General features: G+C 71.6%; 50 protein-coding genes and 2 pseudogenes. 27 read left to right on the top strand and 25 right to left on the bottom strand.

Annotated elements, in window-relative coordinates:
* Positions 1–72: 72 nt before the first annotated feature.
* Positions 73–1,410, bottom strand: a complete 1,338-nt coding sequence (locus AB0B14_RS26855; RefSeq protein WP_357524791.1) for a pitrilysin family protein — start codon at positions 1,408–1,410, stop codon at positions 73–75.
* Positions 1,407–2,696: a pitrilysin family protein gene (locus tag AB0B14_RS26850; protein WP_357067055.1), complete on the bottom strand. Its 1,290-nt coding sequence runs from the start codon at positions 2,694–2,696 to the stop codon at positions 1,407–1,409. The genes AB0B14_RS26855 and AB0B14_RS26850 overlap by 4 nt, the downstream gene beginning before the upstream one ends.
* A 100-nt stretch (positions 2,697–2,796) precedes the next feature.
* Between AB0B14_RS26850 and AB0B14_RS26845 the strand changes: the two genes are divergently transcribed.
* Positions 2,797–3,534, top strand: coding sequence for a phosphodiesterase (locus AB0B14_RS26845; protein WP_357067053.1), 738 nt, complete (start codon positions 2,797–2,799; stop codon positions 3,532–3,534).
* On the opposite strand, the gene AB0B14_RS26840 is transcribed toward AB0B14_RS26845, so the two are convergent.
* Positions 3,501–3,719, bottom strand: a complete 219-nt coding sequence (locus AB0B14_RS26840) for a hypothetical protein (RefSeq protein ID WP_357067051.1) — start codon at positions 3,717–3,719, stop codon at positions 3,501–3,503. The genes AB0B14_RS26845 and AB0B14_RS26840 overlap by 34 nt on opposite strands.
* 274 nt (positions 3,720–3,993) lie before the next feature.
* Between AB0B14_RS26840 and AB0B14_RS26835 the strand changes: the two genes are divergently transcribed.
* The 3 genes from AB0B14_RS26835 (at position 3,994) to AB0B14_RS26825 (ending at position 6,087) form a co-directional block, all read left to right on the top strand.
* Entirely contained in the window at positions 3,994–5,088 is a 1,095-nt protein-coding gene (locus AB0B14_RS26835) for a 3-deoxy-7-phosphoheptulonate synthase (RefSeq protein WP_357067049.1), read from the top strand.
* Between the two features lie 520 nt (positions 5,089–5,608).
* Positions 5,609–5,833 (top strand): hypothetical protein, encoded by a 225-nt coding sequence (locus AB0B14_RS26830; protein ID WP_357067047.1) that lies wholly within the window; start codon positions 5,609–5,611, stop codon positions 5,831–5,833.
* A gap of 59 nt (positions 5,834–5,892) precedes the next feature.
* Positions 5,893–6,087, top strand: a complete 195-nt coding sequence (locus AB0B14_RS26825; protein ID WP_091405645.1) for a hypothetical protein — start codon at positions 5,893–5,895, stop codon at positions 6,085–6,087.
* A gap of 56 nt (positions 6,088–6,143) precedes the next feature.
* On the opposite strand, the gene AB0B14_RS26820 is transcribed toward AB0B14_RS26825, so the two are convergent.
* Genes AB0B14_RS26820 through AB0B14_RS26810 form a run of 3 tightly spaced genes read right to left on the bottom strand, consistent with a single transcriptional unit; the run spans position 6,144 to position 7,421 of the window.
* The gene (locus AB0B14_RS26820; protein WP_357067045.1) at positions 6,144–6,686 is read right to left on the bottom strand and encodes a DUF1360 domain-containing protein; all 543 of its coding nucleotides are present in this window, start codon (positions 6,684–6,686) and stop codon (positions 6,144–6,146) included.
* Between the two features lie 55 nt (positions 6,687–6,741).
* Positions 6,742–7,080 carry an SRPBCC family protein gene (locus AB0B14_RS26815; protein WP_357067043.1) on the bottom strand — a complete coding sequence of 113 codons (339 nt, stop codon included), beginning with the start codon at positions 7,078–7,080 and terminating at the stop codon, positions 6,742–6,744.
* Positions 7,080–7,421: a DUF6158 family protein gene (locus tag AB0B14_RS26810; protein WP_357067041.1), complete on the bottom strand. Its 342-nt coding sequence runs from the start codon at positions 7,419–7,421 to the stop codon at positions 7,080–7,082. Before AB0B14_RS26810 ends, AB0B14_RS26815 begins: the two co-directional genes overlap by 1 nt.
* 131 nt (positions 7,422–7,552) lie before the next feature.
* Between AB0B14_RS26810 and AB0B14_RS26805 the strand changes: the two genes are divergently transcribed.
* Positions 7,553–7,975, top strand: coding sequence for a hypothetical protein (locus tag AB0B14_RS26805; protein WP_357067039.1), 423 nt, complete (start codon positions 7,553–7,555; stop codon positions 7,973–7,975).
* Between the two features lie 26 nt (positions 7,976–8,001).
* On the top strand, positions 8,002–8,331 hold the full coding sequence (locus AB0B14_RS26800) for a DUF3817 domain-containing protein (protein WP_357524788.1): 330 nt from the start codon (positions 8,002–8,004) through the stop codon (positions 8,329–8,331).
* A 49-nt stretch (positions 8,332–8,380) separates the two neighbouring features.
* Here the strand turns inward: AB0B14_RS26800 and AB0B14_RS26795 are convergent, their stop codons facing one another.
* Positions 8,381–8,881, bottom strand: coding sequence for a DUF6232 family protein (locus AB0B14_RS26795; RefSeq protein ID WP_357067035.1), 501 nt, complete (start codon positions 8,879–8,881; stop codon positions 8,381–8,383).
* A 509-nt stretch (positions 8,882–9,390) separates the two neighbouring features.
* On the opposite strand from AB0B14_RS26795, the gene AB0B14_RS26790 reads away from it, so the two are divergent.
* Positions 9,391–10,368: an NlpC/P60 family protein gene (locus AB0B14_RS26790; RefSeq protein WP_357524786.1), complete on the top strand. Its 978-nt coding sequence runs from the start codon at positions 9,391–9,393 to the stop codon at positions 10,366–10,368.
* Positions 10,369–10,442: 74 nt separating this feature from the next.
* On the opposite strand, the gene AB0B14_RS26785 is transcribed toward AB0B14_RS26790, so the two are convergent.
* The 4 genes from AB0B14_RS26785 to AB0B14_RS26770 all read right to left on the bottom strand — a co-directional run bounded on the left by AB0B14_RS26785 (position 10,443) and on the right by AB0B14_RS26770 (position 14,754).
* Positions 10,443–11,432, bottom strand: coding sequence for a sigma-70 family RNA polymerase sigma factor (locus AB0B14_RS26785; protein ID WP_357067031.1), 990 nt, complete (start codon positions 11,430–11,432; stop codon positions 10,443–10,445).
* A gap of 377 nt (positions 11,433–11,809) precedes the next feature.
* Positions 11,810–12,751 carry an N-acetylmuramic acid 6-phosphate etherase gene (gene murQ / locus AB0B14_RS26780; RefSeq protein WP_357067029.1) on the bottom strand — a complete coding sequence of 314 codons (942 nt, stop codon included), beginning with the start codon at positions 12,749–12,751 and terminating at the stop codon, positions 11,810–11,812.
* Positions 12,748–13,662 carry a MurR/RpiR family transcriptional regulator gene (locus AB0B14_RS26775; RefSeq protein ID WP_357067027.1) on the bottom strand — a complete coding sequence of 305 codons (915 nt, stop codon included), beginning with the start codon at positions 13,660–13,662 and terminating at the stop codon, positions 12,748–12,750. Before AB0B14_RS26775 ends, murQ begins: the two co-directional genes overlap by 4 nt.
* Positions 13,663–13,737: 75 nt before the next feature.
* The gene (locus AB0B14_RS26770) at positions 13,738–14,754 is read right to left on the bottom strand and encodes an NAD-dependent epimerase/dehydratase family protein (protein WP_357524784.1); all 1,017 of its coding nucleotides are present in this window, start codon (positions 14,752–14,754) and stop codon (positions 13,738–13,740) included.
* Positions 14,755–14,927: 173 nt separating this feature from the next.
* Between AB0B14_RS26770 and AB0B14_RS26765 the strand changes: the two genes are divergently transcribed.
* Positions 14,928–15,620 (top strand): SDR family NAD(P)-dependent oxidoreductase, encoded by a 693-nt coding sequence (locus AB0B14_RS26765; protein ID WP_357067022.1) that lies wholly within the window; start codon positions 14,928–14,930, stop codon positions 15,618–15,620.
* Here the strand turns inward: AB0B14_RS26765 and AB0B14_RS26760 are convergent.
* Entirely contained in the window at positions 15,605–16,276 is a 672-nt protein-coding gene (locus AB0B14_RS26760; RefSeq protein WP_357067226.1) for a thymidylate kinase, read from the bottom strand. The two genes, AB0B14_RS26765 and AB0B14_RS26760, sit on opposite strands and share 16 nt — an antisense overlap.
* A gap of 182 nt (positions 16,277–16,458) precedes the next feature.
* On the opposite strand from AB0B14_RS26760, the gene AB0B14_RS26755 reads away from it, so the two are divergent.
* The 5 genes from AB0B14_RS26755 (at position 16,459) to AB0B14_RS26735 (ending at position 18,894) form a co-directional block, all read left to right on the top strand.
* The gene (locus AB0B14_RS26755) at positions 16,459–17,043 is read left to right on the top strand and encodes a nucleotidyltransferase (RefSeq protein WP_357067020.1); all 585 of its coding nucleotides are present in this window, start codon (positions 16,459–16,461) and stop codon (positions 17,041–17,043) included.
* A complete protein-coding gene (locus tag AB0B14_RS26750; protein ID WP_357067018.1) occupies positions 17,040–17,315 on the top strand; it encodes a hypothetical protein in 276 nt (91 codons plus the stop codon). The genes AB0B14_RS26755 and AB0B14_RS26750 overlap by 4 nt, the downstream gene beginning before the upstream one ends.
* Before the next feature lie 10 nt (positions 17,316–17,325).
* Positions 17,326–18,102, top strand: coding sequence for a metallophosphoesterase (locus AB0B14_RS26745; protein ID WP_357524782.1), 777 nt, complete (start codon positions 17,326–17,328; stop codon positions 18,100–18,102).
* Positions 18,093–18,236 carry a GPGG-motif small membrane protein gene (locus AB0B14_RS26740; RefSeq protein ID WP_007464364.1) on the top strand — a complete coding sequence of 48 codons (144 nt, stop codon included), beginning with the start codon at positions 18,093–18,095 and terminating at the stop codon, positions 18,234–18,236. The genes AB0B14_RS26745 and AB0B14_RS26740 overlap by 10 nt, the downstream gene beginning before the upstream one ends.
* 163 nt (positions 18,237–18,399) lie before the next feature.
* Positions 18,400–18,894: a TspO/MBR family protein gene (locus AB0B14_RS26735; RefSeq protein WP_357067013.1), complete on the top strand. Its 495-nt coding sequence runs from the start codon at positions 18,400–18,402 to the stop codon at positions 18,892–18,894.
* Positions 18,895–18,943: 49 nt separating this feature from the next.
* Here AB0B14_RS26735 and AB0B14_RS26730 read toward each other — a convergent pair whose 3' ends face one another.
* Positions 18,944–19,717, bottom strand: coding sequence for a peptidoglycan DD-metalloendopeptidase family protein (locus AB0B14_RS26730; RefSeq protein ID WP_357524780.1), 774 nt, complete (start codon positions 19,715–19,717; stop codon positions 18,944–18,946).
* A gap of 247 nt (positions 19,718–19,964) precedes the next feature.
* On the opposite strand from AB0B14_RS26730, the gene AB0B14_RS26725 reads away from it, so the two are divergent.
* The 5 genes from AB0B14_RS26725 to AB0B14_RS26705 all read left to right on the top strand — a co-directional run bounded on the left by AB0B14_RS26725 (position 19,965) and on the right by AB0B14_RS26705 (position 26,218).
* Positions 19,965–21,311 (top strand): ABC transporter substrate-binding protein, encoded by a 1,347-nt coding sequence (locus AB0B14_RS26725; RefSeq protein ID WP_357524778.1) that lies wholly within the window; start codon positions 19,965–19,967, stop codon positions 21,309–21,311.
* Positions 21,312–21,381: 70 nt separating this feature from the next.
* Entirely contained in the window at positions 21,382–22,428 is a 1,047-nt protein-coding gene (locus tag AB0B14_RS26720) for a sugar ABC transporter permease (RefSeq protein ID WP_357067007.1), read from the top strand.
* Between the two features lies 1 nt (position 22,429).
* On the top strand, positions 22,430–23,398 hold the full coding sequence (locus tag AB0B14_RS26715; RefSeq protein ID WP_357067005.1) for a carbohydrate ABC transporter permease: 969 nt from the start codon (positions 22,430–22,432) through the stop codon (positions 23,396–23,398).
* 67 nt (positions 23,399–23,465) lie between these two features.
* Positions 23,466–24,512 (top strand): LacI family DNA-binding transcriptional regulator, encoded by a 1,047-nt coding sequence (locus AB0B14_RS26710; protein ID WP_357524776.1) that lies wholly within the window; start codon positions 23,466–23,468, stop codon positions 24,510–24,512.
* Between the two features lie 32 nt (positions 24,513–24,544).
* Positions 24,545–26,218 carry a glycoside hydrolase family 13 protein gene (locus AB0B14_RS26705; protein WP_357524802.1) on the top strand — a complete coding sequence of 558 codons (1,674 nt, stop codon included), beginning with the start codon at positions 24,545–24,547 and terminating at the stop codon, positions 26,216–26,218.
* 341 nt (positions 26,219–26,559) lie between these two features.
* Here the strand turns inward: AB0B14_RS26705 and AB0B14_RS26700 are convergent, their stop codons facing one another.
* From AB0B14_RS26700 to xylA, 3 genes are all read right to left on the bottom strand, one after another.
* Positions 26,560–27,993 carry an MFS transporter gene (locus tag AB0B14_RS26700; protein WP_357067001.1) on the bottom strand — a complete coding sequence of 478 codons (1,434 nt, stop codon included), beginning with the start codon at positions 27,991–27,993 and terminating at the stop codon, positions 26,560–26,562.
* Positions 27,994–28,121: 128 nt separating this feature from the next.
* The gene (gene xylB / locus AB0B14_RS26695) at positions 28,122–29,549 is read right to left on the bottom strand and encodes a xylulokinase (protein ID WP_357524774.1); all 1,428 of its coding nucleotides are present in this window, start codon (positions 29,547–29,549) and stop codon (positions 28,122–28,124) included.
* A 9-nt stretch (positions 29,550–29,558) separates the two neighbouring features.
* Positions 29,559–30,746, bottom strand: a complete 1,188-nt coding sequence (gene xylA / locus AB0B14_RS26690) for a xylose isomerase (protein ID WP_357066997.1) — start codon at positions 30,744–30,746, stop codon at positions 29,559–29,561.
* Between the two features lie 78 nt (positions 30,747–30,824).
* Here xylA and AB0B14_RS26685 point away from each other — a divergent pair, with 78 nt between their 5' ends.
* Together AB0B14_RS26685 and AB0B14_RS26680 are read left to right on the top strand one after the other, a co-directional pair.
* The gene (locus AB0B14_RS26685) at positions 30,825–32,063 is read left to right on the top strand and encodes an ROK family transcriptional regulator (RefSeq protein ID WP_357524772.1); all 1,239 of its coding nucleotides are present in this window, start codon (positions 30,825–30,827) and stop codon (positions 32,061–32,063) included.
* Between the two features lie 211 nt (positions 32,064–32,274).
* Positions 32,275–33,879, top strand: a complete 1,605-nt coding sequence (locus AB0B14_RS26680) for a GAF domain-containing SpoIIE family protein phosphatase (protein WP_357524770.1) — start codon at positions 32,275–32,277, stop codon at positions 33,877–33,879.
* Between the two features lie 126 nt (positions 33,880–34,005).
* Here the strand turns inward: AB0B14_RS26680 and AB0B14_RS26675 are convergent, their stop codons facing one another.
* Positions 34,006–34,671, bottom strand: a complete 666-nt coding sequence (locus AB0B14_RS26675; protein WP_357066991.1) for a MarR family transcriptional regulator — start codon at positions 34,669–34,671, stop codon at positions 34,006–34,008.
* A 58-nt stretch (positions 34,672–34,729) separates the two neighbouring features.
* Between AB0B14_RS26675 and AB0B14_RS26670 the strand changes: the two genes are divergently transcribed.
* Positions 34,730–35,860: a PP2C family protein-serine/threonine phosphatase gene (locus AB0B14_RS26670; RefSeq protein ID WP_357524768.1), complete on the top strand. Its 1,131-nt coding sequence runs from the start codon at positions 34,730–34,732 to the stop codon at positions 35,858–35,860.
* 10 nt (positions 35,861–35,870) lie between these two features.
* Here AB0B14_RS26670 and AB0B14_RS26665 read toward each other — a convergent pair whose 3' ends face one another.
* From AB0B14_RS26665 to AB0B14_RS26635, 7 genes are all read right to left on the bottom strand, one after another.
* Complete coding sequence (locus AB0B14_RS26665) at positions 35,871–37,352, bottom strand: sugar transferase (RefSeq protein WP_357066987.1); 1,482 nt, start codon at positions 37,350–37,352, stop codon at positions 35,871–35,873.
* A gap of 210 nt (positions 37,353–37,562) precedes the next feature.
* A complete protein-coding gene (locus AB0B14_RS26660; RefSeq protein ID WP_357066985.1) occupies positions 37,563–39,320 on the bottom strand; it encodes a substrate-binding domain-containing protein in 1,758 nt (585 codons plus the stop codon).
* A gap of 128 nt (positions 39,321–39,448) precedes the next feature.
* Complete coding sequence (locus AB0B14_RS26655; RefSeq protein ID WP_357524766.1) at positions 39,449–40,486, bottom strand: lactonase family protein; 1,038 nt, start codon at positions 40,484–40,486, stop codon at positions 39,449–39,451.
* Between the two features lie 87 nt (positions 40,487–40,573).
* Positions 40,574–41,176 carry an ATP/GTP-binding protein gene (locus tag AB0B14_RS26650; RefSeq protein WP_357524764.1) on the bottom strand — a complete coding sequence of 201 codons (603 nt, stop codon included), beginning with the start codon at positions 41,174–41,176 and terminating at the stop codon, positions 40,574–40,576.
* Positions 41,157–41,546 (bottom strand): DUF742 domain-containing protein, encoded by a 390-nt coding sequence (locus AB0B14_RS26645; RefSeq protein WP_357066979.1) that lies wholly within the window; start codon positions 41,544–41,546, stop codon positions 41,157–41,159. The genes AB0B14_RS26650 and AB0B14_RS26645 overlap by 20 nt, the downstream gene beginning before the upstream one ends.
* Positions 41,536–41,958 (bottom strand): roadblock/LC7 domain-containing protein, encoded by a 423-nt coding sequence (locus AB0B14_RS26640; RefSeq protein ID WP_357066977.1) that lies wholly within the window; start codon positions 41,956–41,958, stop codon positions 41,536–41,538. The genes AB0B14_RS26645 and AB0B14_RS26640 overlap by 11 nt, the downstream gene beginning before the upstream one ends.
* Entirely contained in the window at positions 41,958–44,306 is a 2,349-nt protein-coding gene (locus AB0B14_RS26635; RefSeq protein ID WP_357066975.1) for a nitrate- and nitrite sensing domain-containing protein, read from the bottom strand. Before AB0B14_RS26635 ends, AB0B14_RS26640 begins: the two co-directional genes overlap by 1 nt.
* A gap of 367 nt (positions 44,307–44,673) precedes the next feature.
* On the opposite strand from AB0B14_RS26635, the gene AB0B14_RS26630 reads away from it, so the two are divergent.
* From AB0B14_RS26630 to AB0B14_RS26610, 5 genes and pseudogenes are all read left to right on the top strand, one after another.
* Complete coding sequence (locus tag AB0B14_RS26630; protein ID WP_357066973.1) at positions 44,674–45,267, top strand: hypothetical protein; 594 nt, start codon at positions 44,674–44,676, stop codon at positions 45,265–45,267.
* A 356-nt stretch (positions 45,268–45,623) separates the two neighbouring features.
* Positions 45,624–45,812, top strand: a pseudogene (locus AB0B14_RS26625) (hypothetical protein); the annotation flags it as partial.
* Between the two features lie 627 nt (positions 45,813–46,439).
* Positions 46,440–48,098 carry a sodium:solute symporter family protein gene (locus AB0B14_RS26620; RefSeq protein ID WP_357524762.1) on the top strand — a complete coding sequence of 553 codons (1,659 nt, stop codon included), beginning with the start codon at positions 46,440–46,442 and terminating at the stop codon, positions 48,096–48,098.
* Positions 48,099–48,113: 15 nt separating this feature from the next.
* Positions 48,114–48,422 (top strand): hypothetical protein, encoded by a 309-nt coding sequence (locus AB0B14_RS26615; protein ID WP_357524760.1) that lies wholly within the window; start codon positions 48,114–48,116, stop codon positions 48,420–48,422.
* An 89-nt stretch (positions 48,423–48,511) separates the two neighbouring features.
* Positions 48,512–48,898, top strand: coding sequence for a hypothetical protein (locus AB0B14_RS26610; protein ID WP_357066967.1), 387 nt, complete (start codon positions 48,512–48,514; stop codon positions 48,896–48,898).
* Between the two features lie 120 nt (positions 48,899–49,018).
* Here AB0B14_RS26610 and AB0B14_RS26605 read toward each other — a convergent pair whose 3' ends face one another.
* Complete coding sequence (locus AB0B14_RS26605) at positions 49,019–50,821, bottom strand: glycoside hydrolase family 6 protein (RefSeq protein WP_357524758.1); 1,803 nt, start codon at positions 50,819–50,821, stop codon at positions 49,019–49,021.
* A gap of 615 nt (positions 50,822–51,436) precedes the next feature.
* On the opposite strand from AB0B14_RS26605, the pseudogene AB0B14_RS26600 reads away from it, so the two are divergent.
* Positions 51,437–52,185, top strand: a pseudogene (locus AB0B14_RS26600) (hypothetical protein); the annotation flags it as partial.

Here is a 52,185-nt window from a genome sequence, read left to right as displayed (position 1 = left end):
GGGCCGGGGGGCGGGGGGGGCGGGGGCGGGGGTGGGGGCGGGGGTGGGCGGGGGTGGGGGCGGGGGTGGGTGTTAGGGGAGGAGGGTGCCTAGGGCGGCTGCCGTTAGGTCGTCGCGGATTACTGCCGCGTCGCCCTCGATGACCAGGGTCAGCGCGTCCGGGTGCAGATGGGTGGCCGCCGCCGCGGAGACCTGGTCCACGTCGGCGGCGAGCAGCGACTCCCGCAGCCGGGCGTGGTAGTCGTCCGGCAGGTCGTGCACCACGAGCGTGGTCAGCGCGGACGCGATCGCCCGGGGGCTCTGCAACTCGACCGAGAGCTGCCCGGCCCGCCAGGACCGGGCCACCTCCAGCTCGTCCTCGGTCACCCCAGCGGCCTGGGTACGGCTGATCTCACCCACCGCCTCGACCAGGGCCGGCACGGTGACCGCGGTCTGTACGCCGGAGCTGACCCCGAACCGGCCGAAGCGCCGGGACGAGGCGAAGTCACCCCGAACGCCGTAGGTGTAGCCGTGCACCTCGCGCAGCAGGTGGTTGAGCCGGGAGGTGAACGCACCGCCGAGCACCGTGCCGGCGAGCGTCATCGCCACGTGGTCGGGGTGCGCCCGGTGCGGCGACGGGTGGCCCAGCCGCAGCGTGGACTGCACCGAACCGGGCCGGTCCACCAGGATGATCCGCCGTCCGGCCTGCAGCGGCACCTCGATCGGGCCACCCCGCTCGGCCGGGCCGCCGCCGGTGCCGGCGAACGCCGCGGCGGCCAGCGCGTCCAGGTCGATCCGGTCCAGGTCGCCGGCGACGATCAGGGTGCCGGGGCGCAGGAACCACTCGGAGTGGAAGACCGTCACGTCCTCCACGTCCAACGCGGCGACCGACTCCGGGTCGCCGTACATCGGCCGGCCCCAGCGGTTCTGGGCACCGAACAGGTCCGCGCGCAACGCGGCGTCGGCCCGGGGGCCCGGGTTGGCCCAGTCCATCCGCAGCGCGGTCGCCTCGTCGTCGCGGACCCGACGTACGTCGGCGGGATCCAGCCTGGGCGTCCGGACCGCCTCGGCGAGCAGCTCCACGGCGGCGCTGAGCCGGTCCACCGGGACCACCACGCTGGCCTGGAACGAGTCCCAGTCCAGTCCGGTCGTCAACGCGGTGCCGAGCCCCTCGACGGCGAGCGCGTACGCGGCGGCGTCCCGCTGTGCGGTGCCCTCCTCCAACGCCTTGGCCAGCACCCCGGACAGGCCCTCCTTGCCGACCGGCTCCTGGCTCGCGCCCACGTCGAGCAGCAGCAGGGCCACGGCGAGGTTCTGCCCCGGCAGGTGCGCGGCGACGACCTGGCCGCCGGCCACGGCGCGGCGAACCACCGGCGGGAACCGGTACGGGCGGGCCGCGCCCGGGCCGGGACGGTCGGCGATCAGCGTCATGAGGTCTCCTCGGGCAGGTAGGTCAACAGCACCCGGTCGGTGGCGAGCACCTCGGCGGCGGCCTCGGCGATCTGCTCGGCGGTGACCGCGAGCAGGCCCGGCAACTGGTCCGCGATGCGGGCCGGGTCACCGAACTGCGTGGCGTACCGGCCGAGCAGGTCCGCACGACCGTCCACGGTGGACAGCTGACGCCACCAGCCGGTGCTCAGCAACGCCTTGGCCCGATCCAGCTCGGCGGCGGTGACCGGCACGGTGGCCAACTCGTCGACGACCTCGGCCAGCCCCTCGGCGAGGCGCTCGGCGCTCACTCCGGTGCGGGCGGTGGCGGTGGCGATCAGTGGTGCCGGGGCGTGCGCGAGGTCCACCCCGTACGCCCCGACCAGGTCCGGCTGGGCGATCCGTTCACCGTCGGCGAGCCGCTGGTAGAGCCGGCTGCCCCGGCCGCTGCCGAGGATGCTGGCGAGCACGGTGACCACGTCGTACCCGGGGGTGCCGAACGGGTAGGTGCGGTGGGCGATGTAGACCCGCGGCGCCGGCACGTCGGCGCTCACCGACTCGATGGCCGTCTGCCCGGTCGCCGGGACGCTGCGCCCGTCCGGGGCCGCCGGGATGTCGACGCGTGCCGGCAGCGCGCCGAAATACTTGTCGGCGAGCGCGAACACGTCGGACGCGGTGGCGTCGCCGACGACGGTGAGCACCGCGTTGTTGGGCGCGTAGTAGGTCCGGTGGAACGCCTGGAAGGTGGCCAGGTCGGCGGCGTTCAGGTCGGCCATCGAGCCGATCGTCGCGTGATGGTAGGGGTGCCCGGGCGGGTAGAGCAGCGGCAGCAGGCGCAGCCAGGCGTCCCCGTACGGGACGTTCTCGTACCGCTGCCGGCGCTCGTTCTTGACCACGTCGCGTTGGTTGTCCAGCGTCTCCTGGGTGAGCGCGGGGACCAGGCCGCCCATCCGGTCGGCCTCCAACCAGAGCGCCAACTCCAGGTGTTCGGCCGGGACCGTCTCGAAGTAGTTGGTGCGATCCGGATTGGTGGTGGCGTTGAGCGAGCCGCCGGAGCCCTGGATCAGCTTCATGTGCTCGGTCTTCGCCACGTTCACCGAACCCTCGAACATCAGGTGCTCGAAGAGGTGGGCGAAGCCGGTCTGCCCGGCCGGCTCGTGCCGGGAGCCGACGTCGTACCAGAGGTTGACGGCGACGGCCGGGGCGGTGCGGTCCTCACTCACCACCACGCGTAGGCCGTTGTCCAGTCGGGACGTCTCGATGGGCCATGGGTAACCGCTGTCGGGCATACCCCGACGCTATCCGATCTCGCGGGCCGAAAGGTGACGTGTGGTCGGCCGGCGAGGCGACCCCGGGCATCGAGGCCGCCGCTCGGGGTACCGGAGGGCCATGACCGTCACTCCGCGCCCGTCCCGGGCCGCCGCCGCCGTCGAACGGGCCAGCGCCGCGCTCGGCCGGCTGCGCCGCGGCCGGCTGCTGCATCCGGCCGGTCGCTCGTTCGCCGGCGAGGTGGTGATCTGGGGTACGCCCGGACCACCCACCGGGGTCGATCTGCTGGACGCCCCCGGCCGGTATCGGGCCGCCGTCCGGCTCTCCAAGGGCACCCCCACCCCCGGCGGTTGGCCGGACGTGCTGGGCCTGGCGCTGCGCCTGCACCGGGACACCGGCCGGCCGTTCGACCTGCTGGTCAGCTCCAGCGGCGCGGCCCCGGTGCTGCGTCACCTGCCGCTGCCGCGACGCGCGTTCACCGGGACGTACAGCACGATCGTGGGGTTTCGCGTGGGCCGGCGCCGGCTGTGGCTGGCCGCGCTGCCCGACCCCGATTCGGTCGGCCTCGGGCGCAGCCTGAGCACGGTGGCCGCCGCGACCCGGACGGACACGCCGCGCCTGGTGCTCGCGGTCGCGTCCGCCGTCGGGCCGTGGCGGCCGGTGGGGCAGGTCAGCATCGGTACCCAGCTCAGCGCCGAGGAGGACGCCGCGCTCGCGTTCGACCCGGTGGGCAACCTGCCGCCCGAACTGCGGGCGGCAGGCCTGCTCGCCTGGCTGCGCGAGCAGACCTACCGGGGGTCCCGCCGGGCACGCGGGGCCACTGCTCAGTCCGGCGGCTCGACCGCGACCACTGTCTGATCCGAGGTACGACGTTCCAGCACGGTGTCCGGCGCCGCGTTCTGGTCTGCCTCCCGGATGTCCGACTCGGCGAGGATGGCCGCGGCCTGCGCCTCCGGGTCGTCGCTGCCCACGGCGGCCTCTTCGGGCAGGAGGTGGTGGGCGCGGGACTCCACCCGATCCTGATCGCTCTGCTCGTCAGTCATGGCACCCCTGTTACCCCGACCGCACCTCGGGCACGCGGTGTCCGCCCCGCATCTTGGGACGACGGACCGGTCGATCGCGCCGGGTCGGGTACGCTTGCCCCCGTGACGCGTTCCTATCGATGGTTTAGGCAGCCGGCTCGCACGCCGGTGACTTCACCATGAACTGACGTCACCGCGGACCGAGCCGGCTGGGCAGGAGCTGTCGTTCCTGCCCTTTTGCGTACGAGCAGCCGGCTCGTCCCGGGCACCGGCCCCGGGCACGGTCGGCGGAAGGATGCCCACCGTGACGACCCCGGAGACCGATCGGGTCAGCGATCAGCGGATCGACCGTGTCGTGCCGTTGACCACGCCCGCCCTGCTGCACCACGAGTTGCCCCTGGACGCCCCGCTCGCGGCGGCCGTGCTGACCGGCCGTCGTGCGGTGAGTCGCGTGCTGGACCGCGAGGACGACCGGCTGCTGGTGGTGGTCGGCCCCTGCTCGGTGCACGACCCGGCGGCAGCACTCGACTACGCGCAGCGTCTTCGTACGGCGGCCGACCGGCTGGCCGACGACCTGCTGATCGTCATGCGGGTCTACTTCGAGAAGCCACGCTCCACGGTCGGCTGGAAGGGCCTGATCAACGATCCGGGCCTGGACGGCAGCGGGGACGTCAACACCGGCCTGCGGCTGGCCCGGGCGCTGCTGCTCGACGTGCTGCGCGTCGGTCTGCCGGTGGGCTGCGAGTTCCTCGACCCGATCACTCCGCAGTACATCGCGGACACGGTGGCCTGGGGCGCGATCGGTGCCCGCACCGTGGAGAGTCAGGTGCACCGCCAACTCTCCTCCGGTCTGTCCATGCCGATCGGCATGAAGAACCGCCCGGACGGCAGCATCGGCACGGCGGTGGACGCGATCCGCGCCGCCGGGGTGCCGCACGTCTTCCCCGGTATCGACTTCTCCGGCACCCCGGCGATCATGCACACCCGGGGCAACACGGACGGTCACCTGGTGCTGCGCGGTGGGGGTGGCCGACCCAACTACGACGCGGATTCGGTGGCCGGAGCGCTCGACCTGCTTCGCGCGGCCGACCTGCCGGAGCGACTGGTGATCGACGCCAGCCACGCCAACAGTGGCAAGGACCACCGCAACCAGCCCAAGGTCGCCGCCGACGTGGCCGCCCAGTTGGCCGCCGGCCAGCGCGGGATCACCGGCGTGATGTTGGAGTCGTTCCTGCTGCCCGGTCGCCAGGAGCTCGACCCGACCCGCGAGCTGGAGTACGGCCGGTCGGTCACCGACGCCTGCCTCGGTTGGGACGACACCGCCGAGGTGCTCGACCACCTGGCCTCGGCCGTGCGGGCCCGTCGGGCCACCCTGCCGACGGCGGTGTGACCGTCGACACTTCGCCGCACGGAACACGAGCGGGGGTCGGCTCGTTGACAGGGGTGTCGGTGTGTCCAGTGTCCCCGGGCCTCACCTAAATAGCCTTCGCGGAATACCGTCCGGCTGGAGCCGCGTAGTGCCACTCGCCGAGAGGCGACCTGCACACCGACACCAGCGCCGCCCCCGGCTCACGAGGCCGGGGGCGGCGCTGTCTCTGTCGGCCTGCCCGGACTCAGGCCTGCCCGACGGCCTGCCCGAACTCCGGCCAGACCGGACGGGCCGAGACGACCGGAACACCCACCATCCGCTCCCGCTCCCTTTGCTCTGCACCCGCCCATGCACCGCCTACGGTCCGTAACCGGCGCATCCGCGGGTGCAGAGCAAAGGGGGCCCCGTGGCACGGGTGCAGAGCAAAGGCACCCCCGTGCACGGGTGCGCAGCACAGGGAGCCTCGCAGGGCCATCGTCCGGCGGCGCAGACGAGCCACCGGGGTAGGTTTGACCGATTCCGACCCGGGTAGCTGATCGGCGTGACCGACGACGCATCCCAGGCAGGCGAGCCGGACACCCGAGCCCTCGACGACCTGCTCGACGACATCTACCGGGCGCAGGAGCGGGTCGAACAGGCGGAGATCTACCGCCACGCGGTGGCCGCCGAACTCCCGCCGGACCTGCTCGCCCGCATCGACGCGCTGCCCGAGGGCGAGTACTCGGTGGACGAGGCCAGCGACCTGCTGGGCGGTTCGATCGGCTGAGCGACCTGGGCGATTCCACCGCTGGGGCCCGCCCGAGCCACCGCAGAAGGGACACCGACATGACGCACCACGAGGACCACGACGAGAAGGTGCCGGCGTTGGGTCAACCGCCGAAGGGCAGGGACACCACGCCCGAGCCGGACTTCGCCAACGAGCACGACCGCACCGCGGTGGACCGGGACATCATCACCGGGGCGGACGAGGACGAACGGGAGCCGGAGTCGCCGCACGGCTGGTCCGGCATGCAGCGCTGAGGTACGTGCGACGAGGGGGGCCGGCGTCTGCCGGCCCCCCTCGCGCGTCTACTCGATCAGTCGTCGTCGTGGTGCCCACCCTCGGCGGCCTGCTGCGCCATCGCGTACGCCATCTGAAGGAAGTCGGATGCGGCGACCGCCGTCAACGCGGTGGCCACCAGCCGGGTCAGCCGGGGCGCGAGCACCAAGCCACCGGTCAGCCCGGTGGCCACCCAGACCGCCAGGCAGAACGGGCAGCTCAGCAACTCGCCGATGGCGTGCCGGGTGGGGCTCCCCGAGTCGCGGACCTGCTCCATCACCTCACCGCTGCCGATCGGGCGGTCGTAACGGGTGAACGGCGCCCGCAGCGGGCTGGTCACCGCGTCCTTGGACAGCAGCCGGCTCAGCTTGTGCGTGGCGATCGAGAGCAACACCACGTCGGACGAAGTGGGACGCTCCGGCACCGGTCGACCGGTCGCCTTGACCAGACCGGCGAGTGCACCGGTCACCCCGGCGTAGGCGCCCATCGCCACGAGGTAGCCGCCGAGCGGCCGGTGTTCGTGCGGCGCGTACGCCCGGCGCAGCCGCGTCGCCTTCTGTCGCAGGCCAGTGTCGCTCACCCGGTCTCCTTACCTTCTTGTGATGGGGTGCGGGAGCGGCAGCCGCGTGGCCGCCTCAGCCGGCCTGGAGGTTGTCGGCGACCTCGCGCGCCAGGTTGGTGAGCGCCTCGTCGGCCAACTGGTCCGGGGCCGGCCCGCTCGATCCGTCGGCAAGGTCGAGCTGGATCCGGGCACCGCCGGAGTCGCCCGGCTCCACCCGGATCTCGGCGGACCAGTCCTCGGCGTCGCCATCCCCCCACCGGGCCCGCAGCTCCGCAGCGCTGATCTCCGCGGCGGGACTGCCGTCACCGCGCAGCGGCTCCGGCAGCCAGGCCGAGGCACGGTCGGGGTCGGTGGCGGTGTTGAACACCACCTCGGGTGGCGCGGACATCCCGCGCACCGCACGCGCCGGCATCAGGAGTCCCGCAGACGGTTGGGGTCGACCTCCCGGCCCGGGTGACGCGCCAGGTATTCGGTCTCGAGCTCCGCGGTGCGCCGCAGGTGGTTGGCGAGCGCCGAGTCCGCCGCGTGCCGCAGGGTGTCCAGGCGGGTGCGGTGCAGGCTGTGCATCTCGCGGATCAGATCATCGTCGGTCAACTCTGTCGGGTCGATGCCGAGCACGTCGCCGTCGAGATCCGTGGTGCCCGCCGGGTCGGCGAGCTGATCTCCGCCCCACTCGGGCACCCGCTGCTCCGGGCTCATGTCCGTGCTGCCGCTGGACGCAAAGCCGTCCTCACGTACCGATCCGGTCATCATCGCCCCCCTTGATCTCGTTTGGGCTGGCGTCTAGACGATTGCCCAGGCGTGGTGACGCCAAACCATCCCGGCCGCGCGACAACTACGACACGGTGTCGGAGACCCACGGCGCCCCCGGTACCCTCGGTGCCATGAGGCGGCTCTGGACCCCGGCGTGGATCGCACGTCACGTGGCCATGGTCGTGCTGGTCGTGGGCTTTCTCGGGCTGGGCTGGTGGCAGATCAGCCGGGCGGCCGCAGGCAACAGTCTGAGCTGGGGGTACGCGGTCGAGTGGCCGATCTTCGCCGGCTTCGTGGTCTACGTCTGGTGGCGTGAGGTGAAGTTGGCCCGCCGCCGGGCGGCCGACACCGACGCGCCACCGGCGCAACCGGCCGCCGAGCCCGAGCCAGCGGTCACCGCGGGATCCCGACCGGCGGTACGCCGACCGGTGCGGGTGTCCCGGGTGCCGTCCGGTGGCGACGCCGTCGAGGACAGCGACCTGGCCGCCTACAACGACTACCTGTCATGGTTGAGCGCCAATCCGGGCGCCCGACCCGGTGACTATCCCGGCTGAGCCGGGCTCGGAAGGACGGAACCAAGGTGGGCGCTGCCCTTACCCGGTACCGCGCGATCGCCTGGATCGTGGGTGTCGTGCTGATCCTGCTGGTCGTGATCGGTATGCCGCTGAAGTACGTGTTCGACAACGCGGTGGTGGTGGAGACGGTGGGGCCGGCGCACGGCTTCCTCTACATGATCTACCTGGTGGCCGCGTTCGACCTGAGCCGTCGGGCGGACTGGCCGCTGAAGCGGACGCTGCTGGTGATGCTGGCCGGCACCGTGCCGTTCGTCTCGTTCTACGCCGAGCGTCGGGTCAGCGCCTGGGTGGCCGCGCCGCAGGAGCAGCGGGCTCCGGAGCCGGTCGCCCGTTGAGCGCCGGGTGGGCCGACGCCCCGCCCGGCGCGGGCCCACCGTCGTCGCGTCAGCGGCTGGGCCGCCACGGTTCGGTCGAGGCGAGCGGGTCGACCCAGCCGCCGTACCGGTTCATCTCCCGGGCCCGCAGCAACGCCCGGGTGACCTGACCGAACTGCCGCTCGTCGTCGGCGCTGAAGAGCAGCGTCTCCGCTCCCCCGTACCACCCCCACAGCTCGTGTGGCGGCGGACGCCAGCGATCGCCGGCCAGGGCGAGCGCACCGGGCAGCAGGAAGACCGCGCCGAGGATGAGGTACGCCCCGGCGGTCAGGTGTTGCAGCCCACCGGTGAAGCCGAGCAGCAGCCCGACGCCGCCGATCATGCCGGCGGTGATCGCGACGGCCCGGACGGCGATCCGGTCGTGCGGGCCCCGGGTGGTACGCAGATGGGTGAGGTCGGCGACCCGGTAACTGGTTCGGCCGACGGTGAACCGGTCGACGGTCACGATGATGCCGGGCCGCGCGTACAGCAGGGTCGACCGGGCGCCCGGCACCGTTCGCGGCGGTCGCACGTTTGCGCCTTCACGATTCACGGTTCCTCCCGCGGGGGACGGTTGGCCGAGTGAGCCGGCGGTGGCAGATATCGATACCTGCCGACGGGATTCCCGGCTTCAGCCTCATTGTGTTGGGGCGCGGCCAGCCGACCTGGGCATTTGCCGGCTTCCCAGCGCTCACCCCGGCGAGGGATATCGTCAGGAAACCGCATCCATTTCGTCTTTTATCGGTTATGGCGGCCGGGGATCCGGCGGTATACGCCCGGAACGACGAAAGTCATATATCCGTCACCAGCCGCGAAACGGGCTTTGTCCGCGTCCCAGCAGGTGTCAGCAGCGCCACGGACCGCAGCGGCACGAGCCGCCACTCTTCCCACATTCGCCCCTGCTTCAACTGCGAGCGACATCCGTCCCGGGTTAGGTTGGGTGAGCCGGTCTGGCCCAGTGCCGTCCGCCCGGGTGGCCCCGGCCGGTGTCGCCGAGGGCGTCAGCAGCCCCAGCGGCCGTGGGAGAGGGGCCTTCCGCTCTTGTCATCCCTGAGAAACCTGCTGCGTACCGTGGCGCTGGCCGGCATGTCGGCCGCGCTGATCGCTCCGACGGCGGTGGCTCACGCCGAGCCGTCCCCCGCCGACCTGACCCGCCGGATCGAGACGTCCTCGGCCGAGTTGGAACGGGTCGTGGAGTCGTACAACAAGTTGCGTGAGGAGATCAAGACCAACGAGGCATCGGCGGCCCGATTACAGGCCCGCATCGGCCCGCTGGAGCAACAGGCCGAGCAGAGCCGGGCCGACGTGACCGAGTTGGCCACCACCGCGTACAAGAGCGGCGGCCTGCGCACCGCGGACGCCCTGCTGCGTCCCGGCGGCTCCGCCGCGCTGCTGGACCGGCTGAGCACGCTCGACCAGCTGACCCGCCAGCGGCAGGAGCGCATCTCCGGCTTCAGCGCGGACCAGCGGCGACTGCTGGACGAGAAGGCCGGCCTGGACGCCACACTGAAGCGGCAGGCCGCGCGGGCCCGTCAGCTCGCGGCGGGCAAGAAGCAGATCGAACAGGACCTGGCCAAGCTGTACGAGCTGCGTCGGCAGGCATACGGGGCGGCGACCGAGCGTCCCGAGCCCAAGGCGGCGGTGGCCGAGGCCAAGAACGTGCCCGCGGTGGCCGGTGCTGCCGGCACCGCCGTGCGCTACGCGTTCGGAGCCGTGGGCAAGCCGTACGTCTGGGCAGCCGACGGGCCGAACGGCTACGACTGTTCCGGGCTGACCTCGGCGGCCTGGCGGGCGGCCGGAAAGTCCCTGCCGCACAACACCCGAATGCAGTGGGGTGCCGTCGCGCACATCGGTCGGGGCGACCTCCGCCCCGGTGACCTGGTCTTCTACAGCGGGCTCGGGCACGTCGCCCTCTACGTGGGCGACGGCCAGGTGATCGACGCGCCAAGCGCCGGCCGTAACGTGCTCAGGCGAGGCATGAACATGATGGCGATCCAGGGCTACGGCCGGGTTCGCTAGTCACCCGACCGGCAACGGCGAACGGCCGGCGTCCCCCTATCGGACGCCGGCCGTTCGCCGTCATTACTACCAGGTCAGGCTGCCTGCAGCCCCTCCGCCCGGGCCAGCTCGCGCAGTCGGCCGAGGGCCTGGATCTCCAACTGTCGGATCCGCTCGCGGGACAGCGAGAACCGGGAGGCGACCTCGGTGAGCGAGTGCTCCCGGCCGTCCTCCAGCCCGTAGCGGGCCCGCATGATGCCGGCGGACCGGTCGTCGAGGTGGTTGAGCAGGCCCTCGATGCGCTGCCGCTCCAGACCGCTGAGGACGATGTCCTCCGGCGACGGCGCGTCACTGTCGGCGACCAGGTCGCCGAGGCTGGTGTCGCCGTCGTCGCCGACCGGGGTGTCCAGCGACACGGTGTCCTGCGACCACCGACGCAGCTCGTTGACCCGCTCGACGGTTACGCCGAGGGAGGCCGCGATCTGCTCCGGCTCCGGGTCGGAGCCCAGCTCACGGGTCAACTGCCGGGCCACGTTGCGCATCCGGTTGACGTCCTCCACCAGGTGCACCGGCAGGCGCACGGTGCGCTCCTGCTGGGCGATCGCCCGGCTGATCGCCTGGCGAATCCACCAGGTGGCGTAGGTGGAGAACTTGTAACCACGCTCGTAGTCGAACTTCTCGACCGCCCGGACCAAGCCGGTGTTGCCCTCCTGGATCAGGTCCAGCATGGGCATGCCCGAGCGCACGTAGCGGCGGGCGATCGACACGACCAATCGGAGGTTGGCGCGGATGAAGAGGTCCTTCGCGCGCTCGCCCTCGACGACCAGCCACTCCAGATCGGCCCGGTCCACACCGGCGCGGACGGCTTCCTCACCGAGCAGGTGCTCGGCGTAGAGGCCGGCCTCGATCGCCTTGGAGAGTTCGACCTCCCGAGCGGCGTCCAGCAGTGGCGTCCGGGAGATCTCGTGCAGGTAGACGCCGACCAGGTCGCGCTCTTCGGCCACCTGATCGGTTCGCATGCCGATGTTCTTGTCCACGTTGCCCACGGTCCCCTCGCTCGCGCCGGTTGCCCGGTTCCTTGCCATTCCCCACGTCCGTCAACCCCTGGTAACTTCTGCTGTGCCCACCGGTGCTGACACCTACACAACAGATGAGACGTGTCGGGGATTCCATGTCGTGAGTCGAAAGTGTCACGAATGCCTGAGTAATAGCTGAGAGCCCGGTCCATGTTTGCTGTCAGCATCCCGCCGGGTGGCTCGCCGCTGGGCACCACGCACGGGTTACGCTCCATGGCAACACCGCCCGCCGTGGGGGCACAGCGACCCGGGTCACCACCACGCTGCGATCCTGGTCACTGCCAGATACGCACCGAAGGACCGCTCGGTTCATCCTCGAGGGTGTTATTACCCCCCGGCCAGATGAACAATCCGAGGCTTTGTTCGCTTCCCGGGGGCGTGTGCGGCTAGGACGCGAGCAGGGCGAGCGCCCCGCGTACCTGGTCGGCGGAGCGGGCCAGCGCGGCGCGGGCGGCGTCCACCTCGGCACCGGAGACCAGGGCGACAAGTGCCGTCTTCAGGTCACCGTCGGCCGCCACGAGCGCCTGCCGGGAAACCTCCTCCGCGCAACCGGTGGCCTCGACCAGAATCGAGATCATTCGGCCGCGGAGTTTCGCATTGGTGGCCACCATATCGATCATGAGGTTCGAGTAGACCCGCCCCAGGCGCACCATGACGGCTGTCGAGAACGTGTTGAGCACCAACTTCTGCGCCGTGCCCGCCTTCATCCGGGTCGACCCGGCGACCACCTCGGGTCCGGTGTCCACCCCGATGAACACGTCCACCGACCGGGCGGCCTCCGCCTCCGGATTGGCGCACAGCAGCACCGTCGAAGCGCCCTTGGCGCGGGCCGCGGCGAGCGCCCCGAGGACGTACGGGGTGCGTCCGCTGGCCGCCAGACCGACCACCAGGTCACCGCCGCGTACACAACTGGCCGCCTCGACCGCGGCACCCCGGTCGTCGTCCTCGGCGTCCTCCACGGCCCGCCACATGGCGTCCGGGCCCCCGGCGAGGTGGGCGCAGAACCAGTGTCGGGGCGAGTTGAAGGTGGGGGCCAGTTCGGCCGCGTCGAGCACACCGAGCCGACCGGAGGTGCCGGCACCGAAGTAGTGCACCCGATGGCCGCCGCGCAGGGCCTCGACCGCCAGGTCGACGGTGGTGGCGATCTCGTCGAGCACCGCGGCGACCGCCGCCGGCACCCGCCGGTCGGCTTCGTTGATCACGGTGAGGACGTCCCGCGTCGACATCAGGTCGAGGTCGACGCTGAGCGGGTTGCGCCGTTCGGTGGGTGCGCCCACCCGGACCGTCGGGCGAACGGGCGTTGCGGGCAGGTCCGCACCGGCCGTCATGCCCGCCTCCGGTTCGCACCCACCCGGTGCGACTGGACCGCCTCGGCGGTCGCCTCCAGGGCCTTGCGGGCCCGCGCCCGGTTGCGGGCGGCCACCCCGACGAAGAGACAGTCGACCACGGTGAGCTGGGCCAGCCGGCTGGCCGTCGCGCCGGAGCGGTAGGTGGTCTCCCGAGCCGCCGTGGTGAGCACGAAGTCGGCCACCTCGGTGATCGGCGAGCGGGGGAAGTTGGTCAGCGCCACGGTGCCGGCACCCCGCGTGCGGGCCTGCTCCAGCACCTCGATCACGTCGGAGGTCGTGCCGCTGTGCGAGATGCCGATCGCCACGTCGCCCCTGCCGAGGAGAGCGGCCGAGGTCAGCGCCGTGTGCACGTCCGGGAAGTAGAAGGCGATCCGACCGATGCGGTGCAGCTTCTGCTGGAAGTCCGACGCGACGAATCCGCTGGCACCGGCACCGTAGATGTCGATCCGGCCGGCGCTGTTGATCGCCTCGACCACCTGCTCACAGACGGCGGGGTCGAGCTGCTCGGCAGTCTCCTCGACGGCGCGGGCGTCGTTGAACGCGATGGTGGCGATGATCTGGGCGAGGTCGGCGCCGGGCGGGATGTCGCCGCCGACCACCCGGGCGTCGGGTGGCTCGATCCGGCGGGCGGCCTCGGCGGCGAGCCGGATGCGGAGTTGGGGATAGCCATCCATGCCGACCGAGCGACAGAACCGGATGACTGTCGCCTCCGACGTCTCCGCCGCGGTGGCGAGGTCGGTGATGGTCCGCCGGGAGGCGGCGGCCGGGTCGGACACGACCAGCCGGGCAACCCGCTGCTCGGCAGGAGACAGCGACGGCAACAACCCGCTGATGTGGACGATCAGCCCACCGGGCTCCTGACTCGCAGAAATCTTCGGACTCTTCGCCACGGGTGAAACTTACTTTCACCAAGCGTGAGCGTCAACCATGACTGGCCGGGACGAACGAAACGGCCGACGGCCCGATCACCGATCCCGCACAGCCTGCCACTCCCGCAATACCGCCGCCTCATCCGCCGGGTCGAGTCCGCCCTGCCGTACGGCGGCCGGCTCCGCTGCCATCCAGGCCGCGGTCGCCCGAACAGTGTCCGACAGTGGACGGATCGCCAGCCCGGCACCCAGAGCCGGTGCGGCGTCCCGGTCCATCAGACCACCGGTCTCCGGCAGCCGCACCCAGAGTGGCAGGGCCCGCTCCCCGGACCACTCGCGGACGTCGTGGGCCAGCAGGAACTCCTGGTCGACCCAGGTGAGGACCGGATCGGTGACACCCAGCCCGGCGGCCACCCCGTGCAGCAGGTCAGCCCGGGACATCGCCGGCCCGGTGCCGTCGTACGTGCCGGTGAGGCCGGTGCCGGCGGCGTGCAGCAGCCAGCCCGCCAGATCGGCCACGTCCACGAACTGCACCCGGTCGGTCGGGCGGCCGGGTGCGAGCACCTCCCCACCCGCCGACAGCCGCCGCACCCAGTACGGGAAACGATCGCTCGGGTCCTCCGCACCGACGATCAACCCAGCCCGGCAGATGAACGAACGGTCCACGCCCATCCGCTCCCGGACCAGCTCCTCGATGCTCACCTTGCACTCGCCGTACCAGCGGTGGTCCGGGCCGACCGGACCGTCCACCTCCGGTGGTGCCGGCGGCAGCACCGGTGCGTCCGAGGCGGTCTGACCGGGGGTGGTGTGGTCCGCGTACACCGAGATCGTCGACACGAAGGACCAGTGGCCGACCCGCTCGGCGAGTGCGTCGAGCGCGTACCGGGCGTGACTGATCTGGCGGGTCACATCGATCACGGCGTCGAAACCCTCGCCGGCGAGCTGCGCCAGAGCCTGGGGATCGTCCCGGTCCACCGGCACGAACCGGGCCCCGGCCGGCGCGACCCCGGACACGCCCCGGGCCGCGCAGGTCACCTCGTGACCCTGCTCGACGGCGAGCTGGGCCGTCGCCCGGCCAAGGAATCGAGTGCCACCCAGAATGAGAGTTCGCATCAACCGATCCTGCGCCCCCAAGGTCCGTTTCAACGACCCACTCTGCCCACGGCAGACCGTGATCATGAAGTTGTTGCCACTCACCTCGGCGTATCGCAGCAATAACCCCATGATCAACGGAGGGGGCTGAGGGGGAGGCGGTCGGGGGTGGGGTGGGGGGTTAGCGTGGGTGCATGGTGGCGCGCAGTGTTTTGGTTACTGGGGGTTCTGGTGGGCTTGGTGGGGCGGTGGTGGGCGCCTTTGTCGAGGCGGGTTGGCGGGTGGTCGTACCGGAGCGGACCGCCCGGCCCGGAGCGGAGCCGGCGGCGGAGGGGCTGGTCCGGCTGGTCGCGGACCTGACCGAGCCGGCGGGCGCCGCGCGGGCGGTCGAGGTCGCCGCCGGTGAGTCGGCGGCGCCGCTGCGCGCGGTGGTCAACCTCGTCGGTGGGTACGCCAGCGGCGGCCTGGTGCACGAGACACCGGTCGAGGACTTCGAGCGGATGCTCACCGTCAACCTGCGGCCCACGTACCTGGTCACCCAGGCCGCGTTGCCGCACCTGTTGGCGGCCGGCGGCGGCGCGGTGGTCTGCGTCGCGGCCCGCGCGGCGCTCACCCCGTTCCCCGGCGCGGCCGGCTACGTGACCGCCAAGGCGGCGGTGCTGGCCCTCGCCAACGCGGTCGCGGTGGAGTACAAGTCCCGCAACGTGCGCTGCAACACAGTGCTGCCCAGCGTCATCGACACCCCGGCGAACCGGGCCGCCCAGCCCGACGCCGACCACTCCCGTTGGGTGGCCCCGGCCGAGATCGCGTCGGTGATCCGGTTCCTCGCGTCGGCGGAGTCCGCGCCCACCAGCGGCGCCACCGTGCCGGTCTACGGGCGGGCCTGAGCCACCAGCGGGCCCTCGTCCCCCCGCGCCGCCCCCGGGGACGCCGGCAGCCAGGTCCCCAGGTGCGCCTGGATCTGCTCGGTCACCTCCTCGGCCGGGCGACCCGCGTCCACCAGCACGAAGCTCGGATATTCGGGTAGCGCCCGGTAGGCGGTGTCCGCCGCGGTCAGCCAGCCCATCGTCTCGTGGTCGGTGCCGCGCTCCTCGATGCGCCGGTACGCCTCCGCCGGGTCGACGGCCAGCAGGAAGGTCACCTGCGGGGTCGGGAACAGTCGGTAGCCGGCCCGGGCCAGTCGCTCCCAGCGGTGCCCGCCATGCGCGCGGATGCTCGCGTACTGGCAGGCGGAGTAGCGGTCCATCACCGCCGTCCGGCCGGTGAGCAGGCAGCTCACCAGGGCCATGGCGATGGCGAGCCAGCGCAGCACGGACTCCACCGCCAGCACACCGTCGCGCCCGACGAGCCGCTGCGCGTCCGGTCGCCCGAGGCGGTGGGCGAGGCGGCCCAGCCAACGACGGCCGCTGGCGTTGCGGCGGTACTTCGCGGGGCGGCCGGCGGCGGTCAGCGCGTCGGCCAGTCGGTGTGCCTGAGTGGTCTTGCCGGAACCGTCGATGCCGATCAGGGCGACGGTGCGCAACCGGGCCCTGCCGCGTCGCATCCCCGATGATCTGGCCACCCTCCACAGGTTATCCGACCCATGCACCGACTCCGCGAGTTTTGTACTGTTTCGTTCCTGTTGGCACCTCGCCGCGACGCAAGGAGGTGTGGCCGACCGGAATGCCGGGTACCGGACCTTTGAAACCCAACCGCCGGTCCACCACATGACGACGGGAGAAGCAGATGGCTGAGCGCGGGGACGAGAGTCTGGTGCACACGCTCAAGAAGGTCGCCGCCGTGCTCAAGCAGTCCGAGATCCCGTTCGCCCTGGGCGGCAGCTTCGCCGTCTACGCCCACGGGGGCCACTCCAGCGAGCACGACGTCGACTTCCTGATCCGGGAGGCCGACGTGGAACAGGCGCTGGAGGCCCTGGTCGCCGCCGGCTTCGTCGCCCAGCGACCCCCGGAGGACTGGCTGGTCAAGGTCTTCGACGACGGCCGGATGGTGGACCTCATCCATCGGCCGATCGAGACGCCGGTAACCGAGGAGACGTTCGCCGACACGGTCATCCGGCCGGTGGACGCGATCCACATGCCGGTCCTGTCGGCCACCCAGCTGATGGTGCACAAGCTGCTGAGCTTCTCCCAGCACTACTGCGACTTCGCCCGCGGTCTGCCGCTGGCCCGCTCGCTGCGGGAGCAGATCGACTGGGAGAGGGTACGCAAGGAGACGCAGCACTCGCCGTACGCCGAGGCGTTCCTGGTGCTGCTGGACCGGCTGGAGGTGGTGCCGGCCGTCGGCACCCAGCCAGGAGAGGGGACATCGTGACCCATCATCGCGACATCGGCGCCGGGCCACCGGACGAGTACGTCGACGCGGAGATCCAGCGGCTGCTCGCCGAGGACCCCGCCGTCGCCGAGCAGGGGATCACCGTGGTCCGACGCGAACGCGCCCTCGTGCTGCACGGCGAGGTGGAGAGCCCGCACCGGCGCGCGGAGATCCTGCGCCTGGTGTCCGAGCGCTTTCCCGACGTACCGATCACCAGCGACATCGGGGTGATCCGCGCCCAGGCGCCCACGGAGATCGAGCAACTGCCCTGAGGGAGGTTCCATGGTGATCCGGATCGCCGCGGTGGGTGACGTGCATCTGGACGAGGACGTGGTCGGACGGTTCCGACCGGCGTTGGAAGAGCTGCCGGAGTGCGCCGACGTGCTGCTGCTGGCCGGGGACCTGACCCGGCACGGCACGGAGGCCGAGGCGCGCTGCGTGGCGGAGGAGTTCGGCGGGCTGGCCGTACCGGTCGTGACCGTGCTGGGCAACCACGACCACCAGTGTGACCAGGTGCCCCAGGTGGTCAAGGTGCTGGAGGACGCGGGCATCACCGTGCTGGAGGGCAACGGCGTGGTGCTGGACTGTGCGGGCGGCCGGCTCGGCATCGCCGGCGTCAAGGGCTTCGGCGGCGGGTTCGCCGGGCGGTGCGCGAGTGACTTCGGCGAGCCGGAGATGAAGGCTTTCGTGCGGACCACCACCGAGAGCGCCGACCGCCTCGGTGCCGCGCTGCGCGCACTGGACTGCGACATGCTCGTCGCCCTCACCCACTACGCGCCGGTGCCGGACACGCTTGTCGGCGAACCGCTGGAGATCTACCCGTTCCTCGGGTCGTACCAGCTGGGGCAGGCGATCGACTCGGCACCCACGGCGCTGGCGCTGCACGGGCACGCGCACGCCGGCAGCGAGCGCGGCACGACCCCCGGCGGGGTACGCGTCCGCAACGTCGCGCACCCGGTGATCAAGCAGGCGTACAGCGTCTTCCACGTTGGCGATCAACTTGATACGGATCAGGTTTCCCCGCTCGGACCGTCGGGTATTCAGAGGTCATGGAGCTGATTCTTTGGATTCTCGCAGTCGTACTCGTGGTCGCCGGCATCCTCGCGCTGTTCCGCCGGCAGATCCTGTGGGGCATCGTCCTCATCGTTGTCGGGCTGTTGGTCGGCCCGGGTGGTGTCAGCATCTTCAATTAGCGCTCGTACGTCATAAAACCGGGACCCGCCGGGGTCGCCGTGGCCGGAGCTTCGTCCTCCCGACAGAAGCATCGGCCGTGGTGATCCCGGCGCTTTTTGTCGGCGGTCGGGCCGCGGTCGGCGGCGGCGTTTGAGCTGACGCCGGGCGGAAATTATCTCGACCATGGAGATAACCCGGAACGCCACGAGGACCTCCGGACGGCGACGGTGGTGGGCCCTCGTCGGCTTCGCCGCGGCCGTCTTCGTCGCGGCCGCGATCGGCGGGCTGGGGGTGCAGGGCACCACCGACGAGTACGCGAGCCTGCGACAGCCCGACTGGGCGCCGCCCTCGGGGCTGTTCGGGCCGGTCTGGTCGGTGCTCTACGCGCTGATCGCCGTGACCGGCTGGCTGGTGTGGCGCCGGGTCGGTTTCGCTCCCGCCCTCTGGGCGTGGACCGCCCAGTTGGTGCTCAACGCGATCTGGACCCCGCTGTTCTTCGGCGCGGGGCAGTACGGGCTGGCGTTCGCCGAGATCGTGGTGATGTGGCTGGCGATCGGGCTCACCGTGGTGCTCTTCGCCCGGGTGTCCCGGGTGGCGGCCGCGCTGCTGCTGCCCTACTGGGCCTGGGTCACCTTCGCCGCCGCGTTGAACCTGTCGATCTGGCAGCTCAACAACTGACCCCACCGGCCCCCGGCGACTCCCGCCGGGGACCGGTGCCGTCTCCGGGTCAGCAGCGGGGCACGCCCGGGATGTAGCCGTCGGAGCCGGTGTACACGTACGCGTCGGCGATGTACCGACCGGAGCCGATGCGGTCCCAGATCGAGCTGGTGCCGTACGTGCCGGTGACCGTGGTGCCACTGGTCTGGCAGGCGATGGTCACGCGGGTGCCGTCGGCGACGGTGCCCACCGAGGCGTACCCGGTGCCGGGGCCGGAGCGGACGGTCAACGCGGTGCCGCTGGTGTCGACAGTGCCGTTGCCGCCGCCCGAGGAGCACCCGTTGTCGCTGGTGTAGTTCTTGCTGCCCCAGTAGAGGCCGAGGGCGCCGTTGAAGCGGACCTGGATGTCGCTGCCGTTGAGGCGCTGCTCGTAGTGCAGGTGCGGGCCGGTCGAGCCGCCGGTGCTGCCGACCCAACCGAGCACCTTGCCGTAGGCGACGGTCTGCCCGACCGAGACGTTGAAGCCGCTGAGGTGGGCGTAATAGGTGCTGTAACCGCCGCCATGGTTGATTCGGACGTATTTGCCATAGCTGGTACCGCCGAGGTCGGTCACCCGGTCGACGGTGCCGGGGGCGCTGGCCACCACCGGGTCACCGTTGTCGTCGGTGCGGTTGAAGTCGACGGCGTACGCCGGGCTGTGGTCCGACCTGGTCTGCCCGGACCAGGACTGGCCGCACGGGAAGGGCACCTTGAAGGTCGGCGCGGCCAGCGCCGGGCTCGCCGGCACCAGTGCTCCCCCGACGAGCAGACCCGTCGCCAGCAGGCTCATCCACCGCTTGCGCATGCAGCTCCTCCTATGTCGAAAACCTTCGATCTGAAGTGCTCAGCCTGACAGATATCGTCAATCTTCGAAAGAGTCCAGGATTCGGGACGGCAACGCGCCCACCAGGCAGCCCGCAGGTTTCCGGATTGTTACTCGCTCGTGTCTGACTGGGGGTGGACCGGGCCGGATGCAAGCGCTTACATGTGTGCACGCCCAATCGGACCGGCGACGGGTGACCAGCACCGCGCCGGCTAGGAAGGAGGACGGCATGGCGGTCTTTACCAGACCACGCCAGGCCTTCGTGATCGCCGGCGTACTCGGGCTGGCGCTCAGCGCCACCGCCTGCGGTACCGGCGACGACAAGAAGAGCAACAACGCGGGCTCCGCCGAGTGCGCCGCATACGACAAGTACGAGGGCCACGACGGCAAGAAGGTCTCGATCTACGCGTCCATCCGTGACGCCGAGGCCGACCTGCTGGAGCGCTCCTGGTCGCAGTTCACCGAGTGCACCGGCATCGAGATCGACTACGAGGGCAGCGGCGAGTTCGAGGCGCAGCTCCCCGTCCGGGTCGACGGCGGCAACGCCCCCGACATCGCCTTCGTGCCCCAGCCGGGCCTCGTGAAGCGCTTCGCGGACGCCGGCAAGCTGAAGAACCTGAGCGCCGACACCAAGGCCCTCGCCGAGCAGAACCTGCCGGCCGACTGGCTGAAGTACGGCACCGTGAACGGGACGCTCTACGGCGTGCCGCTCGGCGCCAACGTGAAGTCCTTCGTCTGGTACTCGCCGAAGACGTTCAAGGAGAAGGGCTGGGAGGTCCCGACCTCCTGGGACCAGCTCATCGCCCTGAGCGACAAGATCGCCGCCAGCGGCATGAAGCCGTGGTGCGCGGGCGTCGAGTCCGGTGACGCCACCGGTTGGCCGGCCACCGACTGGATCGAGGACGTGATCCTGCGGACGGCGGGCCCCGAGGTCTACGACCAGTGGACCACCCACGCCATCCCGTTCAACGACCCGAAGGTCGTCGACGCGGTTGACCGCGCCGGCAGCATTCTCAAGAACGACAAGTACGTCAACGGCGGCTTCGGCGGCGTCAAGAGCATCACCACCACCGCCTTCCAGGAGGCGGGCCTGCCGGTGACCACCGGCAAGTGCGCGATGCACCGACAGGCGTCGTTCTACGCCAACCAGTTCCCCGAGGGCACCAAGGTGGCCGAGGACGGCGACGCGTTCGCCTTCTACTTCCCGACCATCGACCCGGCCAAGGGCAAGCCGGTGCTGGGCGCGGGCGAGTTCGTCGTCGGCTACGCCGACCGCCCCGAGGTCCAGGCGGTGCAGACCTACCTGGCTTCGGCCGAGTACGTGAACAGCCGCGCGAAGCTCGGCAACTGGGTCACGGCGAACAACAAGCTGGACATCGCCAACGTGGCCAGCCCGATCGACAAGCTCTCCGTCCAGCTCCTCCAGGACAAGTCGGGCACCTTCCGCTTCGACGGATCCGACCTGATGCCGGCAGCCGTCGGCGCGGGAACGTTCTGGAAGGGCATGGTCGAGTGGCTGAACGGCAAGCCGACCGCCCCGGTGCTCCAGGGCATCGAGAGCAGCTGGCCTAAGTGATCCCGGCGGTGGCCCGGCCCGCGCCCGCGGGCCGGGCCACCGGACGAGGTGGACCCGGAAGGGAGGGTTGATGAAGTTCGACTTCGCCGATCAGCAGCCGAAGTTCCTCATGCTGATGTACGGGCTGGTCGCCTTCGTGGTGGTCGTGGGTGGTCTGCTCCTGTTGCTCGACGTGGTGCCGGCCTGGTTCGCCCGTCGGCGGGAGGCTCAGCTCGTCGCCGCCTCCGTGGGCGGGGGCCCGCTGCCCCGCCGACGCAAGCAGCGGGAGGGGCTCTTCGCGTTCTTCTTCCTGCTGCCGACGCTGCTGTTGCTCATCATCGGCCTGGTCGTGCCGGCCATCCGCACCACGCTGCTCTCCCTGATGGACGGAAGCAGCACCAACTGGGTGGGCCTGCGCAACTACGGCTGGATGTTCTCCGACGACTCGATCGTCCGGGTCCTGATCAACACCCTGGTCTGGGTGCTCCTCGTCCCGTTGGTGGCGACCGGGTTCGGCCTGATCTACGCCGTACTCGTGGACAAGGCCCGGTTCGAGGCGGTGGCCAAGTCACTGATCTTCCTGCCGATGGCCATCTCCTTCGTCGGCGCCAGCATCATCTGGAAGTTCGTCTACGCCTACCGAGGTGAGGGCGACCAGATCGGTCTGCTCAACCAGATCGTGGTCAGCCTCGGCGGTGAGCCGAAGCAGTGGCTCCTCGAATCCCCGCTGAACACGCTGCTGCTGATCGTCATCATGGTCTGGATCCAGGCCGGTTTCGCCATGGTGGTGCTCTCCGCCGCGATCAAGGCCATCCCCGACGACATCGTGGAGGCCGCCCGGCTGGACGGCGTGAGCCCGTGGCAGATGTTCTGGCAGATCACCATGCCGAGCATCCGGCCGGCGCTGATCGTCGTGGCGGTGACGCTCACGATCGCCACGCTCAAGGTCTTCGACATCGTCCGGACCTCGACAAACGGCAACTACGACACCAGCGTGATCGCCAGCGAGATGTACAACCAGGCGTTCCGGTACGGCCAGAACGGGCAGGGCTCGGCGCTCGCCGTCTTCCTCTTCATCCTGGTCATCCCGGTCGTGATCTACCAGATCCGCAACCTCCGTCAGCAGCGGGAGGGCTGAGATGACCACCGCAACGCCCACCGTCACCGTCGGCACCCAGAAGACCGACGGCACCCCGACGACCACGGCCGGACGGGTCCGCAAGCGGTTGAACAGCCGCACCGCGACGCTCGTCTCGATCGTCATCGCGGTGGTCTGGACCATCCCGACCTTCGGCCTGCTCGTCTCGTCCCTCCGACCGGAGGACGAGATCAAGACCACCGGCTGGTGGACCGCGTTCACCAACCCGCAGTTCACCTTCGAGAACTACCAGCAGGTCCTGTTCGGGCGGTCGGCGTCCTCCGGGCAGCTCGCCGGTTCGTTCATCAACTCCCTGGCGATCACCATCCCGTCGGTGCTCTTCCCGCTCGCCTTCGCGTGCCTGGCCGCGTACGCGCTGGCCTGGATCAACTTCCGCGGCCGGGACTGGGTCTACATCGCGATCTTCGCGTTGCAGATCGTGCCGTTGCAGATGGCCCTGGTGCCGCTGCTGAAGTTCTTCTCCACCGGTGTCACCCTCGGCGGCGTCACGCTGATGCCGGCCTGGGACCTCGTCGACGAGCAGAAGTTCGCCCAGGTGTGGTTCGCCCACACCTGCTTCGCGCTTCCGTTCGCCGTCTTCCTGCTGCACAACTTCATCTCGCAGCTGCCCGGAGACCTGATGGAGGCGGCCCGGGTCGACGGGGCCACCCACCCGAAGATCTTCCGTAGCATCGTGCTGCCGCTGATCACCCCGGCGCTCGCGGCGTTCGGCATCTTCCAGTTCCTCTGGGTCTGGAACGACCTGCTGGTCGCGCTGATCTTCGCCGGCGGCGGCAACGAGACCGCCCCGCTCACCGTCCGACTCGCCGAGATGGCCGGCACCCGGGGCAACGAGTGGCAGCGGCTCACCGCCGGAGCGTTCGTCTCCATCGTCGTACCGCTGATTGTCTTCCTGTCCCTACAACGCTTCTTCGTGCGAGGTCTGCTCGCCGGGAGCGTCAAGGGCTGACCCGCTTGCCCGCCGTCGCCCGGCCCCTCGGGCGGCGGCGGGCGTTCTGGCACCGAGCGGGGGAACCGTGACGAAGATCGATGATGTCGCCCGGCTGGCCGGTGTGTCCACGGCCACCGTCTCGCGGGCCCTGCGCGGGCTCCCGACGGTCTCCGCCGCCACCCGGGGCCGGGTGCTCGCCGCCGCCGAGCAACTCGACTACGCGGTCTCGCCGAGTGCGTCCCGGCTCGCCGGCGGCCGGACCGGCACGGTCGCGGTGGTGGTCCCCCGGATCACCCGCTGGTTCTTCAGCACCGTCGTCGAGGCAGTCGAGGAGCACCTGCACCAGTCCGGCTACGACCTGCTGCTCTACAACCTGGGCGGCCGGGAGCAGATCCGCCAACGGGTCCTGCGCACGGCCAACCTGCACAAGCGGGTGGATGCCATCATGCTGGTCGCCACGCCACTGCGGCCGTCCGACCTGACCGCGCTCGCCACACTGGACCTGCCCGGCGTGACAATCAGCTCGGGCAGCAGGGTGCCCAACTGGCCCTGCGTAAGGATCGACGACGTCGCGGCCGCGCGGGCCGCCACCCGGCACCTGATCGACCTCGGCCATCACCGGATCGCGCACATCTCCGGCGACCCGGACGACGAGTTGGCCTTCACCACCCACCTGGACCGACGCCGCGGCTACCAGGCGGAGCTGCGCGCCGCCGGCCTGCGGCCCGACCCGAGCCTGGATGTCGAGTCCACCTTCACCATCGACGGCGGCATCCGGGCCGCCGCCGAGTTGCTGGTCCGCGGCGATCCGCCGACCGCGATCGTCGCCGCCTGCGACGAGATGGCGATGGGGGCGATGACCGCGGTACGCGACGCCGGGCTGCGGGTGCCGCACGACGTCAGCGTGATCGGCATCGACAATCACGACCTGGCCGGTGTGCTGGGGCTCAGCACCATCGCCCAGCCCGCCGCCGAGCAGGGCCGGCTCGCCGCCCGGATGCTGCTCGACCCGCTCGGGGCACGCCCCCCAGGGCCCGTCGTGGACCAACGCGACGCCGGCGGCGCCACACCGGTGATCCTGCCCACTCGGCTGGTCGTCCGGGACTCGACAGCACCACCCCGGGCACACTGAAATCCACCCACCGCGCGACACGGGAGAAGACCCTGAACACCGATCCGACGCAGCAGACCCCCTCCGGTCACCCAGTCACCGGCTGGTGGACCGAGGCGACCATCTACCAGATCTATCCCCGTTCGTTCGCCGACTCGGACGGCGACGGGATCGGTGACCTGCCCGGCATCACCGCCCGCCTCGACCACCTGGTCGAGCTGGGCGTGGACGCGGTGTGGCTGTCGCCGTTCTACCCGTCACCGCAGGCCGACGCCGGCTACGACGTGGCCGACTACCGCGACATCGACCCGCTGTTCGGCACCCTCGCCGACGCGGACAAGCTGATCGCCGAGGCCCGGTACCGCAGCCTGCGGGTGATCGTCGACCTGGTTCCCAACCACACCTCGTCCGCGCACCGCTGGTTCCAGGCCGCGCTGGCCGCCGCGCCCGGCAGCCCGGAACGGTCCCGGTACATCTTCCGGGACGGCCTCGGGCCCACCGGGGACCAGCCGCCGAACGACTGGCAGAGCGTCTTCGGCGGTCCCGCCTGGACCCGGACGGTGGACCCCGACGGGCAACCCGGCCAGTGGTATCTGCACCTGTTCGACACCGGGCAGCCGGACCTCAACTGGGAGAACCCGGAGGTGCACGCGGAGTTCCTGGACGTGCTGCGGTTCTGGCTGGACCGCGGGGTGGACGGCTTCCGGGTCGACGTGGCACACGGCCTGATCAAGCAGGCCGACCTGGCCGACTGGCAGGAGCCGCAGGAGATCCTCTCCGGCAACGAGATCGACAAGCCGCGCCCGCCGATGTGGGACCAGGAGGGCGTGCACGAGATCTACCGGCAGTGGCGACAGGTTCTGGACAGCTACCCCGGCGAGCGGGTGCTGGTCGCCGAGGCCTGGGTGGAGCCGGCCGAGCGGCTGGCCCGCTACGTCCGCCCGGACGAGATGCACCAGGCGTTCAACTTCGAGTACCTGCTCGCGGCGTGGACCGCACCGGCCCAGTACGCGGTGATCACCCGTTCGCTGGAGGCGACCGACTCGGTCGGCGCGCCGACCACCTGGGTGTTGTCCAACCACGACGTGGTGCGGCACGCCTCCCGGCTCGGCCTGGCGATCGGCGGCGGCCGCCCCAACGGCATCGGCATCGGCGACCCGCAGCCGGACGCCGCGCTCGGCCTGCGCCGGGCCCGGGCGGCCACCCTGCTGATGCTCGCCCTGCCCGGCTCGGCGTACCTCTACCAGGGCGAGGAGTTGGGGCTGCCCGAGCACACGACCCTTGCCGACGAGGCTCGGCAGGACCCGACCTGGGAGCGCAGCGGGCACACCCAGCGCGGCCGGGACGGCTGCCGGGTGCCGATCCCGTGGGAGGCCGACGCCCCGTCCTACGGTTTCGGGCCGACCGACGCGAGTTGGCTGCCGCAACCGCCAGTGTGGGCGGAGTACGCGCTGGACCGCCAGCGCGACGTGCCCGGCTCGACGTACGAGCTGTACCGCACGGCGCTGCGGTTGCGCCGTGCGCACGGGCTGGGTCGCGGCACCCTGGAGTGGTTGTCCTCCGGCGACGAGACGCTGAGCTTCCGCAACGGTGAGCTGACCGTGCTGACCAACTTCAGTGCCGCCCCGGTGCCGGTGCCGACCGGTGCCGAGGTGCTCGCCACCAGCGCACCCCTGGACGACGACGGCGCGGTCCCGACCGACGTCACCGTCTGGCTGCGCGGCTGATCTCGCGCCGACCGGCCCGCTCCGCGGTACTCGCGGGTGGGCCGGTCGGGGCGGACCGCCCCGCTGTGGAGCTGATGTCGTAGACGATTCACCCCCACCGGGCCGCGCCAACGCCCCCAAGCCGCCCTGGAAACCGCACCGAGAGTCCCGCCGCGCCGATCTTGCAGTTCCGGTCGCCGGTATGGACTCGATGCCGCTTATGTCGGGGCAGCAAGCGCAAGATCGCGAGACCGGGGGTGGCTTGGCCTGGTCGATCATGGACTTGTGGTGCCCGATCTGTCGTTTCTCGGGTCATTTGTCACCCACCACAACTCCATGATCGACGGGGGGGTGGGGTGGGGTTAGAGGCGGGTGGCTCGGGTGTTCAGGAGGCTGTGGACGTTGTCGATGTCTTCCGGTGAGGTGCGGGAGGCTAGCCAGTACATGACGCCGGTGGGGATGAAGAAGAGCTGGAACGCGGCAAGCCCGACCGCGAAGTTCAGCGGCGGCGGGAATGCCGCCCGCAACCCCTGGAACGCCACCCCCACCAACCCGTTGCCGGCCGCGCGACCGACCCCGTTGACCAGGTTGCCCAGGCTGTAGACGGTGCCGCGGTGCTCCGGCGGGTTCACGTCGGCGATCAGGGCGAACCAGTTCGGCGAGTTGGCCGAGGTCAGCGCGAGCGCCACGACCGCGGTGAGCAGGCTCAGCCCGACCGACGGCTCGGTGAACACGCTGGCCAGCACCGCGCCCACCACCGCGCCGCCGCCGGCACCGTCCGGCACGTCGATGGTCACCGGGACGAAGAACAACACCAGGTAGAACGGCAGCGCGGCGAGGATGCCGACCGCGGCGACCAACGCCCGACCCCGAGGGGTACGCCGTTGCACCGCGTCGCCGATCAGGCCGCCCACGATGGACAGCACCCCGCCGAGCTGGAACAGGGTGGCGAAGACGCTGCCCACCACCACCGCGGTCGACGCCGAGTAGCCCTGGGCCTCGGCCCGCTCGGCGAAGAGCACCGGCAGCCACACCAGCGAGCCGAACGCGGCCTGGGCGGTCAGCCCCTGCAGGATCAGCCACCGGTTGGTCCGTCGGGCCAGGATGCGCGGCAGGTCGGCGCGGCTGATCCGATAGTCGTACTCGGCGCCGGCGTCCAGCCGGTCGGCCAGTTCCGGCTCGCTCTGGCCACGCCGGACGTCGTACGTGAACAGGTAGGCCAGGGTGGCGACCAGGCCGACGCCGGTCAGCATCAGGAAGGGGCGCCGCCAGTCGGTCGACCCGAGCAGCCCACCGACGAGCGTGCCCGCCAGGGTGCCGACCCCCTGGGAGAGGCCCCAGAAGCTCATCACCAGCCCCCGCCGGGTGGGTGAGATCAGATCGGTGACCACGGAGAAGCCCACCGAGCCGACCGCGCCGAGACCGATCGCCGCGACCAGCTGTGCGAGCAGGAAGGTCAGGTAGCCGCCGGCAAGAGCGCTGCCTCCGGTGCCCGCCGCCCAGAGCAGCGTGCCCACCATCAGCAGCGGCTTACGGTTGGTCCGGTCACCGACGTACGCCCAGCCGACCGCGGCCACCGCGCTAACCAGGAAGCTGACCGCGGTGACGAGACCGAGCAGCCGCCCGGACACGTCGAACGCGTCGGAGATCGGGCCGTACAGCGGCGGGACCAGCCCGATCGCCACGTTGTCCAGTGAGGCGAGCAGCACGAACACCACGACGCTGTACAGCCGGTGCGCCGGGCCACCGCCGCGGCCGTGCGGGCGCTGGCCGGGCCCGCCACTGGTCACCGTCATGACCGGCAGCCAACCAGACTCCGCCGAGGGTGCCGTCACGCGGGTGGGTGCCTGTCGACGTGCACCGGCACCCACCCGCGTCGATCCCGACGCCCAGGCGCTCCGGGACCGCTGGCCGAACTACCCGGTCAGCTCCGGTCGAGCACCAACCCGCGAGCCGCCGCGTACTGCTCGCGGACGGCGGGGACGGGCTCGGCCGTGTACTCCTCGGTGCCCTCGACCGCCCAGACCGGCGGCGTCGGACCGCCCAGGGCGACCCAGGCGGCCTGCCGGGCGGCGCCGTCGGCGACGTACTCCCCGGCCGGCGGCACGACGACCGGGCAGCCGAAGACCTGCGGGGCGATCTGGCGCACCGCGGCCGACCGGGCTCCGCCGCCGACCAGGATGACCCGGCGGACGGTGGCCCCCTGCGCGGTCAGCGCGTCCAGGCCGTCGGCGAGCGCGCAGAGCATGCCCTCCACGGCGGCCCGCGCCAGGTGCGCGGGGGTCGACGTGCGCAGGGTCAGCCCGTGCACCGCGCCGGTGGCGAGTGGGCGGTTCGGCGTCCGCTCGCCCTCCAGGTACGGAACCATGACCAGCCCGTCCGCGCCGGCTGGCGCGGAGAGCGCCAACTCGGCCAGCTCGTCCAGGCTGACGCCGAGCATCGCGGCGGCGGCGTCCAGCACCCGGGCCGCGTTGAGCGTGGCGACCAGCGGCAGGAAGCGACCGGACGCGTCGGCGAAGCCGGCGACGGCACCGCTCTCGTCGGCGGCCGGCACGTCGGCGACGCTGAACACGGTGCCGGAGGTGCCGATCGAGACGACCACGTCACCCGGCCCGGCGCCGACACCGAGCGCGGCGGCGGCGTTGTCCCCGGTGCCCGCACCGAGCAGCGCGCCGCCCGGCTCACCCAGTACGTCGGACAGCTTTCCCGCCGAATCCGCCGGACCGAGCACCTCGGGCAGCACCAACCGCCGGCCGAAGCCCCGCTCCAGCAGGTCCAGCCGGTATTGCCCGGTGGCCGGCGACCAGTAGCTGGTGCCGCTGGCATCACCCCGGTCGGTACGCAGCGCGTCCAGCCCCGGTGCGCCGGCCAGCCGCCAGGTCAGCCAGTCGTGCGGCAGGCAGACGGCCGCCACCTGGGCTGCCCGCTCCGGCTCGTGCGTGGCCAGCCAGCGCAGCTTGGTGAGGGTGAAGCTGGCCACCGGAACGCTACCGGTGGCCTCGGCCCAGAACCGACGCCCCGCCGCGCCGCCGCCGGCCTCCTCGACGAGGTCGGCGGCGGCGTCGGCGGATCGGGTGTCGTTCCACAACAGTGCCGGGCGGACCACCCGGCCGTCCTCGTCGAGACACACCATGCCGTGCTGCTGGCCGGCGACGGAGATCGCCGCCACGTCGGCCAACCCGCCGGCCTGGTCGACGGCGCTACGCAGCGCCTGCCACCAGGCTTCCGGGTCGACCTCGGTGCCGTCCGGGTGCGGTGCGCGGCCCTGCCGAAGCAGGGCCCCGGTCTCCGCGTCCCGGATGACCACCTTGCAGGACTGGGTGGACGAGTCGACGCCTGCGACCAACGGCATGGCGGGGCCTCAGCGAGCGCCGAGCAGGTGCTCGACGGCGAGTTGGTTGAGCCGGACGAAGGCGAAGCCCCGCTCGGCCACCGCGTCGACGTCGACGTCCTCGAACGCGGACCGGTCGGCCAGGAACTCCTCGTAGCCCTCGCCGTCGTTGAGCGTCGGCGTGTTCAGGTCGCCGACCTTGCTGGCGGCGAGCGCCTCGACCACCTCGGGGTCGGCGCGGAACGCCGCGGCCCGCTCCTTGAGCAGCAGGTAGGTGCTCATGTTGGCCGCCGCCGAGGCCCAGACACCGTCCATGTCCTCGGTGCGGGAGGGCTTGTAGTCGAAGTGCCGGGGGCCGTCGTAGGCCGGGCCGCCGTTCGGGCCGCCGTTCTCCAGGAGGTCCACCAGGGCGAACGCGTTCATCAGGTCACCGTGGCCGAAGACCAGGTCCTGGTCGTACTTGATGCCGCGCTGGCCGTTGAGGTCCAGGTGGAACAGCTTGCCCTGCCAGAGCGCCTGGGCGATGCCGTGGGCGTAGTTGAGCCCGGCCATTTGCTCGTGGCCGACCTCCGGGTTGAGGCCGACCAGCTCCGGGTGGGCCAGTTGGGAGATGAAGCCGAGCGCGTGCCCGATGGTCGGCAGCAGGATGTCGCCGCGCGGCTCGTTGGGCTTGGGCTCCAGGGCGAACCGCAGGTTGTAGCCCTTGTCGATGCTGTACTGGGTGAGCAGGTCCACGGCCTCGCGGTAGCGGTCCAGGGCGGCGCGGACGTCCTTGGCGAGGTCGTACTCGGAGCCCTCGCGGCCGCCCCACATCACGAACGTGCTGGCGCCCAGCTCGGCGGCCAGGTCGACCTGGCGCAGCACCTTGCGCAGCGCGAAGCGGCGGACGTCGCGGTCGTTGCTGGTGAAGCCGCCGTCCTTGAAGATCGGGTGGGTGAAGAGGTTGGTGGTGACCATGGGCACCACGAGGCCGGTCTCGTCGAGAGCCTTGCGGAACCGGGCGATGTGCTGGTCCCGGGTGGCGGCGTCGACGCCGAACGGGATCAGGTCGTCGTCGTGGAAGGTGATGCCGTACGCGCCCAGCTCGGCGAGCCGGTGCACCGCCTCGACCGCGTCGAGCTCGGGGCGGGTGGCGTCACCGAACGGGTCGCGGGCTTGCCAGCCCACGGTCCAGAGCCCGAAGGAGAACTTGTCGGCGGGGGTGGGACGGGGTGCCATGAGCGACCTCCGGGGTGGTGTTGTCCGCTATTTGTTCAGCGATTGAATTATTTGCTCACCCTATGGCACTGTCAAGGGGTGAGCCTCACCCACGCCCCGGCCGGCGCAGTCCGTCAGGGCAGTCTGCGCGAGCTTAACCTCGCCCTGGTCCTGGGCCGGATCGCCGCCGCCGACCGACCTCCGTCCCGGGCCGATCTGGCGACCGCGACCGGCCTGACCCGAGCAACCGTGTCCGCGGTGGTCGAGGACCTGCTCGCCGGCCGGTTGGTCAGCGAGTCCGACCCGGCGCCCCGCGCCGGCGCCGGCCGCCCGGCCCGCGGGCTGGTCCTGGCCGACCAGGGGCCGGCGGGGCTCGGCCTGGAGGTCAACGTCGACTACCTGGCGGTCTGCGTGGTGGACCTCGCCGGACAGGTCCGGCACCGCATCGTGCACCGGGCCGACCTACGCCCGGTGGCACCGGCGGACGCCCTCGCCCAGCTGGTCGAGATAGCCGGGGATGCCCGCGACGAAGCCGCCCGCGAGGGCCTCACCCTGGTCGGGGCCGCACTCGCGGTGCCCGGCCTGGTGGACGACGCCGGGCTGGTCCGGCTCGCGCCGAACCTCGGTTGGCGCGACGTGCCCGTGCCCGCGCTGCTCGCCGAGCACCCTCCGCTCGTCGAGCAGGTGCCCGGCGTCCCGGCGCTGGTGGTGGACAACGAGGCCAACCTCGCCGCACTCGGCGAACTGCACTCCCGGCCACCCGGCCCGTCCAGCTTCCTGCACATCTCCGGAGAGGTGGGCATCGGCGCCGGCATCGTGCTGGACGGCGCACTGTTCCGTGGCGTGCGCGGCTGGAGCGGCGAGATCGGGCATCTCCCGGTACACCCCGAGGGCCGTCCGTGCCGCTGTGGCGGGCAGGGCTGCCTGGAGCAGTACGCCGGCCAGGAGGCGATCGTGACCGCCGCCGGGCTGGCCCGGGCGGAACTCCCCGCGGACACCGCGACGGCGCGGCTGGCCGAGTTGGCCGAGGCCGGTGACCCGGACGCGCTGCGGGCGCTGCACGACGCCGGGACGGCGCTCGGTGTCGCGGTGGCCGGTGTCGTCAACCTGCTCGACCTGGACACCGTGGTGCTCGGTGGCGGGTACGCGGCGCTGGCACCCTGGCTGTGCCCGCCGGTGCTCGCCGAGATCGCCAGTCGGGTGCTCACCGCGGCCTGGTCGCCGGTCACGGTCCGGCCGTCGAGGCTCGGCGCGGAGGCCGCCGCGGTCGGCGCCGCCGGCTCGGTGGCCCGCCGGATCGTCGCCCAACCCGCCGGCTGGCTGGCCCGCTCCGGCTGATCGCCACCCTGCGTGCCGCCGCGCGTCGGCTCCGCGCCCTGCGCTCAGGGTGCGCGTCAGCGCCGCGCCCTGGCGCGCGTCGGGTCCGCGCCCTGCACTCTGGGCACGTGTCCGAGGGGGTCGGTAGCCTTGCCCCGCAGGCAGCGATCCGCGGCGAGGAGGCGAGAAGCAGCATGCGCACAGGTCGTCAGACGTGCGGTGGCGTCCGACGGTGACCGCGACCCGGCACCCCAGCGGCACCGCGCAGCCGGCCGACGCGAGACTGGCCCGCGAGCTGCTCGACGGGCTCACCGAGGCCGTGCTGACGACCGACGAGACCGGTCGGGTCACCATGGCCAACGCCACGGCGGCGGCGCTGCTCCCGGAGATCACCGTCGGCAGCAACCTGGCCAGTTGCCCGGTGGCGGCCCTGGCGCGAGCGGTCGCCGCCAACGCCGCGGCCTTCGACACCGAACACCACGGCCGGCGACTGCACGGCACCCGGCGACAGCTCACCGGCTCCCGGTTCGCGTGGTATGTCCGGGACGTCACCGAGGAGCACGCCCAGGCTGATGCCCTGCGCGCCGAGCGTTCCCGCACCGCGTTCCTCGCCCACGCCGGCAGCCGGCTCGGGCTCTCCGTGCACCGCGACCAGGTGCTCCTGGCCACCATCACCCTCGCGGTGCCCTACCTGGCCGACGTCGCCGTGGCACTGCACCGACCGGCCGTCACGGCCGAGCCGCCCACCCGGTGGATCCGGTACGCCGACGGCGAGCCGGCCCCGGTCACCGGGCTGGCCGGGGCGACGCTGACCGCCAGCGTGCCCGGTCTCGCCGAGGCACTGGCCGGCGAGCCCGCCGAGCCGGGGCGCTGGCTGGACGCCGAGCCCGCCGACCTGGCCCCCCTGCTGCCGCCCGATTTCGGCGCCCCGGGCACCGTGCTGGTCAGCCCACTGCTGAGCGCGGACGGGTCGGCCGGTGCCCTGCTGCTCGTCCGCCGTGCCGGGCGGGCCGGCTTCGACAGGCGCGAGATCGAGCTGGCCCGTGAGTTCGCCGCCCGGGCCGGCGCCGCACTGGGCACCGCCGACCTCCACGGTGAGCAGGCCCACCTGGCCCAGGTGCTACAGGCCAGTCTGCTGCCACCCGAGCTGCCCACCGTGCCCGGTGTGACCATGGCCGGCGGATACCGGGCCGCCGGGGACAGCCTGCGCATCGGCGGCGACTTCTACGAGGTGTTCCCACACCCCCACGGGGCCCTGTTCGCGCTCGGCGACGTGTGCGGCAAGGGGGTGGGCGCGGCCGTCCTGACCGGCCGGGTCCGCCAGTCGTTGCGGACGCTGCGGCTCGTCGAGCGGCGTCCACTGGAGCTGATCAACCTGCTCAACGGGGCGTTGTTCGACGCACCGGAGGCGACGCGGCGCAGCCAGTTGACCACCCTGCTGCTCGGCTCGATCGACCGCGGGCCCGCCGGGCTGGACGTCCGGCTCGCCGGCGGGGGTCACCCGGCGCCGCTGCTGGTCACCGCCGACGGCACTGTCACTCCGGTCCCGGTCGGCGGCATGCCGGTCGGCGCGCTGACCGTCGCACGATTCACCGAGACCCGGGTGCACCTCGATCCGGGCGACCTGCTGCTCGCGTACACCGATGGGGTGACCGCGGCCCGCGGCCCGCGCGGGCTGGCGACGTTCGGTGCGGCCCGGCTGCACGCCGCGGTCGCCTCGGCGGCCGGGCGGTCGTCGGCGGCGCTCGTCGACCGGGTGCTGCGGGCGGTCGACGACTGGCTGGCCGGGGAGGCCCACGACGACATCGCGATGCTGGCCCTGGGTGCGCCGGCGTGATCGCCGGCCCGCACCGAGGGCGGCGTGCCGGCCCCGGCCAACGGGATCCGGGCGGCCTGCCGGCCCCCGCCAACGGGATCAGGCCGCTGGCGCGCGGGGGGCTGCGTGCCGCCCGGGCGGTGGGGATCAGGCGGTACGCGCCACCGGCGGTTCGCCGGTCGGCCACTCCCGGGTGGTGCGGACGGACCGTTCCGGGTCGCCCGACGAATCCGCCCAGGCCGCACGGGTCTGCCGTTGGCTGTCGCGCGACCAGTCCCCCGACCGCCCACCGGGCCGGTCCGGGTCGTCCGGCCAGCCCTCCGGCCTTGTCGGGTCGTCCGCCGCCGGTGTGCTCCGCGCCTGCTGCCGGCGAGCGACCTCGTCGAACTCCCGCATGCCGCCCAGCAGCGCGTCGCGGCCTTCCGGGCTCATCTCGGCCAACACGACAGCCAGCTGCGCCCGACGGTCGGCCCGTAGCTCGGCGAGGAGCCGGCGACCCTCCGGGGTGAGGTGCAGCGAGATCTCCCGCCGGTCGAAGCGGCCCGGCTCGCGCTCCAGCATGCCGGCGGCGACCAACCGGTCGCAGAGGCGGCTGGCGGAGCTGAGCAGCATGTCGAGCCGGGTGGCCAGCCGCCGCAGGTTGATCCCGTCGTGCCGCTCCACCACCATCACCGCTCGTAGCTGGGCACCGGACACCCGGTGAGCGGTGCCCTCGCGGGCGGATTCCCAGATGCCCAGCAGGGCAGCGGCCGCCTCGTCCAGCGCGGCAGCCATACTCGTCTCGGGGTCCGTCGGACCGTGAAGTTCGGCCATGGTGGCCCGAGACTACTCCGAACCCACTGGTGGTCGAGCTTTCAGCGAGGGAGCGACGATGAGCGAACCGGTCAATCAGGCACGCCGTGCCCTGAACCAGGCACCTGCCGACCGGCTCGTGGGCGGTATCGGGGAGGTGCTCGCCCGGTCGTACGGGATTACCGACGTCGAGCTGTACCAGGTCGACTACAAGCTCTCGGAGCTGCTGCCGCTCACCGAGGGTGACTCGATCACCAGCCCCGGGCACCCCGCCTGGCGTGCTTTCGATCACCAGTCGCCGTTCCTGACCGACGGCACCGCCTGGTTCCCGGTGAGCATGCGGGGCGAGCGTCGGGGGGTGCTGTGCCTGGCACCCGTCCCGGACGATCGGGAGGTCGTCGCCGAGCTGGCCGACATCGCCACCGCGCTCGCCCACGAGGTGGCGGCGGTCTCCGCCGGCACCGACGTCTACCGGGCGGCGCGGCGCGCCCAGCGCCTCACCCTGGCCGCCGAGATGCAGTGGGACCTGCTCCCCGGCCGCAGCCGGATCCGTCCCGCGTTCAGCCTGGCCGGGCAGTTGGAGCCGGCGTACGCGGTACGCGGCGACAGCTTCGACTGGTCCGACGACGGGCAACGGCTCTGGTTGTCCACCATCAACGGCACCGGGGAGGGGGTGGCCGCCTCCCTGCTCACCTCGTTGGCCACCCACGCGTTGCGCAACGCGCGTCGGGCCGGGCTGAGCCTGGCCGACCAGGCCGCCCTCGCCGACCAGGCCCTCTTCGACCTGTACCGGGGTGAGCAGCACCTCTCCGCGTTGCTGATGGAGCTGGACCTGCGGTCCGGGGTGATGACAGTGGTCGACGCCGGGTCACCCCGGCTCGTCCTGCTGCGCGACGGGGAGGTCACCGAGCAACCCCTGGACGCGCAGTTCCCCCTCGGCATGTTCGAGGAGACCGACTACCACGAGCAGACGTTCCCGATGGAACGCGGCGACCGGGTCTTCGTCGTCAGCGACGGGGTGGTGGAGGCCACCGGGCAGCACGTGCGCTACGGGGAGACGGCACTGGACCGGTTCCTGCGGCGGACCGGGCCGATGGCGCCACTGGACGCCGTCCGGTCGCTGATCGGTGATCTGCGCGCGTTCGTGGCCGGTGACCTGGTCGACGACGCGGTGGTCGTCTGCCTCGACTGGAACGGCCCGCAAGCCTGACCGGCGGTCGTCAGTACGCTCCGCGGCCGTTCAGGACCGCACCGAAGGTCTTCCAGAGGATGGTGAGGTCGGCGGCGAGGGACCAGTTCTCCACGTAGTAGAGATCGAGCCGGATGCCGTCCTCCCAGCTCAGGTCGGACCGGCCGCTGACCTGCCACAGCCCGGTCATGCCGGGCTTGACCAGCAGCCGCCGGGCCACGTCGCCGTCGTAGCGGGCCACCTCGGAGGGCAGCGGCGGACGGGGGCCGACCATGCTCATCTGACCCAACAACACGTTGACCAATTGCGGCAGCTCGTCAAGTGACCACTTGCGCAGCAGCCGGCCGACGCGGGTGACCCGGGGGTCGTGGCGCATCTTGAACATCAGGCCGTCGGTCTCGTTGCGCGCGGTCAGCTCGGCGAGCAGCGCGTCGGCGTTCACCACCATGGTGCGGAACTTGAACACGCCGAACTCCTGCCCGCCCCGGCCGACCCGGACCTGGCGGAAGAGCACCGGGCCGCGACTGTCCAGTTTGATGGCCAGGGCGATGAACGCGATCAGCGGCAACAGCAGCGCCAGCGCCAGCGACGAGGCCGACCGGTCGACGAGCCCCTTCACCAGCTTGCGCGCACCCCGGAACTCCGGTGCCTCGACGTGGATCAGCGGCAGGCCGGCGACCGGGCGGGTGTGGATGCGTGGGCCGGCGACGTCGGTCAGCGCGGGCGCCACGACCAGGTCGACGCCGGTCCCCTCCAACTGCCAGCCGAGGCGCCGCAGCCGGGTCGCGGTCAGCTCGCCGGAGGCGGTCACCGCGACCGTGTCCGCCCCGATGGCGGTGGCGGCCTCCGGGATACCCCGGAACGAGCCCACCACCGGCACGTCGCCCAGTCGCTGCGCCACCGGCGCGAGCAGCGCGTCCGGGATGCACGCGCCAACCACCTGGTAGCCGGCGTACGGTTCGCGGCGCAGCGTGTGCACCAACTCCAACACGTGGGCGGTGTCACCGACCACCAGCACCCTGCGGGACCAGCCGGCACCCATCGAACGGGCCCGGTGCAGGCGCTTGCGGGCGCCGAACCGCGCCACCTCCAGCCCGACGGTGCCCACCGCGAAGGAGATGCCCAGGAAACCCCGCGAGACGCCGAGGTCGGTGATGTAGCCGATGATGGCCATCGCGCCGGCCAGGCGCAGGCTCGCGGAGCTGACCCGCCGGTACTCGTCGGCCCCGTAGCCGATCACCCGGTCGTCGTAGCAGCCGAGGGCCTTGAGCGAGATCAGCCACGCCAGCACCAACCCGGGAGCGACGAGCACGTACGGGACCTCGGACCCGGTCGGCTGGTCGTCGCCGAAGCGGGCGACGTATCCGATGAGCAGCGCGATGATGAGAACGGTGGTGTCCAATACCACCATGACCCGAACGTAGGACCGCTCGTCGGCGCGCGCCACGAGCCCGGCCCGGGGGCCGTTCGGCTCCGCCGACGTGGCGGGGGTCAACAGTGTCGCCGCGGTCACCGGCCCTCCCACTCTGCTCAGGGTGGCCCCGGCCAACAGGTCGGACCGGAGGCGGGCCGACCGTGCCGGAACTGTCGACATCCTGCCCTGATAACTATGACTGCCGATTGCTTCGGACGTATTGCCGTCACTTTTCCTCAACCTGGAAGCCAAAAAGAGGCCTGCCCAACGAATACCCGGCGGGCAGGCCCCTGACTCCTTCGCGGCGGCTCAGCGCGGCGCTGGTGGGCGCCGCGCGATGGCGCTGAGGAAGATGCTGCCGATCTCGCTCGGGTCCTTGGTGACGAAGACATCGCCCCCGGTCACCTTCGTGATCGACTCAAGCTCGGCCTTGCTGACGCCCTCGCCGATGCCGATCATGATGACCTGGACCGGCCGCTCCGGGTCGGCGATCTGCTTGAGCTTGGCGAGCAACTGCTGCTGGTTGAGGCCGTTGTCGTCCTCGTTCTTGCCGTCGGTGAACAGCACGATCGAGTTGACCCGACCGGGCTGCCAGTTTTCCTGCACCGCCTGGTAGGCGGCAAGCATGGTGTCGTAGAGGCCGGTGTCGCCGCTGGACGGCTTCACGGTGGCGAGCGCCCCCTCCAGCTGGGCCCGCTGGCTGGAGAGCGGCCCGATGGGGACCAGCTGGCGGTAGTCCCGGTTGCCGACCAGCCTGGTGGAGAAGGTCCACAGCCCGATCGACCAGGAGTCGTCGAAGAGGCCCAGGCCGCGGCGTGCCGCGTCCACGGTGACCTCCTCCCGGCTCCGGTTGTTGGCCGACGGCACCGGGTCCTTCATCGAGCCGGAGACGTCGATCACGGCCAGCATCCGGCCGGACTGGGTGGCGATCGACCAGCTGGACACGACCCGCTGGATCGCGGCCGGGTCCAACCCACCCGCGGCGGTGCCGCCGTTCGCCGGCGCGGTCGGCGCGCCGCCGGCCGGGCTCGGGGCACCCTGCGGTGCCTGGAAGCCGGCACCCCAGTTGCCGTCCGGCGCGCGCAGCGACTGCGCCGCGAGCCGGTCCCGGAAATTGGGGCTGGTGAGCAGCTCGAACAGCACCCGGGCCGCCGAGGCCTTACTCGGCTCGATGCCGGGCAGCACCGCGTACGGGTAGTCCAGCGGCATCGGGGCCGGCTCCATGTAGAGCGCGGCGAGCGGCACCGGCGGCTTCTTGCTGTTGTAGGCGATCACGTCCTCTTCGGACAGCGCCGCCGCGCCGAGGCCGCTGGCGATGGAGGTCGCGTCGTTGGCGGTCGGGAAGCGGGCCAACAGGTCGTTGCGGAGCGAGGAACGCCCGGTGGCCAGCGCGCGAAGCGCGCCGACGGTGTTGCGCTGGGCGTCCCCGCCCGCGCCGTTGGCGGCGGCGGTCAGCGAGAGCAGACCGGACAGGCCGGCGGCGTCGCGGGTCGGCTCGACGATCCCGGTACGCAGCGGCGCGTTGGTGTTGTTGAGCTGCTTGAGCAGGTCGGTCCAGTTGAACTTCTTGTCCGGCCAGCCCAGTCGGGTGGCGATCGGCTCGGGCATCGCGACGACGATGGGGCTGCGCGCGATGGACGCGCCGTTGGTCGGAGCGAACGCGGTCGCGTCCTTCTTCAACCGCAGCAGCCAGGTCGAGGAGTCCGGCACCCACACGTCCGGGCTGACGGCCGTGCCGCTGGCCTGCCCCACACCGGCGAGGACCGCGCCGTGCTTCGCCGCCACCACGGCCGCCACGTCGACCGGGTCGGATGCGGAGACATCGACCCGGATGCAGGTCGGACCCACCGCGGCGCCGTCCTTGACCCACTGGGACGCGGCGGCGTCCACCGCGGGCGCCAACTCGGAGGCGACAGCCACCGCGAGTCGGATCTCCCCCGAGCAGTTGGACTGGACCAACTCCCGGTAGCCGAACCACACGCCGGTGGTGACGACGAGCACCGTCGCCATCGTGGCGGCGGCTGCTAGGTGGAGTTTCGAACGCATGCGATGGCGGCCTGCTGACACGGTGACCATCTTGCGTACAAGGTGCCGTCTCTGCCACATCCGTTCGGACTAAAGTTACGGAGGAGAAACAGTTGACCACCATTTAGCAACACAGCGTGACAAGCCAGCCCCGAGGTGTTGCCAAACCCTCACGGCAGCACACAGGTCGGGCTCGGCACCAGCACCGGCTCTCCGACCGCCGCCGGAACGCCGGTCTCGATGTCGCGCCGGAAGATCCGCACCATGTCCGCCCGTTCGTCGGCGACGTAGAGGTGCTCCCCGATCAGCGCGAAGTGCCGGGGCCACTCACCGCCGGTGTCCACCTCGGCCACCAACTCGGGCAACTCCCCGGCCAGGGTGAAGGCGGCCAGCGTCCCCACCCCCCGGTTGGCGACGTAGAGGAACCGGCCGTCCGGGCTGACCGCGACCTCCGACGGCTGGACATGACCGGACCGCTCGCTCGCCTCGACCCGACCCCGCTGGTGCAGCGCGCCGTCGTCGGTCAGCTCGTACGCGGTGACCGAGGCGTCCAGCTCACCGACGAGATACAAGCGTCGTCCGTCCGGGTGACGGGCCAGGTGCCGGGGCCCGGTGCCGGGCGTCGTACGGACGCGTGGCGCGCGGGGCACCAGCCGCCCGGTCGCGGCGTCCAGGTCGTACCGGTAGACCGAGTCGGTGCCGAGGTCCACCGCGAGCAGCGGCCCCCGGCCCGCCACCGGGGAGACCATGTGGGCGTGTGCGTGGTCCTGCCGTTCCGAATCGGGACCGTGCCCCTCGTGCACCACCAGGTCGCTGCGCTCGCCGGGCACGCCCCGCGGGTCGAGTGGGAAGACCGCGACGCTGCCGCTGCCGTAGTTGGCCGCCACGAGGTGACCGCCGTCGGGCGACACCGCCAGATGGCACGGCTCGGCCCCACCTGTCGACCGGCTGCCCAGCGGGTCCAGCCCGCCGTCCGGCCCGACCCGCCAGGCGCTGATCTCCCCGTCCGTCAACTCGTTGACCGCGTAGAGCACCGGCTGGGCGGGGTGCCGCGTCAGGAAGGAGGGGGACGGGGTGACCGCCACCGTGCCGAGCGGGGTCAGCGCCCCGGTCGTCGGGTCGCGGTGTGCGGCGACGATGCCGCTGCCCCGCCCACCACTCTGCGCGGTGTAGCCCCCGATGTGGACGACCTCACCCTGACCACTCACGTCCCACTCCTCCGCCGGCGTCCTCCGCTGATCCAACCAGAGGCTGCCCGCATTGCCCGCCGGTTAACCGGCTTTGCCGACCGGACTTCAGGCCGCCGGCACCGGCTCCCCGCGCTGCCGGGCGACGTGCTCGACCAGGGAGATCAACACCATCTTTCCGGACTGCCGGTCCCGGGCGTCGCAGAGCACCATCGGCACGTCCGGGTCCAGGTCGAGTGCTCGGCGTACGGTCTCCAGGTTGAAACGACGGGAGTCGTCGAAGCAGTTCACCCCCACCACGAACGGGATGCCACGCTGCTCGAAGTAGTCGATGGACGGGAAACAGTCGGCCAGTCGACGGGTGTCGGCGAGCACCACCGCGCCCAGTGCGCCGAACGCCAACTCGTCCCAGAGGAACCAGAACCGATCCTGGCCCGGGGTGCCGAACAGGTAGACCTGCAGGTCGTCGTTGATGGTGATCCGGCCGAAGTCCATCGCCACCGTGGTGGTCGACTTGCCCTCCACCCCGGAGATGTCGTCGGTGCCGACCCCGGCGCCGGTCAACACCTCCTCGGTCTGCAACGGACGCACCTCGCTCAGGGCACTGACCAGCGTCGTCTTGCCAGCCCCGAAGCCACCCGCGATGAGGATCTTCAGCGCCAGCGGGATGCTGGTGCTGGTGCCCACCTGGTCATAGCGCACGGAGTCCACTGACCACCGCCTTGAGGATGTCGTCATCGGGAAGAATTCCGGCGGCCGGCGGCTCGTGCACCGCGACCAGGCCCGCACCCAGGAGATCACCGAGGAGCACCCGGACCACACCGACCGCGAGGTCCAGTTCGGCTGCCAACTCGGCCACCGACACCGGCCGGAGGGCCAACGCGATCAGCCGTCGATGCTCCGGGAGCAGGTGCGGATGCTCCGCCGCGTCGACGTCCGATCCCGCCAGCACGAACGCGACGAGGTCGAACCCGTCGACGGCGGAGCGTACCCGCCCTTTGGTGAGCGTGTACGGGCGCACTACCGGGCCGGCCTCGCCGTCCAGCCACTCGTGCTGCGGCCCGGGCGGCTCAGCCCGCATCACCGGCACCCACCGACGATCGGGGCGGCGCGGCGAGGCTCTCCCCCACCCGGATGACAAGCATCGCCATCTCGTACGCGACCAACCCGATGTCCGCGTCGGCGTCGCTCACCACCGCCAGGCAGGCCCCCTGCCCAGCGGCGGTGACGAAGAGGTACGCCGACTCCATCTCCACCACGGTCTGCCGGACCGGCCCGCCGTCCACGTGCCGGCTGGCACCCCGCGCCAGGCTGGAGAAGCCGGAGGCGAGCGCACAGAGGTGCTCCGCGTCGGAGCGTTCCAACTCGGCCGAACAGCCGAGCAGCAGACCGTCAGCGGACAGCACCACCGCCTCCCGGGCGGCCGGCACCCGTTGCACCAGCTCGTCGAGCAACCAGTCCAGGCCGGCGCTCTGCTTCGTCGATTGCCGCACTAGGCGTCCCTCTCAGTCGCGGTCGGGGGTTCGGGGGTCGTCGCGGGGCCGGCAGGGGCGCCCGACGCAGCCCGGTCGTCCGGCACCGCGGGCGCCGCCGGAGCGGGCGGGGTGGTGACGGTGGCGCGGCCACGCGCCGTGCCGGCCTGTAGGGCCGCCATCACCCGGCGCACCTCCTCGGGAGACCGGGGCGCCGGGGTGTCGGTGACCGTCGACCGGGGCTGGGCGACCGGGGTACGACGTCGTACCCGGCGGGGCAGGCCGTCCAGCTCCTCGTCCACTGTCGATCCCGCGTCGACCGCCACGCCACCCGGGGTGGGTGCTGCGGCGGGCGGAGCGGTGCCGGCGCGGGCGGCCGTGGGTGGGCGGGTGCGGGGCATGGCGCCCCGGCGAGCCGTCCGGGCCAGCCGCCGGGCCGGGTCGGCCGACGCGGCGACAAGCGTGGCGGGGTCGGGGCCGGCCGGTGGCTCGGCGGTGATCAGGTCGGCGGGGACCAGCACCACCGCGGTCACCCCGCCCTTCTCGGAGGGGCGCAACTCGACCCGTACGCCGTGTCGGGCCGCCAGCCGGGCCACGACGAACAGGCCGAGTCGGGCGCTCTGCGCCGGGTCGAACTCGGGCGAGCTGGCCAGCCGGGTGTTGGCGGCCTCCAGGGCTGCGGCGGACATGCCCAACCCCTGGTCGGTGACCTCCAGGGCGTACCCGTTGGCCACCTGCTCCCCGGTGATGGTGACCCGCGTGTCCGGCGGGGAGAAGGCGGTGGCGTTCTCGACCAGCTCGGCGAGCAGGTGGATGACGTCGCCGACCGCCCGGCCCAACACGCCGGCGGGCTGCGTGGCGGTGATGTCCACCCGGTCGTACGCCTCGACCTCGGAGATCGCGCCGCGGACCAGGTCGACGATCGCGACCGGGTTCCGCCAACCGCGGCCGGGCGCGGAGCCGGCCAGGATGACCAGGTCCTCGGCGTGCCGGCGCAGTCGGGTCGCCAGGTGGTCGACCTGGAACAGCTCGGCCAGCTCGTCCGGGTCCTCGGCGCGGCGCTCCATCCGGTCCAGCAGGTGCAGTTGGCGGTGCACCAGGCTCTGGCTCCGGCGGGCGATGTTGAGGAAGACCTCGTTGAGCCCACGACGCAGGGTGACCTCGTCCACGGCGGACTGGACGGCGGTGCGCTGCACCTCGGTGAAGGCGCGCCCGACATCGCCGATCTCGTCGTGGCCGTACTCCAGTGGCGGCGCCTCCCGGGCGACGTCCACCTGCTCTCCTCGACGCAGCCTGGTCACCACGTCCGGGAGGCGGTGCTCGGCCAGCTCGAGCGCGGCGGTGCGGACGCCGCTGAGCCGCTGGACCAGTGTGCGGCCGAGCCGCAGCGCCACCAGCACCGAGACCACCACGGCGACGAGCCCGAGCACCCCGGCGGCGGCGAGCCGCACCAGGATGCGTACCGCCATCGGCACCGAGCGGTCGGTGAGGCCGTCGGCCTCGGCCAGCTCGAAATCGCGCAGCTGCTGCTGCACCGTGTCATGGCTGGCCTGCCAGGCCGCCGCGTCGATCGGCGGCCGACCGGACCGGTTGGCCAGGAGCAGCGTGTCCTGCATCGTGCGCAGCCGGGTGAACGCCTCGCTCTCGGTCAACCGTTGGTACGCGACCCGCCCGGCCTCGGGGAGGTCGGCCACGGCGCTCTCGGTGAGCCACCGTTGGTTGCCGATGGCCTGCACGAGTTGGGTGTGCTCCCCCTCGGCGAACCGTCCGGCGGCCAGCGCGCCGGTCAGCAGCGCGTCGCTCTGGCCGAGCAGCTCCCGGGAGCGGCCCAACGCGGTGAGCGCCAGTGCCTGCCGGTTGAGGTCCGGGTCGTTGAGGGTCGCCATCGCGGAGAACGCCTGGAAGGCCGCGGTGACCATGCCGCTGTACAGGCCGATCGCGCCGCTGCGGTCCAGACTGCGGTCGTCGATGAACTGCCGGCCGGCCGGCAGCGCCGCCAGGGCGGTGGCCAGGTGGTCGATCCGGGCTTCCAGCGGGTCGTTCGCGGCGTCGCGCAGGGCTTCCCCGTCGACCCGGCGGCGCAGTTCGGCGACGGCCCGGTCGGTGCGGGCCCGTTGCTCGGCCAGGACGGGCAGCCGGGTGGTGCCCGCGAGTTGCACCACCGAGAGTCGGCGCTCCCGTTGCAGCTCGGTGACCACGACCTCGCCGGGGCGACCCAGGTCGTACAGCAGGGTGCGGGCCGAGAGCAGGTCCAGGGCGGGCCCGAAGGTCAGCGTGGTCGCGAAGATCCACAGCGCCAGGAGCGCGGTCACCGGCGCGACGACCAGCGCGGTCAGCTTGGAGCGGATCGGCCAGTCGCGGGTTCTCATCAGACCTCGCCCGTACAGGGGTGGCAGGAGGGGTGCCGGCACCGCCGGGCAACGCGTCGGCCGGCTGTGTGCCCGGCGGAACTCCGGGCACCGGCGCGGGCGCCTTGGGCAGGATACGTAATCGGGGGCGGTTGCACTACCGCCCGTCGCGCCGACATCGACGCTCCGAGATGTGCCTCACAGGGCGCCGACGGATCCGCTCATGATCGACCTGGGCCGACGCGTTTTCTGGACTGGGTCAGGTCTGCGCCGGTTGGCGGAACCGCGGCCCTTTCCCGCTCCCGCCCGCAAGCCATCCAGGAAAGTACCCCGGATCGGGATTGGCGATCAGTGCGCGGAGGGAATACCAGGTGACGAAGGAGGAGCCATGTCGCCCACGCAGGTAATCGTCATCGTGCTCGTCGTGCTCGTGATCGTCGCGGTGCTGGCGGTGGCCGCCCGGTCGCTCAGCCGCCGTCGCGCGCTGCGCGACCGGTTCGGGCCGGAGTACGACCGGGTGGTGGAGGAGCAGGACAGCCGGTCCGCCGCCGAGCGCGAACTGCGCGACCGGGAACGCCGGCACGCCGAGCTCACGCTCACCCCGCTCAGCCCGGAGTCCCGGGCCCGCTACAGCGCCGCCTGGGAGGAACTCCAGGTGCGCTTCATCGACTCGCCCGGCGAAACGGTTGGCGACGCGGACGAACTGGTCACCCGGCTCATCGAGGAGCAGGGCTACCCGACCGGCGACTTCTCCGACCAGATCGCCCATCTCTCCGTCGAGCACGCTCGCACGCTCACCAACTACCGCGACGCGCACGACATCCACCTGCGCAACTCCCGGGGCGAGGCGAGCACCGAGGAGTTGCGGCAGGCGGTCGTGCACTACCGGGCACTCTTCGCCGACCTGCTCGGCGAGGAGCCGGTTGGCCGCCGTACGCCCGAACAGCGCCACCACCCGGACCACGACTCCACGAGCCGCTGAGGAGGCCACCGATGCGCCAGGAAGAACAGCAGGTGAGCAACGACCACCCCGAGGCCGTCCGGTCCGCACCCGTCCCGGTGCCTCCCACCGGCGACCGGGCCGAACGCTCGGACGTCCCGGAGGACGCCCTGGACGACCGGGGCACCTTCGACGACCGGACCGCCCCGAACGAGCGGGACGCCTCCGACGAGCCGGCCGGCTCGAACGAGTGGACCGCCCCCAACGAGCGGGCCGATGACACCGCACGCGCCGACGACACCGACCGGGATGCCGCGTACGACCCTGTCGACGACGAGCGTGCCGACGACACCGACCCGCGCCACCGGCGGGACGACCGGTCCGCCGACGAGGGCGGTTTCCACGAGCCGGGGCCACTGCCGACGGCATTCGGCGCCACCACCGTCGCCGACGCGGTGGCAGCCTCGGCGCTGGCCAGCCCACACCCGCAGGATCAGCCGGACGCCCGGGCCGAGCGGACGGCCCAGCCGGGCGACGGTGCCGAGGACGGCGAGCGCGAGGGTCTGCGCGCCGACCCCACGGCCGACCTGCACCGCAGGGATGCCGCCCCGGGCACCGATCCGGACGCCGTGACCGCCGGCGCGGCCGGTTACGGCAGCGCGACACCGGAGATGGTCGACCCGGACGCGGACGGCGAGCCGGTCGACAGCGAGAGCGACGGCACGCTGGGCGCCGCCGGGACGTCGCGGCCCGCCGGGTCGACAGTCGCGGCCGAACCGGCCACCCTCCTGGACAGCGACACCGCGCAGGGCTTCCGGGACCGCTGGCGGGACGTGCAGCTGCGTTTCGTCGACGATCCGCACGCGGCGGCCGGCGAGGCGCAGTCGCTGGTGGAGGAGGCCATCCAGGCCCTCTCCTCGGCGCTGGCCGCGCAGAAGAACACGCTGGGCGGGTGGCAGGACGCCGGCTCGGCCGACACCGAGCAACTGCGGATGGCGGTGCGCAACTACCGGGACTTCCTGGACCGCGTACTGGGTCGCTGAGCGACGCACCAGGGGCGCCCCGGCCGGTCGGCCGGGGCGCCCCTCGCGCTGCGGGGGCGGCCCGATTCACCCGAAACCAACTCAACAGACGTCGAGGCGTGAAACCGTCCGCACAGGGGTAATACGGCGCGCGCGGCAAGCAGCGCGGACCGCGGGACGAGGGGTGACGGGATGGACGGCGACGGTCTTCGGCTCAACATGAACGGCCTGGACTACCTGATCCTGGCGCTGTACTTCGTCACCGTCCTCGGCGTCGGCATCGCCGCCCGCCGGGCGATCCGGACCAGCGTCGACTTTTTCCTCTCCGGTCGGTCCCTGCCGGCCTGGGTGACCGGGCTCGCCTTCGTCTCGGCGAACCTGGGCGCGTTGGAGATCATCGGGATGGCCGCGAACGGCGCCCAGTACGGCGTCATGACGGTCCACTACTACTGGATCGGCGCGGTGCCGGCGATGGTCTTCCTGGGCATCGTGATGATGCCCTTCTACTACGGCTCCAAGGTCCGCAGCGTGCCCGAGTACCTGCGGCTGCGGTTCAACCGTCCCACCCACCTGCTCAACGCGCTCAGCTTCGCCGTCGCCCAGGTGCTGATCGCCGGGGTCAACCTCTACGCGCTGGCCCTGGTGATGCAGGCACTGCTCGGCTGGCCGCTCTGGACCGCGATCGTGGTGGGCGCGGCGATCGTGCTGGCGTACATCACCATCGGTGGTCTGACCGGCGCGATCTACAACGAGGTGCTCCAGTTCTTCGTCATCCTGGCCGGTCTCATCCCGGTCACCGTGATCGGCCTGGTCAAGGTCGGCGGGGTGAACGGTCTGATGGACGCGGTACGCGACTCCAAGCTCGGCGAGGCGGGCCTGCACGCCTGGCAGGACACCGGCAGCACGGCCAACCCGCTGGGCGCGCAGTGGATCGGCATCGTCTTCGGCCTCGGCTTCGTGCTGTCCTTCGGCTACTGGACGACGAACTTCGCCGAGGTGCAGCGGGCGCTGTCGGCGAAGAACATGAGCGCCGCCCGGCGTACGCCGATCATCGCCGCGTACCCGAAGCTGTTGATCCCCCTGGTCACGATCATCCCCGGCCTGGTGGCCCTGGTGACGGTGAAGGGCCTGGGCGCGGAGAGCGGCGACCTGCAGTACAACAACGCGATCCCGCTGCTGATGCGCGACCTGCTCCCCAACGGCGTGCTCGGGGTGGCCGTCACCGGCCTGCTCGCCTCGTTCATGGCCGGCATGGCGGCAAACGTGAGTGGCTTCAACACCGTCTTCACCTACGACATCTGGCAGGCGTACATCCGCCGCGACCGGCCGGACGACTACTACGTGCGCGTCGGTCGGTGGGCGACGGTCGCCGCCGTGGTGATCGGCATCGGCACGGCGTTCATCGCGGCCGGGTTCAGCAACATCATGAACTACATCCAGGCGCTCTTCTCCGTCTTCAACGCGCCGCTGTTCGCCACCTTCATCATCGGCATGTTCTGGAAGCGGATGAGCGCGCTCGCCGGCTTCTGGTCGCTGCTGCTGGGCACCCTGGTGTCGCTGAGCCTCTACCTGCTCTACAAGGGTGGCGTGATCGACTTCAACTCCGACCTGGAGGAGAGCTTCTGGGGCGCCGGTCTGGCGTTCGTCACGGCGGTGGTGGTCGCCGCGATCATCACCCCGCTCACCGCACCCAAGCGCGACGAGGAACTGCGCGGGCTGGTCTACGGCATGGGCGGCGTCGACCTGAAGGGCGACGTGCTCGCCGGGGACGCCGTCTGGTACCGCTCCCCCGTGCTGCTCGGCCTGATCGCGGTGGCGCTCGCCGCCCTCTTCTACATCCCGGTCTTCTAGGAAAGGAGTCGGCAGATGAGCAACGACGGCCAGCCGGCGCAGGACCCGCTTATCGACGAGACGCAGGCGGAGCAGCGCCGCTCCGCCGCCGCCCGGTTGTTCGACATCCGTCGGGTGATCGGTGGCCTCTTCGTGGCGTACGGGATCATCGTGACGTTGATCGGCATCTTCGACAGTGCGGCCGAGATCGACAAGGCCCAGGGTGTCCGGATCAACCTGTGGGCCGGGTTGGTGATGCTCGTCTTCGGCCTGCTCATGCTGTTCTGGCAGTGGCGGCGCCCGGCGGAGCCGCCGGCCCCCAACGAGCAGCAACCCGGCGCCTGACGCCGGACCTGGTCGGCAGGAGCATGAGCCCGCCCCGAGAGGGTACGCGAGGGGGATCAGGCACCGTGTCGGACACAGGAGGCACCACCATGACCGATCGCGATCGCCAACCGCCGTTGGAGGACAGCCCGGAGGTGGCCGCGGCGGTGGACGATGACACCACCGTCCCGCAGTTTCGTGGCGGGGGCGGCCCCGACCACGACAACCCCGGCTTCGCCGAGCCCCGCGACCGGCCGGACGACCTCGCGCCGGACACCGACGAGCTGATCGGCGACCCCTACGCCGCCGGCTCGGGGGCCACCGGGACGGGCACCGGCGCCGGCGGCGACAACATCCGTACCGGGGCGGAGCAGCCCTGGGAGCCGGAGGACCTGGTGATGGCCCGCGGCCAGGACCTCACACCGGAGAATCTGGACAAGGCCCGCCGTGACCTGGCCGAGCAGGGTCGGGCGGCAATCGAGCGCACGGTGCCCTGAGCGGGCACAAAGGGGGGTCCCCGACCCGACCTGTGACGGTCGGGCCGGGGACCCGGGGGGACCTGCCGCCGGCAGTGCCTCACCAACTGCCGGTGGCGGGTGGTTATTGACGCGTTTCGGTCAGAGCGCCGGGTACGCGTTGCGCATGAGCTCCTGGAACTGGGCGGAGAACCACGCACCGGAGATCGGCGCGTCGCCCAGGGCCCCGGACGGGTTGTTGCCGTTGCGGGCGTTACCGGGGTACGTCGGGTCGCACATCCGGTCGAAGCCCTTGCCCTCGTTGTTCGGGATCTCCTTGCTGGAGCCGTCCGACTCACCCGGCGGCTTCACCCAGACGTACGCGTCGATGCCCGCCGCCGGGTTCGCCCGGGGCCGCTCACCGAGACCGGCACCGGCCTGGTTGCACCAGTTGCCGAGGTGGGCCCGGCGGTCGATGCGGCCACCGTTGACGTAGGTGTCCACGCTGGTCATCGCGCCCGGCCCGGTGGGCCGCGCGGAGCCGCCCCAACCGTTGCGGGAGGTGTCGATCAGCATGCCGATGTTCGAGTTGAAGCCCAACGAGACCAGCTTGGTCCGGAACGCCTGGGCGAAGGACAGCTCGTCGACGTAGAAGTTCCAGTCGACCCACTTGGACTGCCGCACGGTCTGACCGTTCACGTTGTCGGTGACCTTGAAGTACGGCTCCTGCAGCGCCGAGTAGTTCGCGGTGTTGGTGATGAAACCGTGCACGTTGTTGACAGTGCTGCCGGAGGCGACGGCGGCGGTCTTCAGGATCTCGGCGCTCGGGCCGAAGTTGCTGTCCCAACCGAGCCAGCCGTGGTGGCCGGCGTCGATGTAGTTGTAGACGTTGCCGATGGCGCCCAGCTTGGCCAGCGCGTAGCCGACACCGTTCACGTACGCGCCGTTGGCCTTGACCGTGTCACACATGACCGTGCCACCGGGCTGACCCGAGGTGTTGGTCACGATGTTCGGCAGCGAGTCGATCTCGATGACGTTGATGATCCGCAGGTTGCGGTACTTCGCGTCGCCCTGGATCGCGGCGATCGGGTCGATGTACTGGGCCTTGTACTTGGGCAGCTCGTCCGGGCCCAGCTCACCGTTGGAGGAGAGCGCGGAGCAGTCCCGGCCGGGCAGGTTGTAGATCACGAACTGGATGTAGCCGGCGCCCTGACGCAGCGCCTCGTCCAGGTGGTCACGCACGCCGAACGCGCCGTTCGAGCTGCTGTCCGGGGTGCCGTTGATCGCGGCGATCCGGTCCAGCCACACGGCGGTGGGGTTGTTGGAGACCCGGCTTCCGCCCGGCTCGGCGTCCGCCTTGGCCTTCCACTCCGGGTTCACGTAACCCGGCACCCCGACGTACGGGTTGTCTACCTTCTGTCCGGGCGGCGGGCTCGTCGGCGGCACGGAGGTCGGCGGCGCCGAGGTGGGCGGCGCGGACGTCGGCGGCACGTCAGTCGGCGGCACGGAGGTCGGCGGCGCGGAGGTCGGGGTGACACCGCCGTTGCAGACCACGCCGTTGAGGGTGAACGAGGTCGGCTTCGGGTTGCTGCCGCTCCAGGCGCCGTTGAAGCCGATGTTCGCCGACGCGCCGGCGGCGAGGGTGCCGTTGTAGGACATGCTCCGGGCGGTCACCTGGCTGCCGGACTGATTGAACGTGGCCGACCAACCCTGCTGCACCCGCTGGCTGGAGTTGGGGAAGGTCCAACCCAGCGTCCAGCCGTTGACCGGGTCGCCGAGGTTCTTGATGGTGATGCTCGCGGTGAAACCGCCGGACCAGTCGTTCGTCGTGTAGCCGATCTCGCACTGCGTCGCGGCCTGCGCCGCCGTAACCGGAATCGTTACCAACCCACCGGCGACCAGGGCACCCGCGCCGGCGAGCGCGAGGGCCCGGCGTGGGCCGGACAGCCTTCTCCACACATTCATGCCACTGATCTCCTTGGGCGAGACCGGGCCCGCGTACGGCCCGGCGAGACGGCCCGGTGGGCGTCCTGCACGGACGGCCGCCGGCGCCAACGGGATTCTTTCGGGGACGCCCGACCCGGACGGGCGATGGTGGTGGTGGTGCACGACCGACACGGCGGCCGGTCGAACGGCGGCGGGATGTCGCCCCGGTTGACCGGGTGCCCTCGACTGCCTGCCTGCGCGGTGTGGCTCCCCGAACCGCGTGCGCCGATTCTTACATGGGAGCGCTTCCATGGCAATGGCTCGATGCGTGGCGGCGAGGTCAGCGCGCAGTTCGGTTTCGGACGATACCCCCGAGTTCGCCCGAGCGGCACGTAGGAGGCCGGCCCCGGCGCTACCGGATGGCCGAGCCGGGCGGGCACGACGGGCGAGGAACGCCGTCCCGCACCCGCGGAAGCCCGGGGCGCCCGAGAAGACGCGCATCGCATTGAAAGCCGCGTAGCAGCCCTTCGCCTCTCACTCCGACCAAAGGTCAAAACGCGAATCTTTCACTTCATAAGTCATGAAACGGTCTAACGTCGGTCTTAGCTCGGTTGTCGCCGAGCTCAGGACAACAGGGATGGAGTGACGCAGGTCATGGCTAAGAAGATGCTCGGGAAGGTCGTTGCGGGCGCCGCGCTCGGCGGCGCATCGCTCCTGGTGTTCGCACCGGGGATCGCCTACGCCAACGGCCACGACGACGGCAAGGACCACGACGGCAAGGTCTATGCCAAGCCGCACGTCGTCAAGGCCGGCGAAGAGGTCAAGCTCCTCGAGATCTGCCCGGATCGGCAGGAGCACGCGTTCGTGTGGTCCAAGGTCACCGGCAAGGTCAAGCTCGACCCGGCGAAGGAAGACCGGGGCGAGGACCGCGAGTGGGGCGAGGAGGAGGACTCCTACGACCACGAAGACGGCAAGGACGAGCACGGCAAGGACGACGAAGGCAAGGACGACGAGGGCAAGGACGAGCACGGCAAGGACGACAAGGGCAAGGACCACGAGGGCAAGGACGAAAACGGCAAGGACGACAAGGGCAAGGACGAGCACGGCAAGGACGACAAGGGCAAGGACCACGAGGGCAAGGACGACAAGGGCAAGGACGAGCACGGCAAGGACGAAGAGGACAAGGACAAGTCGCAGCCCGGCGGCCAGGGTGGCGGCGCCGCCGCCGACGCCTACGAGGACGAGGGCGGCAAGGACTGGAAGGGCGAGGAGCACGGCCAGGACGCGGATGACAGCCGCGACGAGAAGGACTCGGGCTCCAAGGACGAAGACAAGAAGGACTGGGAGTCCAAGGACGAGCACGGCTCGGACGAGGGCCGCGACGAGCACGGCTCCGACAAGAG

Source organism: Micromonospora sp. NPDC049171, assembly GCF_040648275.1.
Lineage (GTDB): Bacteria > Actinomycetota > Actinomycetes > Mycobacteriales > Micromonosporaceae > Micromonospora.
This window is presented reverse-complemented; position numbering and strand designations above follow the sequence as displayed.

What these genes read in the sequence shown, in the direction of transcription:
- AB0B14_RS26855 (WP_357524791.1), bottom strand. Translation starts at nt 1,410, where the DNA reads ATGACGCTGATCGCCGACCGTCCCGGCCCGGGCGCGGCCCGCCCGTAC.
- AB0B14_RS26850 (WP_357067055.1), bottom strand. Translation starts at nt 2,696, where the DNA reads ATGCCCGACAGCGGTTACCCATGGCCCATCGAGACGTCCCGACTGGAC.
- AB0B14_RS26845 (WP_357067053.1), top strand. Translation starts at nt 2,797, where the DNA reads ATGACCGTCACTCCGCGCCCGTCCCGGGCCGCCGCCGCCGTCGAACGG.
- AB0B14_RS26840 (WP_357067051.1), bottom strand. Translation starts at nt 3,719, where the DNA reads ATGACTGACGAGCAGAGCGATCAGGATCGGGTGGAGTCCCGCGCCCAC.
- AB0B14_RS26835 (WP_357067049.1), top strand. Translation starts at nt 3,994, where the DNA reads ATGCCCACCGTGACGACCCCGGAGACCGATCGGGTCAGCGATCAGCGG.
- AB0B14_RS26825 (WP_091405645.1), top strand. Translation starts at nt 5,893, where the DNA reads ATGACGCACCACGAGGACCACGACGAGAAGGTGCCGGCGTTGGGTCAA.
- AB0B14_RS26815 (WP_357067043.1), bottom strand. Translation starts at nt 7,080, where the DNA reads ATGCCGGCGCGTGCGGTGCGCGGGATGTCCGCGCCACCCGAGGTGGTG.
- AB0B14_RS26810 (WP_357067041.1), bottom strand. Translation starts at nt 7,421, where the DNA reads ATGATGACCGGATCGGTACGTGAGGACGGCTTTGCGTCCAGCGGCAGC.
- AB0B14_RS26805 (WP_357067039.1), top strand. Translation starts at nt 7,553, where the DNA reads ATGAGGCGGCTCTGGACCCCGGCGTGGATCGCACGTCACGTGGCCATG.
- AB0B14_RS26785 (WP_357067031.1), bottom strand. Translation starts at nt 11,432, where the DNA reads ATGGCAAGGAACCGGGCAACCGGCGCGAGCGAGGGGACCGTGGGCAAC.
- murQ (WP_357067029.1), bottom strand. Translation starts at nt 12,751, where the DNA reads ATGACGGCCGGTGCGGACCTGCCCGCAACGCCCGTTCGCCCGACGGTC.
- AB0B14_RS26770 (WP_357524784.1), bottom strand. Translation starts at nt 14,754, where the DNA reads ATGCGAACTCTCATTCTGGGTGGCACTCGATTCCTTGGCCGGGCGACG.
- AB0B14_RS26765 (WP_357067022.1), top strand. Translation starts at nt 14,928, where the DNA reads ATGGTGGCGCGCAGTGTTTTGGTTACTGGGGGTTCTGGTGGGCTTGGT.
- AB0B14_RS26760 (WP_357067226.1), bottom strand. Translation starts at nt 16,276, where the DNA reads ATGCGACGCGGCAGGGCCCGGTTGCGCACCGTCGCCCTGATCGGCATC.
- AB0B14_RS26755 (WP_357067020.1), top strand. Translation starts at nt 16,459, where the DNA reads ATGGCTGAGCGCGGGGACGAGAGTCTGGTGCACACGCTCAAGAAGGTC.
- AB0B14_RS26745 (WP_357524782.1), top strand. Translation starts at nt 17,326, where the DNA reads ATGGTGATCCGGATCGCCGCGGTGGGTGACGTGCATCTGGACGAGGAC.
- AB0B14_RS26740 (WP_007464364.1), top strand. Translation starts at nt 18,093, where the DNA reads ATGGAGCTGATTCTTTGGATTCTCGCAGTCGTACTCGTGGTCGCCGGC.
- AB0B14_RS26735 (WP_357067013.1), top strand. Translation starts at nt 18,400, where the DNA reads ATGGAGATAACCCGGAACGCCACGAGGACCTCCGGACGGCGACGGTGG.
- AB0B14_RS26730 (WP_357524780.1), bottom strand. Translation starts at nt 19,717, where the DNA reads ATGCGCAAGCGGTGGATGAGCCTGCTGGCGACGGGTCTGCTCGTCGGG.
- AB0B14_RS26725 (WP_357524778.1), top strand. Translation starts at nt 19,965, where the DNA reads ATGGCGGTCTTTACCAGACCACGCCAGGCCTTCGTGATCGCCGGCGTA.
- AB0B14_RS26720 (WP_357067007.1), top strand. Translation starts at nt 21,382, where the DNA reads ATGAAGTTCGACTTCGCCGATCAGCAGCCGAAGTTCCTCATGCTGATG.
- AB0B14_RS26715 (WP_357067005.1), top strand. Translation starts at nt 22,430, where the DNA reads ATGACCACCGCAACGCCCACCGTCACCGTCGGCACCCAGAAGACCGAC.
- AB0B14_RS26700 (WP_357067001.1), bottom strand. Translation starts at nt 27,993, where the DNA reads ATGACGGTGACCAGTGGCGGGCCCGGCCAGCGCCCGCACGGCCGCGGC.
- xylB (WP_357524774.1), bottom strand. Translation starts at nt 29,549, where the DNA reads ATGCCGTTGGTCGCAGGCGTCGACTCGTCCACCCAGTCCTGCAAGGTG.
- xylA (WP_357066997.1), bottom strand. Translation starts at nt 30,746, where the DNA reads ATGGCACCCCGTCCCACCCCCGCCGACAAGTTCTCCTTCGGGCTCTGG.
- AB0B14_RS26675 (WP_357066991.1), bottom strand. Translation starts at nt 34,671, where the DNA reads ATGGCCGAACTTCACGGTCCGACGGACCCCGAGACGAGTATGGCTGCC.
- AB0B14_RS26670 (WP_357524768.1), top strand. Translation starts at nt 34,730, where the DNA reads ATGAGCGAACCGGTCAATCAGGCACGCCGTGCCCTGAACCAGGCACCT.
- AB0B14_RS26645 (WP_357066979.1), bottom strand. Translation starts at nt 41,546, where the DNA reads ATGCGGGCTGAGCCGCCCGGGCCGCAGCACGAGTGGCTGGACGGCGAG.
- AB0B14_RS26635 (WP_357066975.1), bottom strand. Translation starts at nt 44,306, where the DNA reads ATGAGAACCCGCGACTGGCCGATCCGCTCCAAGCTGACCGCGCTGGTC.
- AB0B14_RS26630 (WP_357066973.1), top strand. Translation starts at nt 44,674, where the DNA reads ATGTCGCCCACGCAGGTAATCGTCATCGTGCTCGTCGTGCTCGTGATC.
- AB0B14_RS26620 (WP_357524762.1), top strand. Translation starts at nt 46,440, where the DNA reads ATGGACGGCGACGGTCTTCGGCTCAACATGAACGGCCTGGACTACCTG.
- AB0B14_RS26615 (WP_357524760.1), top strand. Translation starts at nt 48,114, where the DNA reads ATGAGCAACGACGGCCAGCCGGCGCAGGACCCGCTTATCGACGAGACG.
- AB0B14_RS26610 (WP_357066967.1), top strand. Translation starts at nt 48,512, where the DNA reads ATGACCGATCGCGATCGCCAACCGCCGTTGGAGGACAGCCCGGAGGTG.
- AB0B14_RS26605 (WP_357524758.1), bottom strand. Translation starts at nt 50,821, where the DNA reads ATGAATGTGTGGAGAAGGCTGTCCGGCCCACGCCGGGCCCTCGCGCTC.